At 56.0% G+C, this 57,671-nt stretch carries 48 protein-coding genes, 2 tRNA genes and 4 pseudogenes (1 of these 54 running past the window's edge); 34 read left to right on the top strand and 20 right to left on the bottom strand.

Translation table 11 applies throughout. The features are described 5' to 3' along the window. Positions 1–40: 40 nt before the first annotated feature. Positions 41–194 (top strand): annotated as a pseudogene (locus DHN12_RS04500) (IS6 family transposase); the annotation flags it as partial. A 50-nt stretch (positions 195–244) separates the two neighbouring features. Continuing rightward, a pseudogene (locus tag DHN12_RS04495) lies at positions 245–337 on the top strand (IS5/IS1182 family transposase); the annotation flags it as partial. An 82-nt stretch (positions 338–419) separates the two neighbouring features. Here the strand turns inward: DHN12_RS04495 and DHN12_RS04490 are convergent. From DHN12_RS04490 to DHN12_RS04450, 9 genes are all read right to left on the bottom strand, one after another. After that, positions 420–1,535, bottom strand: a complete 1,116-nt coding sequence (locus DHN12_RS04490; protein WP_108859036.1) for a Gfo/Idh/MocA family protein — start codon at positions 1,533–1,535, stop codon at positions 420–422. After that, the gene (locus DHN12_RS04485) at positions 1,532–2,608 is read right to left on the bottom strand and encodes a Gfo/Idh/MocA family protein (RefSeq protein ID WP_108859035.1); all 1,077 of its coding nucleotides are present in this window, start codon (positions 2,606–2,608) and stop codon (positions 1,532–1,534) included. Before DHN12_RS04485 ends, DHN12_RS04490 begins: the two co-directional genes overlap by 4 nt. 12 nt (positions 2,609–2,620) lie before the next feature. Continuing rightward, positions 2,621–3,628, bottom strand: a complete 1,008-nt coding sequence (locus DHN12_RS04480) for an ABC transporter permease (RefSeq protein ID WP_108859034.1) — start codon at positions 3,626–3,628, stop codon at positions 2,621–2,623. After that, a complete protein-coding gene (locus tag DHN12_RS04475) occupies positions 3,625–4,566 on the bottom strand; it encodes an ABC transporter permease (RefSeq protein WP_108859033.1) in 942 nt (313 codons plus the stop codon). Before DHN12_RS04475 ends, DHN12_RS04480 begins: the two co-directional genes overlap by 4 nt. Next, positions 4,563–6,047 (bottom strand): sugar ABC transporter ATP-binding protein, encoded by a 1,485-nt coding sequence (locus DHN12_RS04470; RefSeq protein ID WP_108859032.1) that lies wholly within the window; start codon positions 6,045–6,047, stop codon positions 4,563–4,565. Before DHN12_RS04470 ends, DHN12_RS04475 begins: the two co-directional genes overlap by 4 nt. A 73-nt stretch (positions 6,048–6,120) precedes the next feature. Then, positions 6,121–7,158, bottom strand: coding sequence for an ABC transporter substrate-binding protein (locus tag DHN12_RS04465; RefSeq protein ID WP_108859031.1), 1,038 nt, complete (start codon positions 7,156–7,158; stop codon positions 6,121–6,123). Between the two features lie 44 nt (positions 7,159–7,202). Further along, complete coding sequence (locus tag DHN12_RS04460; protein ID WP_108859030.1) at positions 7,203–8,117, bottom strand: sugar phosphate isomerase/epimerase; 915 nt, start codon at positions 8,115–8,117, stop codon at positions 7,203–7,205. Between the two features lie 10 nt (positions 8,118–8,127). Then, positions 8,128–9,282: a Gfo/Idh/MocA family protein gene (locus DHN12_RS04455; RefSeq protein WP_108859029.1), complete on the bottom strand. Its 1,155-nt coding sequence runs from the start codon at positions 9,280–9,282 to the stop codon at positions 8,128–8,130. A gap of 12 nt (positions 9,283–9,294) precedes the next feature. Then, positions 9,295–10,023 carry an SDR family NAD(P)-dependent oxidoreductase gene (locus DHN12_RS04450; protein ID WP_108859028.1) on the bottom strand — a complete coding sequence of 243 codons (729 nt, stop codon included), beginning with the start codon at positions 10,021–10,023 and terminating at the stop codon, positions 9,295–9,297. A 177-nt stretch (positions 10,024–10,200) separates the two neighbouring features. Here DHN12_RS04450 and DHN12_RS04445 point away from each other — a divergent pair, with 177 nt between their 5' ends. The 20 genes and pseudogenes from DHN12_RS04445 to DHN12_RS04350 all read left to right on the top strand — a co-directional run bounded on the left by DHN12_RS04445 (position 10,201) and on the right by DHN12_RS04350 (position 32,012). Continuing rightward, on the top strand, positions 10,201–11,229 hold the full coding sequence (locus DHN12_RS04445; RefSeq protein WP_108859027.1) for a LacI family DNA-binding transcriptional regulator: 1,029 nt from the start codon (positions 10,201–10,203) through the stop codon (positions 11,227–11,229). A 76-nt stretch (positions 11,230–11,305) separates the two neighbouring features. After that, the gene (locus tag DHN12_RS04440; protein ID WP_108859026.1) at positions 11,306–12,466 is read left to right on the top strand and encodes a fatty acid desaturase family protein; all 1,161 of its coding nucleotides are present in this window, start codon (positions 11,306–11,308) and stop codon (positions 12,464–12,466) included. Continuing rightward, on the top strand, positions 12,466–12,777 hold the full coding sequence (locus DHN12_RS04435; protein WP_108859025.1) for a MocE family 2Fe-2S type ferredoxin: 312 nt from the start codon (positions 12,466–12,468) through the stop codon (positions 12,775–12,777). Before DHN12_RS04440 ends, DHN12_RS04435 begins: the two co-directional genes overlap by 1 nt. A gap of 22 nt (positions 12,778–12,799) precedes the next feature. Further along, positions 12,800–13,849, top strand: coding sequence for a hypothetical protein (locus tag DHN12_RS04430; RefSeq protein ID WP_159089960.1), 1,050 nt, complete (start codon positions 12,800–12,802; stop codon positions 13,847–13,849). A 105-nt stretch (positions 13,850–13,954) separates the two neighbouring features. Then, a pseudogene (locus tag DHN12_RS04425) lies at positions 13,955–14,493 on the top strand (DDE-type integrase/transposase/recombinase). Between the two features lie 764 nt (positions 14,494–15,257). After that, the gene (locus DHN12_RS04420) at positions 15,258–16,604 is read left to right on the top strand and encodes a substrate-binding protein (RefSeq protein WP_108859119.1); all 1,347 of its coding nucleotides are present in this window, start codon (positions 15,258–15,260) and stop codon (positions 16,602–16,604) included. Positions 16,605–16,717: 113 nt separating this feature from the next. Continuing rightward, positions 16,718–17,749 carry a branched-chain amino acid ABC transporter permease gene (locus tag DHN12_RS04415; protein ID WP_108859023.1) on the top strand — a complete coding sequence of 344 codons (1,032 nt, stop codon included), beginning with the start codon at positions 16,718–16,720 and terminating at the stop codon, positions 17,747–17,749. A 3-nt stretch (positions 17,750–17,752) separates the two neighbouring features. Then, complete coding sequence (locus tag DHN12_RS04410) at positions 17,753–18,958, top strand: branched-chain amino acid ABC transporter permease (RefSeq protein ID WP_108859022.1); 1,206 nt, start codon at positions 17,753–17,755, stop codon at positions 18,956–18,958. Positions 18,959–18,968: 10 nt separating this feature from the next. Further along, positions 18,969–19,724, top strand: a complete 756-nt coding sequence (locus tag DHN12_RS04405; protein ID WP_108859021.1) for an ABC transporter ATP-binding protein — start codon at positions 18,969–18,971, stop codon at positions 19,722–19,724. A 9-nt stretch (positions 19,725–19,733) separates the two neighbouring features. Next, on the top strand, positions 19,734–20,489 hold the full coding sequence (locus DHN12_RS04400) for an ABC transporter ATP-binding protein (RefSeq protein WP_058274761.1): 756 nt from the start codon (positions 19,734–19,736) through the stop codon (positions 20,487–20,489). Between the two features lie 109 nt (positions 20,490–20,598). Continuing rightward, positions 20,599–20,907 (top strand): Dabb family protein, encoded by a 309-nt coding sequence (locus DHN12_RS04395; protein ID WP_108859020.1) that lies wholly within the window; start codon positions 20,599–20,601, stop codon positions 20,905–20,907. Positions 20,908–21,319: 412 nt separating this feature from the next. Beyond that, complete coding sequence (locus DHN12_RS04390; protein ID WP_108859019.1) at positions 21,320–23,329, top strand: hypothetical protein; 2,010 nt, start codon at positions 21,320–21,322, stop codon at positions 23,327–23,329. Positions 23,330–23,404: 75 nt separating this feature from the next. Next, positions 23,405–23,725, top strand: a complete 321-nt coding sequence (locus tag DHN12_RS04385) for a hypothetical protein (protein ID WP_108859018.1) — start codon at positions 23,405–23,407, stop codon at positions 23,723–23,725. 14 nt (positions 23,726–23,739) lie between these two features. Then, a complete protein-coding gene (locus tag DHN12_RS04380) occupies positions 23,740–24,813 on the top strand; it encodes a glycosyltransferase (protein WP_159089959.1) in 1,074 nt (357 codons plus the stop codon). Continuing rightward, positions 24,810–26,876, top strand: a complete 2,067-nt coding sequence (locus DHN12_RS04375) for a glycosyltransferase (RefSeq protein WP_108859016.1) — start codon at positions 24,810–24,812, stop codon at positions 26,874–26,876. The genes DHN12_RS04380 and DHN12_RS04375 overlap by 4 nt, the downstream gene beginning before the upstream one ends. Then, complete coding sequence (locus DHN12_RS04370) at positions 26,873–27,307, top strand: hypothetical protein (protein ID WP_108859015.1); 435 nt, start codon at positions 26,873–26,875, stop codon at positions 27,305–27,307. The genes DHN12_RS04375 and DHN12_RS04370 overlap by 4 nt, the downstream gene beginning before the upstream one ends. A 31-nt stretch (positions 27,308–27,338) precedes the next feature. Next, positions 27,339–27,809, top strand: a complete 471-nt coding sequence (locus DHN12_RS04365; protein WP_159089958.1) for a putative molybdenum carrier protein — start codon at positions 27,339–27,341, stop codon at positions 27,807–27,809. A gap of 96 nt (positions 27,810–27,905) precedes the next feature. Further along, entirely contained in the window at positions 27,906–28,583 is a 678-nt protein-coding gene (locus DHN12_RS04360) for a response regulator transcription factor (protein ID WP_108859013.1), read from the top strand. Between the two features lie 51 nt (positions 28,584–28,634). Further along, positions 28,635–29,804 carry an FIST N-terminal domain-containing protein gene (locus tag DHN12_RS04355; RefSeq protein ID WP_108859012.1) on the top strand — a complete coding sequence of 390 codons (1,170 nt, stop codon included), beginning with the start codon at positions 28,635–28,637 and terminating at the stop codon, positions 29,802–29,804. A 3-nt stretch (positions 29,805–29,807) separates the two neighbouring features. Beyond that, positions 29,808–32,012, top strand: coding sequence for a PAS-domain containing protein (locus DHN12_RS04350; protein ID WP_108859011.1), 2,205 nt, complete (start codon positions 29,808–29,810; stop codon positions 32,010–32,012). 4 nt (positions 32,013–32,016) lie between these two features. Here DHN12_RS04350 and DHN12_RS04345 read toward each other — a convergent pair whose 3' ends face one another. Genes DHN12_RS04345 through DHN12_RS04330 form a run of 4 tightly spaced genes read right to left on the bottom strand, consistent with a single transcriptional unit; the run spans position 32,017 to position 35,982 of the window. Then, the gene (locus tag DHN12_RS04345) at positions 32,017–32,796 is read right to left on the bottom strand and encodes an SDR family oxidoreductase (protein ID WP_108859010.1); all 780 of its coding nucleotides are present in this window, start codon (positions 32,794–32,796) and stop codon (positions 32,017–32,019) included. Continuing rightward, positions 32,793–33,731, bottom strand: a complete 939-nt coding sequence (locus DHN12_RS04340) for an SDR family oxidoreductase (protein ID WP_108859009.1) — start codon at positions 33,729–33,731, stop codon at positions 32,793–32,795. The genes DHN12_RS04345 and DHN12_RS04340 overlap by 4 nt, the downstream gene beginning before the upstream one ends. Then, positions 33,716–34,630, bottom strand: a complete 915-nt coding sequence (locus tag DHN12_RS04335) for a bile acid:sodium symporter family protein (protein ID WP_108859008.1) — start codon at positions 34,628–34,630, stop codon at positions 33,716–33,718. The genes DHN12_RS04340 and DHN12_RS04335 overlap by 16 nt, the downstream gene beginning before the upstream one ends. Beyond that, positions 34,627–35,982 (bottom strand): NAD(P)/FAD-dependent oxidoreductase, encoded by a 1,356-nt coding sequence (locus DHN12_RS04330; RefSeq protein WP_108859007.1) that lies wholly within the window; start codon positions 35,980–35,982, stop codon positions 34,627–34,629. The genes DHN12_RS04335 and DHN12_RS04330 overlap by 4 nt, the downstream gene beginning before the upstream one ends. Before the next feature lie 68 nt (positions 35,983–36,050). Between DHN12_RS04330 and DHN12_RS04325 the strand changes: the two genes are divergently transcribed. The 3 genes and pseudogenes from DHN12_RS04325 (at position 36,051) to DHN12_RS04315 (ending at position 38,896) form a co-directional block, all read left to right on the top strand. Next, positions 36,051–36,719, top strand: coding sequence for a TetR/AcrR family transcriptional regulator (locus DHN12_RS04325; protein ID WP_108859006.1), 669 nt, complete (start codon positions 36,051–36,053; stop codon positions 36,717–36,719). A gap of 129 nt (positions 36,720–36,848) precedes the next feature. Beyond that, a pseudogene (locus tag DHN12_RS04320) lies at positions 36,849–38,117 on the top strand (hypothetical protein). After that, positions 38,114–38,896: a hypothetical protein gene (locus DHN12_RS04315; protein WP_108859005.1), complete on the top strand. Its 783-nt coding sequence runs from the start codon at positions 38,114–38,116 to the stop codon at positions 38,894–38,896. The pseudogene DHN12_RS04320 and the gene DHN12_RS04315 overlap by 4 nt, the downstream one beginning before the upstream one ends. Positions 38,897–38,927: 31 nt before the next feature. On the opposite strand, the gene DHN12_RS04310 is transcribed toward DHN12_RS04315, so the two are convergent. Further along, positions 38,928–40,265, bottom strand: a complete 1,338-nt coding sequence (locus DHN12_RS04310) for a serine hydrolase (RefSeq protein ID WP_234416546.1) — start codon at positions 40,263–40,265, stop codon at positions 38,928–38,930. 292 nt (positions 40,266–40,557) lie between these two features. On the opposite strand from DHN12_RS04310, the gene DHN12_RS04305 reads away from it, so the two are divergent. Then, positions 40,558–43,665, top strand: coding sequence for an adenylate/guanylate cyclase domain-containing protein (locus DHN12_RS04305; RefSeq protein WP_108859004.1), 3,108 nt, complete (start codon positions 40,558–40,560; stop codon positions 43,663–43,665). Positions 43,666–43,678: 13 nt separating this feature from the next. On the opposite strand, the gene DHN12_RS04300 is transcribed toward DHN12_RS04305, so the two are convergent. From DHN12_RS04300 to DHN12_RS04290, 3 genes are all read right to left on the bottom strand, one after another. Then, the gene (locus DHN12_RS04300; RefSeq protein ID WP_108859003.1) at positions 43,679–44,680 is read right to left on the bottom strand and encodes a HupE/UreJ family protein; all 1,002 of its coding nucleotides are present in this window, start codon (positions 44,678–44,680) and stop codon (positions 43,679–43,681) included. Beyond that, positions 44,677–45,507, bottom strand: coding sequence for a peptidyl-prolyl cis-trans isomerase (locus tag DHN12_RS04295; protein ID WP_108859002.1), 831 nt, complete (start codon positions 45,505–45,507; stop codon positions 44,677–44,679). Before DHN12_RS04295 ends, DHN12_RS04300 begins: the two co-directional genes overlap by 4 nt. A gap of 76 nt (positions 45,508–45,583) precedes the next feature. Next, the gene (locus DHN12_RS04290) at positions 45,584–47,506 is read right to left on the bottom strand and encodes a DUF3604 domain-containing protein (RefSeq protein WP_108859001.1); all 1,923 of its coding nucleotides are present in this window, start codon (positions 47,504–47,506) and stop codon (positions 45,584–45,586) included. A gap of 548 nt (positions 47,507–48,054) precedes the next feature. On the opposite strand from DHN12_RS04290, the gene DHN12_RS04280 reads away from it, so the two are divergent. The 8 genes from DHN12_RS04280 to DHN12_RS04245 all read left to right on the top strand — a co-directional run bounded on the left by DHN12_RS04280 (position 48,055) and on the right by DHN12_RS04245 (position 57,038). Beyond that, positions 48,055–49,458 (top strand): MATE family efflux transporter, encoded by a 1,404-nt coding sequence (locus DHN12_RS04280; protein WP_234416545.1) that lies wholly within the window; start codon positions 48,055–48,057, stop codon positions 49,456–49,458. A gap of 193 nt (positions 49,459–49,651) precedes the next feature. Further along, complete coding sequence (locus DHN12_RS04275; protein ID WP_108858999.1) at positions 49,652–51,013, top strand: V-type ATP synthase subunit B; 1,362 nt, start codon at positions 49,652–49,654, stop codon at positions 51,011–51,013. Beyond that, complete coding sequence (locus DHN12_RS04270; RefSeq protein WP_108859116.1) at positions 50,991–51,596, top strand: V-type ATP synthase subunit D; 606 nt, start codon at positions 50,991–50,993, stop codon at positions 51,594–51,596. Before DHN12_RS04275 ends, DHN12_RS04270 begins: the two co-directional genes overlap by 23 nt. Next, positions 51,593–53,389 carry a V-type ATP synthase subunit I gene (locus DHN12_RS04265; RefSeq protein WP_108858998.1) on the top strand — a complete coding sequence of 599 codons (1,797 nt, stop codon included), beginning with the start codon at positions 51,593–51,595 and terminating at the stop codon, positions 53,387–53,389. Before DHN12_RS04270 ends, DHN12_RS04265 begins: the two co-directional genes overlap by 4 nt. Further along, complete coding sequence (locus DHN12_RS04260) at positions 53,386–53,829, top strand: ATP synthase subunit C (RefSeq protein ID WP_108858997.1); 444 nt, start codon at positions 53,386–53,388, stop codon at positions 53,827–53,829. Before DHN12_RS04265 ends, DHN12_RS04260 begins: the two co-directional genes overlap by 4 nt. Beyond that, complete coding sequence (locus DHN12_RS04255) at positions 53,829–54,506, top strand: hypothetical protein (protein ID WP_108858996.1); 678 nt, start codon at positions 53,829–53,831, stop codon at positions 54,504–54,506. The genes DHN12_RS04260 and DHN12_RS04255 overlap by 1 nt, the downstream gene beginning before the upstream one ends. Before the next feature lies 1 nt (position 54,507). Further along, positions 54,508–55,200: a hypothetical protein gene (locus DHN12_RS04250; protein ID WP_108858995.1), complete on the top strand. Its 693-nt coding sequence runs from the start codon at positions 54,508–54,510 to the stop codon at positions 55,198–55,200. Beyond that, positions 55,197–57,038: a V-type ATP synthase subunit A gene (locus tag DHN12_RS04245; RefSeq protein WP_108858994.1), complete on the top strand. Its 1,842-nt coding sequence runs from the start codon at positions 55,197–55,199 to the stop codon at positions 57,036–57,038. The genes DHN12_RS04250 and DHN12_RS04245 overlap by 4 nt, the downstream gene beginning before the upstream one ends. A gap of 10 nt (positions 57,039–57,048) precedes the next feature. Here DHN12_RS04245 and DHN12_RS04240 read toward each other — a convergent pair. The 3 genes from DHN12_RS04240 to recJ all read right to left on the bottom strand — a co-directional run. Next, positions 57,049–57,123 (bottom strand) — tRNA-Glu (locus DHN12_RS04240). A 24-nt stretch (positions 57,124–57,147) separates the two neighbouring features. Beyond that, positions 57,148–57,222 (bottom strand) — tRNA-Glu (locus DHN12_RS04235). A gap of 98 nt (positions 57,223–57,320) precedes the next feature. Beyond that, positions 57,321–57,671: the 3' end of a single-stranded-DNA-specific exonuclease RecJ gene (gene recJ, locus DHN12_RS04230; protein WP_108858993.1), read on the bottom strand. It continues 1,392 nt past the right edge of the window; 351 of the gene's 1,743 nt are visible here — the last part of the coding sequence; its start codon lies beyond the right edge, outside the window — the gene reads right to left on this strand; its stop codon occupies positions 57,321–57,323.

Genomic DNA, 57,671 nt, shown 5'->3' with positions numbered 1-57,671 from the left:
TTTGCTTGAGCGGGGCAGGGCGGTTTCGTAGCGTTTGGGAATGACCAAACCTACCTCCTTCTGGTACATCAAAACCAGTCCCGAGATCAGCCGTTTGGCTGTGGTGCTGCACGTTCGGTTCCCATTATCGGTTCGAAACGTGGAAGAACTGTTGCATGAGCGAGGCATCGAAATGGGTCATGAGACAGCCAGCTACTGGTGGAACCGTTTTTGGCTCGGTGTTTGCGTCCGAGATCGGGCGGAAAGCCGGCATCGGGTCGAGAACTTGTTTGCCCGGCTGAAGGACTTGTGTCGTATCGCAAACCACTATGACCGATGTGATAAACTTTTCCTGTAGGTAATCTGCATCGCCGCGACCGCCATCTTTTGGTTGGGAATCGTAACGCTAGACAGTATCGCCTTTGTTAATGCAGGCCGATTTAGATGGCGGCAGCCCTAATGCTTCCTATCTCGATCTCTCTTTTGCGTTTAGACGAAGCAACCGCGGCGAGAACTATGGCCACTGATTTTAGGTTGGTTCTTGCAGATGTTGAGGGCTCTCTGTCGTCTTCAATTGAACAAAGAAGCTCCCCCATGGCGCCACGAAACCCGTCGTTGAACCATTGTCCTTCGAGTGCAGGCCGCGCAATGCCATGCGCTGTCTCAAGTGTCACAGATTGCGTCGACAGATCCGACCCAACTGATGTCAGGCTACCGGTCGTACCTGCAACGTATGTTGTATCGCGAGGCCCATAGGGAACGCCCCCGTCAAAAACCAGGCTCGCTTGGCCTTGGTCCAAACGAACCAGCGCCTGCGACATCAGAGGCACTTTGTTGGCCTGGCTGCGTGCAGATGTAGCGGTTGCAAAAACGCTTTCCGCCCTATCTCCGACAAGAGATGAAAGAAAATCGAACCAATGCACGCCGAAATCGTAAAGTATCAGATGTTCGACCTCGTCAAACGGGGTACCTGCAGTCCAGCTGTGATCCCAGTGAATTGAGATATGGGCCGACAGAACATCACCGATCAATCCGGCTGAAACCGCCTCTCGCATCCAGGACAGGTGCGGGGCCCAACGACCGTTCTGGTTTACCGCTAGTTTAACGCCTTGATCATCTGCCAGCTTCACAAGGTCATTACCCAGATCGAGGTCGGTAACAAAAGGCTTCTGGCTGAGCACGTGTTTGCCCGCTTGCAAGGCAGCTTTGATGATTGGCACACGATGTTCGGGGTGCAGCGTGACATCGACAACGTCGATCTCGCTATCGGCAAGAAGCGCCTCCCAGTCATCTTCGATGCGGGCAGAAGGGCAGTATTCAGCAGCTTTCTCTTCAGCCTTTGCGCGCGTACGGTTCCAGATTGCGGCGACGTCCCAGCCTGCTGTTCGGTAGGCATCAAGATGGCTTGCAGAGATCCCACCCGTACCAATAACCCCGATCCGGGGTTTAAAGCGTCGAGGCATTGGTGGAAGATACTGCAGATACGGCGCATCGATTTCGTGCAGATGCGCAGATTTCAGTGCGTATTGGTCCGTATTGGCACTGTCTGCGGTCATGCGAGTAACCTAAGTGTTCGTTTTTCATATGCCGAGCGGAGCGCCGTATCGACGATCCGTTGCGCTGTCAGGCAAAGAGCTGGATCCAGTGGCCCTTTGACCGGGATTTCTCTGGATATGCAGTCAAGGACGTACTCAATCGCATTTCGTTCACCTAACGGTAGCGGAGTCACTGGTATCTCGTGCCGGTCAGGTCTTTTGCGGGTTTGAACCGTTATGTGATTGGCATAATCGGGCGATGAAATGGTGCCATCTGTGCCCACAAAGACGAATCCGCAAGTTGGTTGAGGCTGCGTTGTCCACGGGTCGGTGAAGGTGCCCCAACGCGTTTCCATTTTTGAGAGCCCGGTTTCATAACGGCAAACGGCAATGGCATGTTGGTCGACCTCGATCCCCGGTGTCTCATCGACTGTGCATGTCACCTCAATCGGCTCCTCGCCACCCATATACCAGGTTCCAAGCGTCGCGCCGTAGCCAAGGTAATCCAATAGTGACCCACCGCCCGATGCCCGCTTATACCACCATGAGTTCGGTTTCTGGCGCTCAACTTCGTTCGGGGTGACTTCTACCTTGTCGGCCAGATGGTACAGAGGTCCGCGATTCCCGTCATAGAAATGCACTTCGCGCAGGTCGCCGACCATCCCGTCATCAATCAACCGTTTGGCCGTCACATGGCTTTCGACCCATCGCAAAGGCCAGTTGATGATCAACTGCTTTTCGGTCCTATCCATTGCAGCCATCATGCGGCGCGCATCGTCTGAAGATGCGGCAAAGGGCTTTTCGACAAAAACATGTAGGTCGTAAGAGGCCAGACGTTTAGTATATTCCGCGTGCTGAGCCGTTGCCACGCAAAGAAGTGCCATGTCGTAGGGGCCCGCAGCCATGCACGCGTCGAAATCGGTAAAAATCCGATCTTCGGGAATGCTGAATGTCGTTGCAGCAGCTTGCATCCTGTCCCGATCCGGATCGAATATCCCAGCGATTTCGGCGTCGGGATAATCGTGAACCATCCGAAGCAAATCACCCATATGCATGTGATCGAAACTAATGCCGACGATCCGGAATTTTGCCATTGGAAACTCCCTTTAGCGCGTGCCGGTAATCCTGACGTAGAGCGCGGTAACTGCGAGGATGATCAGCCCAAACAGGGCCGTACGTGCACCTTCCGGCATCTGCATCAAGGTTAGCATAGTATCTAACACACGCAGAATAAGCGCGCCCACAATCGCACCTGCGAAACTGCCACGACCTCCGAAGATTGATGTGCCGCCAATCACCGCTGCGGCCACTGAGGGTAACAATAATGGGTTAGCAAGGCTCAGCGAGGTTTGGCGGATCATGCCGAGATAGAGCAAGCCGGCTAGCGCGGCGATCAAACTGGAAAGCACGTAGAGCCCCAGATAGACCTGCCATGCTCGGACCCCGGACAGCTTAGCGGCCTGCTCATTGGAGCCTAGGGCGAACAGAAGCCGACCAAATCCTGTATAGCGCATGAGCCACAGGATAAAGAGAGCAAACGGGATGAATACAAAAAGGCCGTTCGGCATTCCAGCAGTGCGGCCGGTTCCGAGCCAGGCAAGTAAGGCGGGAATTTCGGTGCCAGCATTGATGACGAGGCGTTGATAGACCTGCAGGCATCCGGTGGCGATTAACCCTGTTCCTAGGGTCATGATCAATGGATGGACCCGGACCAATCCCACGCCGATGCCATTTACAACGCCCACAACTAGGCCAGCTGACAGCGCGATCAATACTGCAGGTGTCACGCCCCAAATCGCACTAAGTGTTGCGCAAACGAAGGCTGACACGGTGGCAACTACCCCGACCGAGAGATCTATTCCTGCGGTTAGCATTGTTAGCACCTGACAAGCCGCAAGCATCGCCAACGGAATTGCAAACTTGATCAGGTTGCCAACCCAAAAAGTAGAGATTAGCCCATCCCGACCTGCACGGAAAGGGGTGACGATACCCGGCCGCAATACTTCGAGCACAGCGATCATCAGGATAAGGAAGACCAATAGCGGGATGATCGGGTTGTCTCGCAGATAACGGCCAAAGCGGACCATCGTCGGATCTGTAGTGTCCATGCTCATCGGCGGGCTCCCTTTAATGAAGCCGCCGTGCCCAGCATAACGACGAGAACCATAATTGTGCCTTCGATAATCGTGGTCACGTTTGGATCGACGGCAAGCAATGTCAGGATCGTTCGAATGATCCGCAAAATGAACACCGCGATGATCGGCCCAAGCAAGCCGCCTTTGCCACCGCCCAGCACGACACCGCCCAAAACCACGGCCGCAACCGAGGCCATAAGATATGGCCCCGGAACCGGCTCTCCAATCCCGGTTAGGGCAGCGAGGCTTAACCCGCCCATGGCACAAAACAGCCCGCATATTGCATAGGCCGCTATCTTTGTTCTTCCCACTGAAATGCCAGAGCGGAAGGCGGCAAGCTCGTCTGATCCGGTGGCGTAAATCGAGAGCCCGAGTTTGGAGCGCCGGATTGGCAACCAGACAACAGCGATGCCAAAGGCAATGACAAGCAGCGCCTTAGGCAGTCCGTTGAACAGAAAGTGACCGCGTATTGCCTGTTCCAGCCAATCTGCAGTCGCGCCGCCCGGAGTCTCGAGGATCAACAGCGCGACGCCTTCCCAGACAAACAACATGGCGAGTGTCACAACGATGTCGGGCACGCGCGTTACAACGATCAAAAGACCATTGATCAACCCCATCAAAAACCCGACCCCCAACACGATAAACAAGGCCGGTACACCGGCCATGCGCTCCATCAGAACGGCTGCAGTCACAGCACAGACCGCCATCATAGACGCAACAGACAGGTCGATACCGCCGACGATTACGACGACGGCCATACCGGCGGTTGCGAAAGCAAAGGGCAGGGCGGCGCGGGCAATACTCTCCAGTCCTGACGCACCGAAAGTTGGCTGTATCAATTTTGTGATGGTCAAAAGGACCATGAGAAGAACCGCTAACCCCATGACCCATGCGTGTTTTCGGATGGCCACGCTCACGCCGCGCCCTCCGTCTCGGTCAGGCCATAGGCCGCACGCATCAGTGTTTGTTCATCCGCGTCAGCGGCATCAATCACATCAACCACACGACCGTTGAAGATTACGACCGCGCGGTCACAGGCAAGTGGGATTTCTTCCAACTCGGACGTGTAGAACAGAACCGCCGCTCCCTGATCTGCCAACTCACGGACAAGCGGGTAAATCTGGCGTTTTGTGCGCACATCGATGCCACGGGTCGGATCGAATAGAAGCAGGGTTTCGACACCTGTCGCCAGCCAGCGACCAATGGTGACTTTCTGTTGGTTGCCACCTGAAAGCCTTTGCACCTCGCCCTGCGCGCGTGTGTCGATCTGCAGCTTCTCAACCGCGTAAGCGACCCGATCGCGCTCATGCCGCAATTTTATTGGCCCCCAGTTATTGAGCCGGGCTGAAAATGGCAAAGCGATGTTTTCTTTAACTGACCTTTGCGCCAGCAGAGCGTCTGAACGATCGCCCGGAACGAAGGTTATCCCGACTGCAATGGCGTCGGCGGGGTGGGCGAAGTTCACGGGCTTTCCATCAACTTCCATCGATCCTGAAGATGGGCGATCAAAGCCCGCCAGAACCTCAAACAGTTCATCTTGCCCCTGACCCTCAAGCGCGACCACGCCTAGGACCTCGCCGGGAAATAAGTCGAACGAAACATCCGAAAAACTGGGCTCAAAAGCCAGTGACTTAATGCTCAGGCGCGGTGTCTTAGCCCGTGGTTCATTTGCTTGAAGGATCTGACGTGTTCCAATGTCAATCTTCTGACCCAGCATCAATTCGACCACGCGTTCTTCTACGCCGGGTTCAATGTCGAGATCTCCGACAGACATGCCATCCCGCAACACAGTGGCCCGATCGCACAGTTCCGAAATCTCGGTGAAACGGTGAGAAACATAGATCACACCCATCCCGTCATTTGCTTTGCGCCTTACGGTCTTCAATACGCGTTCAACCAGATCCGTCGGCAGCGCTGCGGTCATTTCGTCCAGCAAGAGGACATCAGGTTCAACGGCCAAAGCGCGTGCCAGATCGAGGATGCGCAGCGTAGCAAGTGGCAGGTCGCCAATCATTGCCGATAGTTTCAGGCCTTCGATGCCAAGTTCTGTAACCCAGTTTTGAAACTGATCGACAGGTGTGTCTGTCAGCCGAAGATTGTCGGATACGTCGAGATCAGGAATGAGTGAGGGTTCTTGATAAACCGGCACCAATCCGGAACGGCGCGCCTCGGCGGGGCTTCCGACAAACGCTTGTTTGCCTCTGATCAATACCTGTCCAGCGTCGGGTTTAAGGGCACCGGTAATGATCTTGACGAAAGTGGACTTGCCAGCACCATTTGCGCCCATCAAGGCGACGATCTCGCCTTCGGCAACCGTGAGGTGCGCATTGGTCAACGCCCGTACGGCGCCAAAACTTTTGGCCACGTCAGACGCGTCGAGAAGTGGTGTGCTGCTCATGGAAGTCCTTGAATGCCGAGTGGGTTGGATTTGCCTTCCGCCCAGCTAAAGGCGGAAGGCCAGTCAATTCGGATCAACCCTCGCCGGGTCCCTTACAGTCGATGATTTGTTCCATCGTGTAGTCGGTCCAGCCGGGAACGGTCACTGATACGGGCCACTCTGGGTCAAGGTTAGGATTCTGAGCCGCTGTGATCGTTTCACGGCCTGCGTCCGTCGAGTTCTCCCAAAGCACAGGATCTACAAGAACGGTTTTGTTCTCAGGTGCCTTGCCGTTCAGAATGTCGACAGCCAAAGCAATGCCTGCGCCGCCGACTGAGCCAGGATTTGTTACCGCTGCGCCATTCAATCCCTCAACCTCGGTCAAGTATTGAACAAATCCTGCGTTGTCTGCGCCAACGATCGGAACCAGGGGAGCGCCGGATTCAGTGAACGCGTCGACGATTACATTGTCGATACCGCTGGTCCAGACACCGTCGAACGGAATTCCGGTGGCCAGGTAATCGAAGATCTGTTGCTTGCCCTGGTCTTGCTGCCAGCCGGTGAAAACTTCATGCACCACATTGATATCGGGGTGTTCTGCCAACGCGCGTTTAAAGCCGTTGTCTCGATCTGTATCGGCTGAGACGCCAGCAATGCCACGCATGTAGACAACGTCACCTTTGCCTCCGAGTTGTTCAAACAACCATTTGGCACCGAGGTAGGCGTATTCTTCCTGATTGTTCGAAAGAATGTAGGCACCTTCAGCCGAAACGCCGGCATCCACGGCAACAACGACGATATCTTGCGCCATTGCTTTTTCCAGTGCTGAATTCAAAGCATCCGGGTTGGAGGGGTTCAGGACAATTGCGTCAACGCCTGCTTCGATGAGGTTGTTGATGTCTTCCAGTTGCCCGGCTGAATCGGTGTTGCGATGCGCGACGATCAGGTTTGTCACATCGGCTTCGACCAGAGCTTGGGCACGCATGGCGCAAATCATCTGTTCGCGCCAGCCATTGCCTTGAACGGTATTGGACACTCCGATTGTGTATTGCTTGTGCCCGTCAGCCATCGCCACAGTTGAAAGAGACGCTGAAACTGCAAGAGCAGCAACACCATAAAGTAGGTTCTTCATTTTTTTTCCTCCCAGATTTAGTCATTTCAAATTTGATAATTTCTTCACTTGATGAATGGTGACAGGACATCCCGGGCCAGCAGAAAACCCCGCTTGACCTTTTCGTCAGTCCCTTCAAACAATCTGTCTTCATGTTCGATAATGATCGGACCGTCGTAACCGGCGCGGTACAGGCCGGAAAAGAAACCGGACCAATCCACATCGCCCAGCCCGCAAAGTCGCGGGATTTGCCATCCCATACCGGTTGACATCACCCCGTTCTCATAAAGCCCGTCCTGGTCAACCATCACGTCCTTGGCATGGACATGGGCCATGTATGGGCCAAATTCTTTGATGAACCGTTTTTGATCGATGAACTGCCAGATCAGATGTGAAGGATCGAAGTTCATGCCAACCGCATCGCCCCATTCCTCGAATATCCGCCGCCAGATTCTTGGCGAGTAAGCAATGTTGTGACCCCCGGGCCATTCGTCATAGCTGAAGATCATCGGGCAGTTCTCAAAGCACAGACGTACTCCGGAGTTTTGAGCGTGCTTCACGATCGGGTCGAAAATTTCGGTGGCACGCTCCCAGTTCGCGTCGAGATGCAGAGTGCGATCTCCGCCGACGAATGTGTTGACAACTTTGATGCCCATTACGCCAGCGGCTGTGACTACCTTGTTAAGATGCCCAATGACTTCAGCCCGGTGCTCTGCATCGGCGTGGAGCGGGTTGGGATAGTACCCCAGACCCGAAATCTCGATACCCTGATCGCCGAGCTTCCCAACAATTTCAGTGCCCTGACCCGCAGAAAGGCCATCTACGTTGATGTGGCTGGTTCCCGCATAGCGCCGTTGTTCGCCACCTGACGATGGCCAGCAGGCGACCTCCATCGCCGAAAACCCATTGGAACCGGCCCAGGCCGCCACCTCAGTCAATTGAGAGTTTTCGAATGGTGCAGTCAGTAAGCCCAGTTTCATGTCATCGCCCTCAAATCTCGCTCAAATCGACCCAGCGGCTCTCACTCGCCGATTTCACGACGGCATCGCAGAACTGCATCTCGTAATGGCCGTCCTCAAATGTGGCCCATGTGCTGCCTTGTTGCCGCCCGCCTGAGATGACGTCGGCATAGACCGCCCGGAAAAAGTTGAAGAATGAATCTGCGAACCCTTCGACATGCCCGGGCGGCAATGTGGCGGCTGCGATCCCCGAAGCGTTCATCAAGGTGAAGTCACGCATCAGGGTCTGGTTGGGCGCGTCACGATGCCCAATGAACAGATGATCAGGAGTTTCACTGTCCCAAGCCGCACTGGCATTTGCTCCGGCGATGTCCCATTGCAACGAGTTCTTTCGACCCATGTTCACCTGAGATGTGCTCATCACGGCCCGCGCTCCGTTTTCATATCGGATGAGGATCATGGCAGCATCGTCGGTATCGATGTGCACAGTCTTAGTTTCGCCGGTTCCGCTGGTAAATGTCTCAACCGGACCAAGAGGTTTCTGGCGTTTCGGAAGGAAGGTTGTCAGCTCTGCAAAGACAGAGGTCGCCTTCAACCCGGTGACGAAGCTGGTCAGGTCAACCCAGTGCGTTCCGATGTCACCAACCGATCGCAGCGCGCCGCCCATTTCGCTTTCTAGCCGCCAGTTCCAGTCGCTAGGTTTGGCAAGCCAGTCCTGATGGTAGTGCCCGGTAACAAAACGGATGTCACCCAGATCCCCGGCCATGACCATGCCATGGGCTTGTTGGTTCAGCGGATAAAAGCGAATGTTGTAACAAACCGCTGCAACCTTGCCAGAAGCCTTGGCAAGGTCGACCATTTCGGCGCTTTCAGCGGATGTCATGGCAAGGGGTTTCTCGCAGATGACGTGTTTGCCCGCAGCCAGGATCGATTTCACCTGCGGATAATGTGCGTGATTAGGGGTCGTTACATGTACGACATCGACACTTTTATCCGCCAATAGGTCGTCCAGCGTGTCAAAGGCGCGTGGAACGCTCATTTCGCGCGCCCGTTCCCGGCCACGCTCTGGCGATGATCCAAGAAGACCTCTTACATCTACACCCAGACGCCGAAGGGCCTGAACATGCACTGTTCCTATGAATCCGGTCCCGATCACCGCAGCGCGGATTTTTGCGATGTCACTCACTGTGCGCTCCTGTCAAACAACCGAATACCCTCCGTCCACGATCACGCAGGCACCTGTCACAAACGCTGCCGCATCGGATGCGAGAAACAAGGCTGTTCCAGCGATGTCTTCGGGATGACCCCAACGTGCCAATGGAGTGCGGTCTTCGATAGCAGTTGTGAAAATAGAATCTTCTCGAGCCCGGGCAGATTGCTCTGTCACGACAAACCCAGGCGCGATTGCATTCACCCGAATACCATCCTTGGCCCACGCAATCGCCAATGATTTCGTCAGTTGTTCTACACCGGCCTTTGACGCGCCATAGGCTGGGTTTCGTGGCGAACCAAAGCGCGCATACATTGAGGCCACATTGATGACGCGGCCTTTTGCGCCCGAAAGGGCAGGGTGCAGCGCTTCGGCGCAGCGAAAAGACCCTGTTAGATTTACGTCCAACACGTGGGAGAAGAATTCGGGCGCCATTTCCTTGCCACGCTGTGTGACCGCAGCGCAATTGACTAAAACGTCAATATGGTCGCGTGTGCTTGCGAAATTGTAGACTTCGTCGTTGTCGGTCACATCCAGTTGAATGTAGTCAAACCGGGCGGCGTCCTCTTCGACGCATTGCGGTTCCACACCGGTAATCTCCACTGTGGCACCCGAGTCCTGGAATTCTCTTGCAATAGCGGCACCAATGCCGGCTCGGCTGGCACCGATCACCAGGACCGTTGCCCCGGCAAAGTCGAATGTGACCTTCGAAACCATCAAAGAACCCGGCTTTTGTTGCGTTTGAATTCGGATGCCATCAGTTTCCCTCGTTTAGCGAAATCGTTACTGCAATCGATTACATTTTGAGAAAAACCCACTTTCCAAATAGTGTAATCGATTACATAATCGGCACCACATGAGATTCGAGTCAAGCTAGAAATCGACTGCCAAGCAATGAGCAAGATACCCAAACCCGCCACAATACAGGACGTCGCACGTGTTTCGCAGGTGTCGACAGCCACTGTAAGTCGTGTTCTGTCCAATCCCGATCTGGTGTCAAAATCAACACGTGGTGCTGTTTTGGATGCTATTCGCGAGACGGGATATCGTGTTAATCAAGCTGCCCGAAACCTGCGGATGAAAAGGGCGGGGGCGGTACTGATCCTGGTTCCCAACCTCGGCAAACCTTTCTATTCGGGCATACTTGCCGGTATCAGCGAAGGGTTTGCGGGCTCGGACTATGCAGTTCTGATCGCCGATACCGAAAGTAATCCGCTGCAGGAAGAAACTCTTGCTGGGTACTTTCGAGACGGCCGGATAGATGGCGCAATCTCTTTGGATGGTGGCATTCCTTCGACCGCACTTCAGCAATGCGTCACATACGGCGCGGGCGACCGCATAGTATTTTTATGTGAGTGGGTGGAAGGCGAGGCCTTTCCGGTGATTTCCAGCGACAACGCTGAAGGTGCGCGATTGGCGATCAGGCACTTACATGATTTGGGCCACAAGAAAATCGCGCATGTTACCGGTCCTGACGGGAATGTTCTGACGGCCGCCCGGCGTGAGGGTGTGGTCGAAGAACGGACACGCTTGGGGCTCCCAGCGCGGTCCGAGTGGATCATCAGGGGCGACTTCTCGCTGGAATCCGGACATGAGGCCGCCAGACGAATACTTGCGATGGATGAGCGCCCAACGGCGGTGTTCTGCGCCGCGGATATGGTTGCTTTTGGATTGATTTCCGGGCTGGTCGCGGGTGGGTTGAAGATTCCCGGTGATATTTCGGTTGTTGGTTTCGACGACATCGAAATGTCTGGGTCTTACGTTCCCGCGCTGACAACAATCCGACAGGACCGGCACCAACTGGGGCGCCGTGCGGCGGAGGTTTTGCTGGGCCAGTTGGCGAACACTGGCAAAGCGCTCCCAATGAAATCAGCGCTTCCCGTAGAGCTTGTAACACGGGCGAGCTCTGCGCCGCCCAATTAGCGCAGTCAAAATCTAGGCGCCTTTGCTATAGTCTAGCCAGAAGCGGGACGCGCTGTGAGCGATGGAGACAGGGGAAATGAGTAAGTCGACCACACCCATTGGCTCTGAACTCACTGTTCGAGATTATTCCCTGACTGGTGCGAATACGCGTCAAGCGATAGAAAACGGCCTGTCTGCCGCAGAGTGGTACCACAGCGATGTTCCTCGTAAGAATCTGAAATCGCTTATGAAGCGCAGGGATGCGCCGGCCATTCGAGACACAGTGATCTGGATCGCTCTGCACTTTGTTTTTGCGGCTGGTGGTCTGTACTTCTGGGGCCGCTGGCTTTGCGTGCCTTTCTGGTTTGCATACGGCGTCGTGTATGGTTCTGCCTGCGACAGCCGTTGGCACGAATGCGGACACGGAACAGCCTTTCGAACCCGCTGGATGAACGACGTCGTGTACCACATCGCGTCCTTCCAGATCATGCGAAACCCGGTCAATTGGCGCTGGAGCCACGCGCGGCATCACACCGATACACTCATTGTTGGCCGCGATCCGGAAATAGCGTGGATGCACCCGATCAGCCTGATCCTGAAAGCGCTTGCGTTTGTGGGGATTGTTGAAACGTGGACTTCCCTCAAAGTTCTGACGCGAAATGCGATGGGAAACTTGTCGCAAGAAGAGCGGGATTACATTCCGGAAAGCCAATGGCCCAAGGCGATCTTTTGGGCGCGGGTTCACATTGCAATCTACGCCGCTGTTTTGGTGGTTTCATTTGTTTTGCTTGTCTCCGGGGCCGCATGGAAATCCCTGATCCCCATACTCTTGATCGGAGGTCCTCGGGTCTATGGGTGTTGGCATTTCGTAATGACGGGGCTGCTTCAGCATGGAGGGCTTGCGGAGAATGTTCTTGATCACCGTTTGAATTCCCGAACGCTCTATATGAACCCGATCAGCCGATGGGTATACTGGAACATGAATTACCACATCGAACACCATATGTTCCCGATGGTTCCATACTATTCTCTTCCAGCGCTTCATGAACTGATCAAGGATGACCTGCCGCCGCCGAACACTTCGATTTGGGACGGCTACAGGGAAATGATGGGCTCCGTCATGAGGCAGCGAGTAGATCCGAACCATGCCATTCGAAAGTCGCTCCCGCCGACGGCCCGCCCATATCGGGAACATTTGCACTTGGCAGTTCCGGAGAGAAACACCGGGTTAGAAATCGGTGATCAAGGAGGAACGTAATGCCTTGGGTTGACGCATGCGCCGTAGACGATGTTGAGGAAGAAGATCTCATTCGTTGGGACCACGACGGTAGAACCTACGTGATTGTTCGTAGTTTGGACAATGAGTTCTATTGCACCGATGGTCTCTGTACACACGAACAAGTGCACTTGTCGGACGGGCTGGTGATGGACAACGAGATAGAGTGCCCCAAGCATAATGGGCTATTCGACTATCGCACGGGCAAAGCTTTGAGGGCGCCCGTATGTGAAGATCTCCGCACCTACGCAACCAGAGTAGGAAATGGTCGCATCATGGTATTGGTAGGATGATTTATTGGGTTGGGAGTGGTTTGTGATCGAACTGTCCGCAAGGGGCATCCGGCTTTCATTCGATTTGCAGTTGGGGTTGATTGAGAGTTTCAGTGTGTACGACGGTTACGCAGAGATTTCACCACTGCATCGCGCCCCTTGGGTCGGCACAGACGAAGTTATGCCCGAAGGTATAGCACCTCATTTGGAAAAACTCGGCGGTGATTTCTTCTGCGCCCCATTCGGGTCAACTGAGGGGACATCGCCGTTGCATGGGTGGCCAGCTAACTCTCGTTGGAGACTAGAAGAAAAGACCGACAGCTATTTGCGCGCTGAGCTCGACAGAACGGTCTATGGAGCTAGGCTGCAAAAAGAGATTACACTGCATCCTGAGCATCCATTCGTCTACCAGCGTCACACTTTCATTGGTGGCGACGGCATGGTGCCAGTTGCAAATCACGCAAATGTATCCTTGCCCAATGGCGGGATCATTCAAACCTCTCGAAAGCAGTGTTGGAGAACGCCGAAGGTCTCGCAGGAAGTTGATCCGGCATTGGGCTATTCAACGCTTAGATATCCGGCTGAAAGCCAAACGTTGGCCTCTTTTCCCGGGAAAGACGACGAAGTGAATCTGTCAAACTACCCTTGGTCTCCACAGAGTGAAGACTTTGTTGTTGGATTGGATTCGCCTGAAGAGAAATTGGGTTGGACCGCGGTAACTCGCCCCGTGGAGGGCGACATGTTCCTATCGCTTAAATCGGCTCAGGCTTTGCCGATGACGATGCTGTGGCATTCGAACGGTGGTCGATATTATGCTCCTTGGTCGAGCCGCCACTTCGCCTGCCTTGGGGTTGAGGAAGGGGCCGCGTCGCCCATCCTGGGAAATGTCGAAAACAGTTTCCCGAACGATCACGGCGTCATTCATCTAAACCCCGATCGCCAAGTTGAGGTTACACATGTAATCGGGGCGCTTCGTTGGCGTAGTGGAGCCAGGGTGATTGCAGTTGAGACTCTGGGAAACCAACTCTTGATCCGAGGTACAGAAAATCAGGAGATTCTTGTGCCATTCGATCCGCAAGCCCTGAACATTTGAACGGGTGGTGCAGGGGAAATTGGCTTGAGACAGGCAGGGCAGTTTCGTAGCTTCGCTTGATGACAAAAACGCTCACTTTTTCGCTGCTTCAAAACCACCCCTGAGATCATTCGCCTAGCAGTGATGGTGCACGTTCGATTCTGGTTGAATAGGTTTGGCCCTATCTGTGCCGCAGAAACTAGCCGAAAACACATAGATCGGATGCGATGTTCTGCGAACTGGTAGCGGCATCTAAATTAGGTTATTATTGAAGATCACCGGCAAGCAATATTACCTGTGACGGGCAGCCGACCATGAAGGCGAGGTGCTGGAAAGCTATGACACGAAGCGCCGGGATCGTGTTGCGGCCCTCGAAGAAAGCGATGAAACGATTCGGCCAGCCAGGTTTCGTCGTCACTGACAAATTGCACTCTTACGACGCGGCGATGAAAGTCATAGGGAATGCGTTAGGACAAGAAACTGGCCGTTGGAAGAACAATCTTGCTGAGAATTCACATCTTCCGTTTCGAAAAAAAGAACGTGCGATGCTCTGCTTCCGGCAAATGTGATGTTTGCAATAGTTTACCGCAGACCACTCACCCGTCCATAGTCACTTCAATCATGAATGGCAGCTTTACTCACGCGACAAGTGCAAACTCAACTGAACCGCCGCTCTTCCCGCGTGAAGCCAGATTCTTCCGCCTAAATTCCGGCTTTCTGAGTTAGGCTGAGACCGGTTCGAATTTGTCTGATAGCACTGCCACTCATGCCCGTCCCATTTGATTTCCCGTTTCAGAATTGTGTAGTAGTCCCAGCGATTTGAAGCGCTGTTTACTTTCAGCTTCACGTAATACCGCTCTGACTGAAACTCGAGATCAAGTATTGGGTCCGTATTTTGGCGGGGTTGCTATGGGCGTCATTCACTGGATTTACGGCGATTTGCAGGGAGTCGTGAAAGACAGGCCGAGAAGGCGATTTCGTGGGCAAGTGTTAATAGCTTTTCAATTGTTTGACCGGGTTTGCCTTAGCTAATGAGCGAATTAAGCTGTCTCAGTATGAGATGTGTCGATTGTCGGAACGTTGATAGCCCAAGTGGCTGTCCTGCTTTAATCAGTCGAAAGAATGCGTAAAGCGGCAGTCTGGACTTTCCGCCCGTTGTTGGCTCATGGGGCCTGTCGGGCTGAGGCGCAGGAATGCTCCTGTGGCGGTTCACATCTAAGCGTATGAAAGCATTCATGGTACATGGCAATTTGCCAATTTATTTACAAATACCCCAGTTATTCGTGAACAAATTTACAAAATTTTGTTTCAATACTAGTAATTTATTGAGAAATTTTCTGTCTGATTTCCATTATTGGAATGCACAAAAGTGCGCTTTCGTCTGCTGGAAGAGGAGCCAAAGGACGAAAAATGGAAATGGGAGGAATACATGACTAAGAATAATGTCACGCGCCGCGGCGTGCTAAAGTCCGGTGCCGTTGCAGGTACCGGTCTGGCCCTGCCTACGATCTTTACGGCTTCGTCGGCCGCTGCCTTTACCAATGAGCCGACAGGGGCGTCTGTCACTCTGGGCTTCAATGTTCCGCAAACCGGACCTTATGCCGACGAAGGCAATGACGAATTGCTGGCGCAGCAGCTGGCGGTCGAACATCTGAACGGCGAGGGCGACGGTGGTTGCTTGAACACATTCTCGTCGAAGGCGCTGCAGGGGAACGGTATCCTGGGCAAGAAGGTCGGGTTCGTCACCGGCGACACCCAAACCAAATCGGATGCAGCCCGCGCATCGGCCAAGTCGATGATCGAAAAAGACGGCGCAATCATGATCAACGGTGGTTCGTCCTCGGGCGTGGCTGTTGCGGTTCAGGGCCTGTGCCAAGAGGCGGGCGTCATCTTCATGGCCGGCCTGACCCACGCAAACGACACCACCGGCAAGGACAAGAAGGCCAACGGTTTCCGCCACTTCTTCAATGCCTACATGTCGGGTGCCGCTCTGGCGCCGGTGCTGGCGGCTGAGATGGGCAAAGAACGTCGCGCCTATCACCTGACGGCTGACTACAACTGGGGCTGGACCCAGGAAGAGTCGATCGTTGCCTCGACCGAAGCCCTGGGCTGGGAGACGGTCAACACGGTCAAAACACCGCTGGCGTCTACGGACTTCTCGTCCTACATCGCACCGGTTCTGAACTCTGGCGCGGACGTGCTGGTTCTAAACCACTATGGCGGCAACATGGTGAACTCGCTGACCAACGCGATCCAGTTCGGTCTGCTCGACAAGGTTGCAAACGGCAAGGACTTCAAGATCGTCGTGCCACTGTATTCCGAGCTGATGGCCGCTGGTGCGGGCGAGAACATCAAGGGTGTTCTGGGCTCGATGAACTGGAACTGGCAGTTGCAGGATGAGGGCACAAAGGCCTTCGTGAAGTCCTTTGGTGAGAAATACGGCAAGCCGCCGTCCAACTCTGCTCAGACCTGTTATGCACAAGTGCTGCTTTATGCGGATGCATGTGAGCGTGCGGGCACCTTCAACCCCTGTGGTGTTGCAGAAGCTCTGGAAGACTTTGAGTTCGACGGGCTGGGCAATGGTCCCACTTGGTATCGCGGGGCTGATCACCAGTGCTTTAAGGATGTGCTGGTTGTGCGTGGCAACGAGAACCCGACCAACGCGTATGACACGCTTGAAATCGTCGAGATCACGCCGCGTGCGCAGGTCGAGTACGATCCCGAGCACCCGATGTTCGCCGGTGGCGAACTGGGCAAGTGCAATCCGGGCGCGTAAGCCTTTTGGCGAATGTCTGACCGTCGTTCTCGGCGGTCAGACGACTTACGGCCAGGCCTGTGGGCCTGGTCCCAACCACTCAATCCACACTGACCAACCCTGAGGTGGGCCCAATGGACGCCATCCTACTGCAAATACTCAACGGTCTGGACAAGGGCTCGGCTTATGCGCTGATCGCGCTGGGTCTGACTCTGATCTTCGGGACGCTCGGCGTCGTGAACTTTGCCCACGGGGCTTTGTTCATGATTGGCGCGTTCTGCGCCGTTACTTTGCAAAAGCTGCTGAACCTGAGTTTCGTGACCCTGGATGAAACCCAAAAAGACTTTCTGGGTAATCCGCTGAAGGTCGAAACCCCTTTTATCGAGGCCTGGTTCGGCCCCGAAGTCGGCGCAACGATTATTGACTGGTCCGTCCCGCTATCCATCCTGTTCGCGATTCCGGTGATGTTGCTGGTTGGCTATGTGATGGAACGCGGGCTGATCAAACACTTCTATAAGCGCCCGCATGCAGACCAGATCCTTGTGACCTTTGGCCTTGCGATCGTTCTGCAGGAAATCGTCAAGTATTTCTTCGGCGCCAACCCGATCCAGACCCCTCCGCCTGATGTGCTGAGCGGATCTGTCGATCTGGGCACCATGGTTGGTTTTGATCCCAATGCAATCATCTACCCGATCTGGCGATTGGTCTATTTTGGCTTTGCCGTGGGCATAATCGGGGCAGTGTTTTCGTTCCTGCAGTTCACCACCTTCGGGATGGTTGTCCGCGCCGGAATGGCTGATCGGGAAACAGTGGGCCTGCTAGGCATCAATATTGACCGCCGGTTTACCATTATGTTTGGCATTGCTGCCGGTGTCGCCGGCCTAGCCGGTGTGATGTACGGGCCGCTCAACCCGCCGAACTACCACATGGGAATGGACTTTCTGGTCCTTAGCTTCGTCGTGGTTGTTGTCGGCGGAATGGGGTCATTGCCAGGCGCTGTTCTGGCGGGCTTTTTGCTGGGCATTCTGGAAAGCTTTGCCTCGACCACCTGGGCCACCACAACGATCCCGGGCATCAATCAGATCATCATCTACCTTGTCGCCATCATCGTGCTGCTGACGCGTCCGCGCGGGCTGATGGGGCGCAAGGGCGTGATGGAGGAATAATCAATGTTGGGACTGAATAAAAAAGACACCAGCCTGCTGATCGTCGTCGCACTCCTGACCTTGCTGGCGCCTTTCATCCTGAACCCGTTTCCAGAGGGCAGCGCCATGGCGCAGTTCAACGCGGGTTACCCGGATTTGATGCAGAGGTTCGTGATTTTCGGGATCTTCGCCATCGGGTTCAACATTCTGTTTGGCCTGACCGGGTACTTGTCTTTCGGTCACGCGGCCTTTCTGGGCGTAGGATCATACTCGGCAGTTTGGATGTTCAAACTGCTCAGCTACAACGTCATTCCAGCCATCGCGCTGAGTGTCGTCGTCGCGGGCCTGTTCTCACTACTTATCGGGTTCATCAGCCTGCGGCGGTCGGGGATCTATTTCTCGATCCTGACGCTGGCCTTCGCACAAATGAGCTTTGCGCTGGCCTACTCGGTTCTGTCAAACCCCAAGTTTAACCTGACAAACGGGGAAACCGGCCTGCAGGTTTATGCAGATGATCCGCAGATTCTGCAGGGTGCCAACGCGCCCGACTTACCGCATCTGTTTGGATTGCCTATGCGCGCGACGTACACGATGGACGTCGGCGCGTGGAGCTTTGACTTCAACGCGGGTTACTACTTGTGTGCCGTGATCATGATGGCCGTGTTCTACCTGTCTATCCGTATCTTCCGGTCGCCCTTTGGCATGATGCTGCGGGCGGTAAAATCGAACCAGCAGCGGATGAACTATACGGGCCTGAACTCCAAGCCATATACGCTCGCGGCCTTTGTGATCTCGGGCATGTACGCCGGTCTGGCCGGTGGTCTGATGGCCGCCATGGACCCGCTGGCAGGCGCCGAGCGGATGCAATGGACGGCCTCGGGTGAGGTGGTTCTGATGACGATCCTCGGTGGTACGGGTACGTTGATCGGGCCGGTTCTGGGCGCAGGTTTCATCAAGTATTTCGAGAACATCTTCTCGAAGATCAACGACAACGTCCTGCATAGCTGGTTCGCATTCCTGCCTGACGGACTGGAGGACGCCGTGGTGTTCGTGATCCATCCGTTCATCGGCAAAGGCTGGCACCTGACGCTGGGCATCCTATTCATGCTGGTTGTCATCTATCTGCCGGGAGGTCTTGTCGAAGGTGGGCAACGTTTGCTCAAGCGCTTCAAGCGCAAGAAAAAAGACACCGACGATGCGCCGTCGGGCAAAACAGAACCGGCGGAATAAGGGGCGAGAAATGGCAATTCTAAGAGTCAAAGACGTCAGCAAACGCTTCGGTGGCCTTAAGGCGCTGACAGATGTGAACCTCAATATCGAAGAGAACTCGGTTCACGCGATCATCGGCCCCAATGGCGCGGGAAAATCGACGCTGCTGAACTGTCTGGTGGGCAAGCTGATGCCGGACACCGGATCGGTGTTGTTCAACAACAACTCGGTTCTGGGACTCGAGCCGTTCCAGATCAACCAGATGGGCATCAGCCGCGTGTTCCAAACGCCTGAGATCTTTGGCGAGCTGACCGTGATGGAGAACATGCTGATCCCGATCTTCGCGATGCGGGATGGGGCATTCCGGATGCATGCCTATGAGACCATCGCTAACGAACGTGAGGTCGTCGAACAAGCCGAAGTCATGCTGGAAGAAATGAACATGGCCGACAAACGCGAAATGCACGCGGCGTCGCTGTCACGCGGCGACAAGCGGCGCCTTGAGATTGGCATGTGCCTCAGTCAAAATCCGCGGCTGTTGTTGCTGGACGAACCTACGGCGGGCATGGCGCGGGCGGACACCAACAACACCATCGATTTGCTAAAACAGATCAAGGATGAGCGCGACATAACCATCGCCATTATCGAGCATGACATGCATGTGGTCTTCAGCCTTGCGGAACGCATCACAGTTCTGGCGCAAGGGACGCCGCTGGTCGAAGATACTCCAGAAAAAATCCGTGGACATCCCAAGGTTCGTGAAGCCTATCTGGGCGAGGCGGCGTAAGGAAAAGCTATGAATGAGAAACCCGACTTTTCGAAAAACGCCAATAGGGCAAGCACCGCGCCTGCGTTCCTGTCTGTATGGGACATGCATTCGTACTACGGAGAAAGCTATATTGTGCAGGGCGTCAGCTTTAATGTGCACGAAGGCGAGATTCTGGCCCTGCTTGGACGGAACGGCGCTGGCAAAACCTCGACACTCCGGTCGATTGCGCGGGTAGGCGATCCCGAAGTAAGGCACGGTGAAATCTGGCTGGATCACCAGCCGCTACACAATATGACAAGCTACGAAGCGGCGTCTGTTGGCCTTGGCCTTGTACCGGAAGACAGACGAATTATCCCAGGACTGACCGTTGAGGAAAACCTGCAGCTTGCCCAGATTGCGCCGCCAGTCGGATGGTCCTTGGAGCGGTTGTATGAATTGTTCCCGCGTTTGGGCGAACGCAGGAAACAAGAGGGGATTACGTTGTCGGGTGGCGAACAACAAATGCTGTCAATCGCCAGAGCCCTTGCCCGGGATATCAAGGTCCTGCTTCTGGATGAGCCTTACGAAGGTCTGGCCCCGGTCATTGTCGACGAGATTGAAAAAACACTGGCCCACGTCAAGCAACAGGGCATGACCACGATCATCGTCGAACAGAACGCAGTCCGAGCATTGGAGTTAGCCGATCGCGCGATCATTCTGGACACGGGCACCATCGTATTTGATGGGACGGCGAATGAGGTGCTTCAAGACACCGGCCTTCGCGAGGAGTATTTGGCGATCTAGGGCAGGCTCGGAGTTTTAGGTACATTCTGGTTGCAAACGCCTTAGTTATGGAGACGCTCGAATTCTTCGGACGCTTGCGCTCCTACACTCATGATCAAGGCAACTAACTATGATCCGCCATATAGTCCTGACAAAATTCCGGCCCGACGTGACCGAAGAAACCATCGGGAAGATTTACAGGGGCCTGTCGGACCTGACCGACGCCCTTCCGGGTGCAGGTGGGTTCACTGGTGGCCGCAGCGAAAGCCCTGAACAGATCGAACGCGGTTACAAGCATGGGTTTGTGATTGATTTCGGTGATTGGGCCGCATTGGCCAGGTACCAAAGCAACGAGAGGCACAAAGCGCTGGGCGCGCAGTTGGTCGAAAACACCGTGGGCGGTATCGACGGAATTCTGGTCCTGGATTTAGAGGTCTGAGACATTGAAGCTGGTTTAGCCAAATTCTGAAGGGCGGACTGAAACTGTGTGCTGACCGGCGCAGCGTGGTGCCGCGCGACTGTGTCGCTGTAACCGTTTGGTGGCAAGTTTATGATCAGCGGAAACGGCCCCGATCAGCTTGATCACCAATGATTGATGAACCCCATTTTACTGAATTCGCGGCGCCGACGCAGATAGCGCCAGGGCGCAGAAGGGGTGAAAGACGGCGCATTTTACCCTTGCGAAAGCGGCAATATTTGCACGACGAACACCGGATTACTTGTCTTCCAGCGGTCAATTTTTTATACTGCTTCCTACATTTTTTTGAATTTTTTGATGTTCACGAGTGTATTTGGTTTGGCCGAGTTGCGACAGCGAAGAGCGTGTTCCGGCGGCCAGTTCGGGGGTGTTGATGACAAAGGCCAGCGATCAAAAAGCTCGCCCTGAAGTTGCCAAAAAAGACGCTAACAAAGTGTCGGATATTTATGATTTTGTGCAATCTCCTGACTGGCAGGAGATGCTTGAAAACGCTCGTAAACAGCGAGAAATTAATATCGCCGCCCGCAAGGCAAAAGCCGCAGCTTTACAGTCATCTGATCCAGGCCAAAACAAAGCCACGAACTCAACCGATGGTGCGCAGCCAGCAAACGCGCTAAACGCAGCGGCGGGGCAGTCTGGAGCCTTTGGTAAGCCTGCCCAAGCTACCAGTTCTCACCAATCTGGTGAGTCGGTTCAAAAAGCGACTGCAGGGCGATTTGACAGTCAAACCGCCAATGATGACAGTCGCGCGACTGAAAACGTAGCACGCGATGCTCGAGGGGAAGCAAGCACTGTGCCGCCCGATGGCGGGCTCGCGCTGGGCATCCATCCCGACAATAGACCAGAGGATCTAGTCGACCCGAAATTAGGCCAAGAGCTACCCGGGGAAGGGTTTTCCGATCGTTTGCGCAGAACCCTTAAGGAAAGGACAGACGATCAGAATCGTAAGCGCCTAAAGATGCGGTTGGGACTGGTCGCGGCAGGATGCGGCATCGGTGTTGTTGCGTCGTCTTCGGTTTTTTTGATTTTGTCTGGGTTGAACGCCCCCGGTCCAACCGAAAATGCAGGTTTGGTGAGCCAAGAGACCCCGGCAACAGGCGCGATCATGCAACAAGACGCGGAACTCGCCGAGCACTCGGTGCCGCCGTCCGACGTTACAAGTGGTGCGGCGGACTTGGCTGTAACGTCTGCAACCGTGTTCGATACATCATCTGAATCAAATTTGCCTGACGGTGACACAGCCGCGTCACAGGATTTGGCGTCGTTGTCGCTACTCTTATCAGTTTCGTCCGAGCAATCGGGCGGTATCAAACCAGAATTGTCGCGCTTGGCACCTAGTGTTCGGTCTTTCGTACCGACTCTTGTCCAGCCACCACTGCCGATAACTCTGCTAAGCTATCGACCTCGGCAAGAGTTGAATCTTGGTTTTGTCCGGCTTCAATCCACGCCTGAAATTTTCAGCACTTCTGTCGCTGTGCTTGAAACAACTGTGACAGTGGCAAGACCCGAAGAGTTTTTGAAAGGCGTAAACGTAGCTGCAACCCCAACAACAATGCGGCCGCCTGTAGTTCCGATCCAGCCCGGTGTACTGGACTATACCGAAACGCAAGTATCTTTGGATGTCCTCTTAACCGAGCCCGAGAGTGGTTATCAGCCGGAACAGGGCCTCCAGACAAGCGAATCAACTGGTTCGGACATTGCTGTGCGGCCAGAGGGCACAAGCCTTGCTGTCGAGATTGCGCAACCGTTGCCATACGAACCCCAGCCCGAGCCTGTCGAATTGGCGGCACTGCCAACCGCGCCAAAGCCAATCGACGCGCCGGCCCCATTGATGACACCGGCCGCTTACGAGACATCATTAGCTTTACGGGCACCAGTCCTTTCGGCGATACCAAGCCCGTTGGAATCACCGGTCTTGCCTCTGACACCGCCTCTGCTGAATGATGCAATCACGCCTCTGGAACCAGAGCCCGCCCCGGCAAATGTGTCCGTGGCCTACCGGATTTATGCGCCGACCAACGTTCCGCAGAGCGTTGTGGATTCTGTTGTGACTAACCTGACTTCGACCGGACATAAGCTTAACGGGCAAGCGCGCGTGGGGTTTAAGATCACCCAGTCAAACGTTCGCTTTTATCACAAGCAGGACGAAGAAAGAGCAGCCGCCCTTGCCAGAGACTCCGGTGCATTGCTGCGGGATTTCACAGGGTCCAACGTCAAAACTCCTAGTGGAATCGTAGAGTTATGGTTGGCAGGAAAAGGCTCTGACGTCACCAGGGTCAAGCAAACCAACACACTCAGCACGGCCAGAACCCAGGCCCCTAACCGCGTCAATCAACTGAAAAGTCAGGTCCTGAGCAAACTTAAGAAAGCGACGACCCAATGACTGTATTTTTAAGCTATACTGAAAAGGCTGATTCAAGATTTTGTACTGTTAATTGTTTCCGACGAGGTATCCAAAATGACGGATAGACGACTTATCGGCATCGTAACTGCTCTGCTATTTTTATCGACGACCCAAAACGCGCGTGCCGAAATTACGCTTGAGCATCTGCTGGCCATCGACCAAATGCTGTCCACCAATGACATTCAGGCTCTGTATTCCTACCTCGACAAAAACCCTGAGCTATTGACCGGCGAAGATGAACTGTCGCTGGAGCTGCGGAGTTTTCACGAGGTCGCATCTGTTGGCAATCTGGATTTCAGCTATGCCACCAGTGCACCGGCCGGCAGCGAGAACCGTGCGGCTAACGAGGCATTCGATGCCTCGCGGCAACACTGATTCGGATGTCAGAAATGCTTGCCTTCGGGCGATCAAACACACCAACGATCGCCTATGTCATCGAGCCGCGGTTTTCTGGCGGGACTTCTGCGGCTGTGGCGGCCGAATTGCCGGTGGCCGCCGAATGCGGGCAGGTGGTCGTGCACGCGATCACGTCCAGGACGTTTGGCACCAACCAACACGTTTCACCGGTTTTGCGGCAGGTACTGGACGATTTGAACATTCCGATTATTTGGGATGCACCCCGGATCAGCGCGGACTTCGTATTTTTACACAACCCGTCTTTTTTGAAATTTCAGGACACGCTTGGCACAAGGATCATTGCGCGCGAGCTGTACGTGATCACGCATGAGAATTTTCTGCGTCCGGGCGGGGCAGAGGGATTTGATGTTTCAAGCTGTTTAAGCCAGATCGAAGCCTCGACAATTTCGCTCAGGAAAACACTCGCGCCGATATCACCGTTTAATCGAAGCGGCGTAGTCGACTGGTTGGCAACCTCTCGCGTGGCGCGGCAGTGGGACGTCTTGGGCTCTGACTGGTTCAACATTTGCGAGACCGAGGTGAGCGCCCCGTGTGAAACACCTCAGGACCGCCGTGGGCGACATTCACGACCCGGGTTCGAGAAGTTCCCCGTTATTGCTGATTTGGACAGCTGTTTTCCAAGCCATTCGCAGTGCAATGTAATTCTTGGGGCGGATGCTTTGTTGAATGCCCGTGTTCTGCGCGCGCATTGGACCTTGCTTCCCTTTAATGCCATAACTGTGCAAGAGTTCTTTGGAATGATTGACTTTTTTGTATATTTCACCGCGCCGACCTGGCAGGAAAGTTTTGGTCGCGTTGTGGCCGAGGCGGTTGCCGCAGGTAAGGTTGTTCTAACCAACCCTGATACTGGTGCCACGTTCGGAAATGCCGTCTTGACTTGCCAGCCATCTCAGGTGGACACAATCATTGCCGACCTGATCGCTCAACCGCAGAAATATCATGATCAGGTGGCCAGATCGCAATCAGCGCTGCAGAACTACTCTGCAGGGAAATTCAAGGCGATGCTGTCGGGGGTTTTATCCGCCGACAGCGGGGTGAACAAATGATCTATGTCGAAGTGGGCACACGCTCATTGCGGTCGTTTGACACGCAGTTAATCTTTGCCGAGCAGCTTGCCGCACGTGGCTTCAATGTGTGCATTGATGCCGATTATCTGCCCGAGGACGCAGGGCGTGGCAGGATTTACGAGGCAGCCAAGTTCCTTGTCGACCCGGGCGAGAACAAGGCGCAGACCGTATTCGTACTGGGTGCCGAAGAGATCGACGATTTTCTTCTTGCGTCGTTGCGTAACAAACAGCTCGCCCCGAGTGTCCCGGTTGTTGCGACGGGTCGCTTTATGACCCAGCAAAGCTATATCGCGGCCAAGGCCCGGTTGGCCTATGCGCTTGGGCGCGAAGCCCAGGTGATCGACCTGACAGATTTTCAACCGCGCCCGGTGTTGCCATCGACCTCAAGTCCTTTGGTGGCGGATGTTCGGCCCGTATTGCGGCGGTCCAAACGGGTGGTGCCGAACGTGACTCTTGTGTTGGGTTCGATGGAGCTGGACAACCCCGAGACGCTGTCTTGTTTTTCCCGGATGAGCAGCCAGAGTGGCTATAACCTGAAACTCATTGTCAGCGGCGCACAGAATGAAGCGATCAAGGCGTCGCCGTTTCACGATTTGCCAACCTACCTGTATACCGGACTGTCGCCGCTGACTTTGGCGATTTCAACGGATATTCTGGCGATGTTCGGCAATGGAATTGCCGGAGTTCGCATGGCCGCTTTTGCGGTTGAGCTGATTGCAACTGGCGGCGTTGCCATTGACTGTACCGATGATGAGGTTCTGATGTCCTCGGGCGCACCTGCATTGCTGGGGCCTAAGACTCCTTTCGCATTGGATGGGTATCTGATCGGCAATGTGATCGGGAACGTGCCGCAAATTGTCGAACAGGCCTCGAAATCCCAGTGGTTGCATACAGTTGACATTTCGCGCCTGGAAACGGCTGCAGGTCTGACGGCGAAACAGCGTCAGTCAGAACAGGACAAGCGCAAAACCCTGTTTTTCCCGACGAACGGCGTGGGGCTGGGCCACGCGCAGCGGTGCAGCATCATTGCCCGTGAAATGCCGGACACCATGACAAAAATGTTCGCGGCCTTTCCCAGCTGCGTCCCGCTTGTTCGCCGTGAGGGTATCGACTGTATCCCTCTGGTTCAGCGCGCCGATACAAAGACCAATTCAGATGGCAATGACGTGCTGACGTATAGGCGTCTTGGTGCGGTGCTTCAGGAAAACGACACGCTGGTTTTTGACGGCGGCTACGTGTTTGACTCCGTCTACCGGGTGATCCGTGAACGTAAGTTGTCGGCGGCTTGGATCCGGCGCGGGTTGTGGCCTGAAGGCCGGTCAAGGCAGACTATGCTGCGCCGCGAAAGCGTATTTGACCGGGTCATCGTGCCCTCCGAGGCATTTGACGAGTTGAACGACGCCTACAGCTATGGTGATCATGTTCATTATGTCGGGCCAATCGTGCGTCAGGTGGAACAGTCCGCCGCGGAAAAAGAACAGCTCAGGGCCCGGCTGGCGGAACGTTTCGGGCGCGACTTTAAGCAGCTGGTTGTCAGCATGCTGGGGGGCGGCGTTGCCTCGGACAGGTCTGCGCAATTGCAGGCGATCTCGGGCATGCTTGAGGCGCGCGATGATTGCCTGCACCTTGTTGTAACATGGCCCGGAAGCACGGTTCAGCCTGCCACATTCGGTTGGAAAAACACCCGCGTGGTTCAGACACTGGAGGCGACCAAGCTTAGCCTTGCCGCGGACGTGGTCATATCTGCGGCCGGATACAACTCGGTCCTTGAGATGCTGTACCATCGCATCCCGGCGATATTTATTCCGCAGTCAGCCCCCTATCTGGACGATCAGGAACGGCGCGCCGCAGCTATGGCCGACCGAGACTTGTGCGCCGCCATCACCGAACGCGAATTCATGACGCTCGAGCGCACAGTGGCAGATTGGCTGGATCACGACGGAGCCGAATTTTACCGATCTGCATTGAATGGTTTTGAGCTGCCCAAAACGGGGGCAGTCAAGGCCGCCGAATTGCTAACCGAATTGGGGGCGCGGATATGACCAGTGATCTATGGTTCGAAATCCTCAGCAGAGCGTCGCCAAATCGACCCGAGCCGCTGGACGATCTGATCAATGAGGATCGTGCCGCCAAGCCGCTTGGCAAGGTTATCTTTCCGAATATGCGGCTGGCCCCCTCGCTCATGCTGTGGGACCGGGAGCCCGGCGGCCCGGTGCATATCGGCGTGCGGGTGCATGAACCGCCAGAAACGCCATATCTTATCGCAAGGCTATTGGCCGCCGCCGCGATGGAGCGAGAGGTTTTTCCTGTCATTCTCAGCCGCGTGGACTATTGCGGGCTTGAACGGTTCGGGTTTCGGGTCGAACGCGTTCCCGAAGAGGCCGCTGCAGCCCAGGCCGCCGAGGAAGAAATCAGAAAATACTGGGATCTGGCGATTATCATTGACGGGCATGAAATCGGTCTGTTGGGCTAGCAAGGCGCTGATTTAGAGTAGGGAGCGTCTTGTGAAAATCATAACCGGCGGACAAACAGGCGTTGATATGGCGGCTTTCCAGTTCGCTTTGGAAAACGACATTCCCTATGGCGGCTGGGTTCCGAAAGGCCGCTTGAATGAGGCGGGCCGCATTCCGGATCGCTTCTCTGGTTTGAATGAAACACAGTCCACGGATGTCGCCGAACGCACAAAGCTGAACGTTTTGGCCTGTGACGCTTTGCTGGTGTTTGTGGATGGATCGACCAGTCCGGGAACGCAGTTGACCATCGATTTTGCGCAAGAGATCGGAAAACCTTACCAGATTGTTGATCTAGGGCGGGGGCTTGAAGCGTGCGAGCGCCAAGTAAAGCAATGGGTCATGGCGAGACCTAATACGATATTGAACATCGCTGGCCCAAGAGAAAGTGAAGCCCCCCAGATCGGGGCCAAAGTGACAGCGATCTTACGTCAATCGATTTTTCCCCAAAGCCCCGAGGCATAGCCAAACTTTGGTTCCGGTTATACGACGTTTCGCCAGTAGGCGCGGCACCCGACGGTTGCTAGGGTTGGGACAACCAGATTACGAAGGCCAAGTTTTATGTTTGCAAAAAAAGCCGGACAAATTGATTTTGACAAGGTCCTGATCGTCGATGACCATCCATTGTTTTGTGATGCTTTGTCGATGACGCTGCAAAGTGTCACTCGTATCGGTGAAATCCACACCGCAGATCGATTGGAAAACGCGATTGCTCTGATTGCCGGTGGGTTGCGACCAGATGCGGTCATACTGGACCTCAACCTGCCGGATGTGGACGGGCTTGAAGGTTTGGTGCGCGTCAAAGCGGCCACCGATGCACCGGTCATCGTAGTTTCGTCGATTTCAGAGAACCGCGTGATCAGTCAGGTGATCCGTGCGGGTGCCTCAGGCTATGTCCCCAAGCACAGCCAGCGAGACGTATTTCGTACAGCTTTCGAGACAGTTCATTCCGGGGACGTCTTCGTGCCAGACGGTTTTGCACTGATTGACGACGATGCGGATACCGAACACAGCGACGCCGCCAATCGGCTTGCCACTTTGACCAATCAGCAATCGCGCATTCTGCAGCTTATCTGTGAAGGCAAATTGAACAAGCAGATTGCGTTTGATCTGTCCATTGCCGAGACCACAGTCAAGGCGCATGTAACTGCAATCATGCGTAAACTCGGCGTGCAAAGTCGTACGCAGGCCGTGCTGCTTGCCAAGAAGGCTTCTCTTGCCAGCGTCTTGCAAGAATAAGCCCTCGCGCCATATCATATGAAAACGTTGCGCTTCAGGGAGGAGGGCAGGATGAACCAAGCAGTCGGGTGGGCGACAGCTGCTGCCCGTGCGCCAGGTATCGTCAAAACGGGCTTTGTACATCGCGACACGGATCAGGCGATTGAAAAACTCGCCGGATCGTTAGGCGATGATCTTTTGTCCTTGGTTATTCTGTTCGTGAGCTCCGGCGCGGATGCGGCGGCGGTTATTTCCGAGGCAGTCGATGCCTTTGCGCCAACGCCTGTAATCGGATGCACCACAGCGGGCGAGCTTGCAGATTGCGGCTATGGCGAAGATCAGATTGTTGCCATCGGATTACCGTCTTCGCATTTCGAGGTGCGCACTCTGCTGGTGCCCGACCTTGGGAATTTCTCGGCGCAGGACATCATCGACCAGATGATCCGCAACCGTAACGAAATGGCGGCGTCCGCACCGGATTGGAAACACGAGTTTTCCTTTTTGATGATCGACGGGTTGTCGACGAAAGAGGATGCGCTGACGTCGGAACTCGCCGTTGGACTGGGGCCGGTGCCCTTGTTCGGCGGGTCCGCAGGGGACGGAACCCGTTTCGGCGCGACCTATGTGTTGATGGACGGTCAGGCCATGCAGAACGCGGCTATCCTGACGCAGGTTCGCACGCGCTGCCCGATCAAAGTGTTCAAGACGGATCACCTGTTGCCAACGGCGCGGCGTATGGTCGTCACCAAGGCCGATCCGGCAAACCGCATCGTGCAGGAAATCAACGCCGAGCCAGCCGCGCGCGAATATGCCCGTCTACTTGGAAAAGACCCTGAACAGCTGACGACCTTTACCTTCGCGGCCCACCCGCTGGTTGTGCAGATCGGCGGCCAGCATCATGTGCGGGCCATTCAGCGCGTCGCGGGCAATGGTGACCTTGTGTTCTTTTCCGCGATTGATGAGGGGCTGGTGCTGACGCTGGCTGAACCTCGGGACATGGTTTCGCATCTCGAGGAAGAAATCGCTGCGCTGACACAGACTACCCGTCCGGACACGATCCTGGGCTGTGATTGCATCCTGCGCCGGCTGGAAGCGCAGGAAAAGCAAAAGACGGGCGAGATTTCGCGATTGCTTGCGGAGAACCATGTCGTCGGGTTTTCGACCTATGGCGAGCAATTCAATTCGATCCATGTGAACCAGACGCTGACCGGCGTCGCGATTTACCCTCCGGAAGACGGGTAGGCGATGATTGAATCTCTGACCGACCCCAATGATCCGCTTGATCGGCAGAATGAAAAACTGCTGATAATCGTCGCGGCCCTGATGCGGCGGGTCGAGGAATCCACTGACGCCTCGGGCGCGGCTTACGCTCAGTTTCAACGGGCTGCCATGCTTGAACAAGAAGTGCGGGCGCGTACGGATGACCTTGAACGGGCGTTGGACTTGCTCAACGACTCGAACGCGCGCCTGGCGCAGGCCAATCAGGAAACCGAAGCCGCCCGCGCAAACCTCGCCAATGCGATCGAGGCGGTGCAGGAAGGGTTTGCGCTGTTCAACCGGGATGAAGAAATGGTCCTGTGCAATAGCCGCTTTGGCCTGCATATGCCTGACATCCAAACCAAGCTGACACCGGGGCTGCGGTTCACCGATTATGTCGGGTTGGTCAGCCAGTCCAGGTTCCTGTCCCTACCTGGAGTAGTTTCCCCAAAAGACTGGGTGCAACGGCGCATGGCGCGCCATGCTGAAGATCACGTTGTCTTTAACATCCGCCTTAGCGGCAACCGCTGGATGCAGGTGTCGGAACATCGGACACCGGATGGCGGCACCGTCATCTTACAAACGGATGTGACAGACATTATGCGGGTCGAGCGGCAGGAAAGGGACCGTATCCTAGATGACCAGGCCCGGCTGATCCGCGCGACACTGGAACATATCGATCAGGGGGTTTGTATCTTTGACAGCAAGCTGCGTCTGGTCGGGTGGAACAACCGCGCCAGCGAACTTCTGGCCATTCCCAACGCGCAATTTCAGATGGGAGCACCGTTCCAGACGTTGTTTCACCGGTTGAGCGCGACCATCAGTTTTGAGGGCGGCGTGAGCGACGCTGACCTGCTGGCCTGGGTCAATCGCTCGACCGAGCGCCCGCCGTTGCAATTCCAGATGCACAGCGGTCGTGCCAAGATATTGTCAGTCTTCGCGCAGGAAATGCCGGATCGGGGTTTCGTGATTTCCTTCACCGATGTGACGGCTGAAAGAAAATCCGCACAAGCCCTGGTCGAGGCCAAGGAACTGTTGGAACAGCGCGTTGCATCGCGAACAATGGAGCTTGCTGACGCGCTGAACGAAGCAGAGCGTGCGAACGCATCAAAATCGCGCTTTGTCGCGGCGGCCAGCCATGATCTGCTGCAACCTCTGTCGGCTGCAAAACTCTACGTCTCGACATTGGGCAGTGGATTGGACAAGGCCGATGCGCGCGCAGTCGCGGTGAAAGCAGAGAGCGCCCTAAACAGTGTCGAACACATTCTTGAGGCGCTGCTGGATATTTCGAAACTGGATTCCGGGCGGGCATCGGTTCACTTATCCTCAGTGCCGGTCGGTGAGCTTTTTTCCCAGATGGAGGACGCCTTTAGGCCTATGGCGCAAGCCAAGGGGCTTGGGTTGCGATTTGTCGGCACTGATACAGTTATCAGAAGTGATGCCAGTTACATGCGGCGCATTCTGCAAAACCTGCTGTCAAATGCGATCCGTTACACGGAAATGGGCAGGGTTCTGGTCGGTGTAAGGCGACTGGGGAAGACCGTTTCGATCCAGGTTTGGGATACAGGGATTGGGATCGCGCCAGACCAGAGAGACGTTGTTTTTCAAGAGTTTAAACGTATTCATTCAGACGCCAGTGCGGCCGAAGGGATGGGTTTGGGCCTTGCCATTGTGGAGCGCGCCTGTGGTTTGCTGAAACACCCGATACATTTGCAGTCCGAACTGGGGCGCGGAACCGTTTTTTCAATCACGGTTCCATCAGCAGGCCAGGCACGCGATGCGCTGAATAGTGGTGAGCCGTCGATACAGTCGCGCTCGGACGTGCTGCACAGGACGGTTGCCTTGCTGATTGAAAACGATGACAACCTGCGCGGGGCGCTGTGCATGACGATGGAAAACTGGGGCGTTCAGGTATTGGAAGCGGCCAGCAAAGATGAGGCGGCAAACCTGCTGCACGAGATCGGGATTTTACCGGATGTCATTGTCGCCGATTTTCAACTGGACGGCGGAAAGACCGGTACCGAAACCATTGCCGAATTGACACGCGAATTCGGGCAACTGCCCGGTTGCATTATTTCCGCTGATCGTTCGACCGAATTGGCAGCCTCTTGCAAGACGGCAGGCTACCTTTTGCTGCACAAGCCGATTGATGCACAAAAGCTAAAATCCGTGTTAGAGGCTTCGGTCAGTTGACAGGTCAGGGCGTTCGTCGCTTACCTACCGTCCGCATCATCTGACGGAAATAGAGCTTTGGTGCCAGACGGTTTAGCAGATTGGCGATCTGTGCGATCCGCCCGACTGGGATGTAGTCTTTACGTCGCCGGTAACCTTGCAAGATTACTTGCGCCGCCGCTTCCGGCTCCATGTAGTCGATACCATCCGAGGCTGAGCCGGGACGAACGAACCCAGCGTCTGCGGCCTCCGGTCGCCCGATATTGGTCGCCACAAAGGATGGCGCGGCGATGGAAACGCGAACCCCGTGGGCGGATTCCTCGGCGCGAAGGGACTTAAAGAACCCCTCCATCGCGTGTTTGCTGGCTGCATAGGCGGTTCGATGAATGAGGGGTGCAAAACCTGCAACGGAAGAGATCGCAAGGTGTGTACCCTTGGCTTTCCTGACCGAGTCCAGAAAATCCTGAGCGCAACAAACTGCAGCGAAATAGTTGATTTCGAACAAGTTTCGGTGCGAGCGCATATCGCTGTCCGAAAACGCGGAAATCTGCGAGACGCCCGCATTGTAGATCACCAGATCTATGGAGTCTCTTGCCGCAATGATCCGGGTGCAGGTGTCTTTGCATTGATCAGCGTCGGTCAGATCACAGGCATAGGTGCTGACGTCATCTTGATTGGCCAGCGCGTCAAGTTCTTGCCCCGGTAAATCAATTAATGCAGTATGCCAACCGTCGGCCCTTAGCACGGCGGACAATGCACGGCCCAGCCCTCCGGCTCCTCCTGTAATGACAGCGGTTGGTTTCATTGGGTAGCCTCCCACCAGCGATCGAACGCCTCGGCACTCGTGAATTTGGGGTGATAGCCGAATTCGCCTTTCAGCGCGGCATTGTTCAATACAGGGCGATACAGAAGAAAACGCACTTGCTCTGGGCCATAACGCGACAGACGCAGCGGGCGGGCAATGGTCAGAGCGGCCCTGACCACCGCCGGAGATAGCCGACGCAACGGTTTGCTCATCTGTGATGCGATCTGAGAGATGGTCAGCGCGCCGTCGCCGGCAACGTTGAAAACACCGGCAGGCCCGTCAGTCGCCGCACGAACCAGGATATCGGCCAGATCTTCATCCCAGATGAACACAAACGGGCTGTCTGATCCTTTCAGCCCCAGCAGACGGGGTTTGTGAAACAGGGCCGTTATCTGATTTTCAACCTTTGGCCCCAGCACAGTGCCCACGCGCAGAACAACCTGTTCGAGGTCGGGCTCGACCTGTCTGGCATCGGCCAGCATTTCTTCGACCAGCCGCTTGTGCCACGAATAGGCGAATTCCTGATTGCCTCGTATCGAATCCGTTTCACAAAGAGGAACCGGGTTATCGGCATGATATCCGTAGGCTGCACCTGATGAAGTAACGACCAGACGCTTGACCCCTGCGGCGATCGCGGCATTCAGGACATTACGGGTTCCTTCGACATCGACCTGATATTCATGCTCTCTGGTCGATGATGGGCCGGGGGTCACGATGGAAGCCAGATGCACGATGGTGTCCGGTTCTTCAGCCAGAATGACGTTGAGAGGCGCGTTGCCCGTGACGTCCATCGTGACGAACCTTGCATTTTTCGGCAGGTCGGCGGGTTCTTGAATATCTGTTGCAGTGATTGTGACGTCGTCGCGGTTGCCCAGTCGTTGCAGCAGGGCAGTGCCCACCGCGCCCGCAGCTCCGGTGATCAGGATGTGGCGCATTCGGGCACCTCTCGTCTTGCGAAAAAGGTGGCCAACGCCAGTCCCGAGATCGCGTGCCAGATGCCCCAAAGCGCCGCGGCAACCGCCATTCCGCCAAGCCCGCCAAAAAAGGCGAATATCAGGATGAGGCCAAGGCCCGAGTTTTGAATTCCCGTTTCGATTGTGACAGATCTACGGTCGCGCTCCGACAGGTTGGCGGCCGTCGCGGTCAGATACCCGCCCATAAAAGCCAGCGCGTTATGCAGGATGACGATTCCGATGATCGCGGTCGCAAAATGTTGGAAAATTCCCCAGTTCGCGGCGAGCGCCACCAGGATGAAAGTGATGAAGATCGCCATCGAGAGCCACTGCATCGGGCGGCGGATTTTATCGGCGACGGCTGTGAAACGCGCATTGACCAGCATGCCAAGGATAAGGGGCAGGATCAGCATGAAGCCGACTGTAATGGCCACTGCGACCGGGTCGATTTCTGTCCTTTGCAGGATTTCTCGTGTTGGGGCGTAAAGATTCCCCCACAACGCAACATTAGCGGGCGTGATGATGATCGCGCCGACGGTTGCGAAAGCTGTCATCGACACCGAAAGCGCCACGTTTCCGCCAGCACGGTGCGTCATGAAATTCGAGATGTTCCCTCCCGGGCAGGCCGCTACAAGGATCAGCCCCATCGCGACCGACGGTAGTGGATTGACCACCAGCAGCATCAGAAAGGTGAGTGCGGGTAGAACCAAAAACTGGGATGCCAGCCCAACAAGCAACGGTTTCGGTCCGCGCAGGATCCGGCGAAAGTCATCCATCCTAAGATCCAGCGCGATTGAAAACATCACGACGGCAAGGATGACGTTCAGCAGCTTTAGGTTGCCTGCATCGAAGTTCAGCGCGACATCGTCGATCCCGTTCATGACTGGGCCGCTTTCAACGCCGCGATCTGTCGGGTCACTTCACCGCGGTAGGTCGCTTTGTCGACATAATAGGCCATCCGGGGCAGGTCGATATAGTTCATGCCGCCGGTCGCACGTTCGAACTTTTGGGATTTGGCCGCGTGAATGGCCTTTGCGGCAGAGTTCCCGGATCTTAGTCCCGCGATATAGCGCGCCACCATCTCGGCCTGTTCGTGCCGTCCTTGCCACCCAAGGCCCGACGCCTCGATCATACCCAGGACGAACAGGTCATCGCGGGTCGGGTGCATGCAGTTCAGGTACAAGTGCGGGGCGTCGCCCTGCCAGTTCAAGTGTGACTTATCGATGAACGGGTAGTACAGTTTATATCCGGTCGCGGCCAGAACCATGTCGTATTCAGCACTGGTGCCATCACGGAAATGGACGGTCTTGCCGTCGAAACGCTCAATGTCAGGGCGCACCTTCAAATCGCCATGCCCGGCGTGGAACAGGATTAGCGAATTGACGACGGGATGGGACTCGTACAGGGCATAATCCGGTTTGGGAAAGCCATACTTCTGCGGATCACCCACGAACCATTTCAGAATTGCCCCGTCTACTTTACGTTTCAGCCACATGGGCAGTTTGATCTTCCCGCCCATTGTGTCGGCCGGAACACCGAAGACGTATTTAGGCACAAAGTAATACCCCCGGCGCATCGAGATATCGCTGGACTGCCCGTGGTGAATGGCGTCAACCGCGATATCGCAGCCCGAGTTTCCGGCCCCGATGACCAGAACCCGCTTGCCTGTGAATTGCGTAGGATAACGGTAGTCCGAAGCGTGGATCAGCTCGCCTGAAAACTCTCCCTCAAACTTGGGTAGGTTGGGTTCGGACAATGTGCCGTTGGCGATCAGGATACCCGCAAAGATCTGGCAGTGCTCAGTGCCTGCCTTGTCACGCCATTTCACCTCCCATCCGCCTGCGTCCAGCGGTGTGGTACTCAGGACCTCGGCACCAAAGTGATAGTGCTGGTAAAGGTCAAATGCGTTTGCGAAGTCGTGGAAATACGTCTTGAGCTCGCGATGTGATGGATACTCCGCCGTTTCTTCCTGCATAGGGAAGTCGGTGAATTCGGTCATCTTCTTTGACGATATGAGGTGGGCGGTCTCGTACATCGTAGACCGAGGGGCATCGATGTTCCACAGACCACCCACATCATCAGCCAGTTCATATCCCTGAAATGGCACTCCCTGCTCGACAAGTGTCTTGGCCATTGCCAGACCCATGGGCCCAGCTCCGATCAGAGCAAAACACTCTTCCGGGCGGGCCTTCACCGTGACCGGCTGGCCCGCTCCGACTTGCACCTGTTCCATTCGTTTCTCCTCCTGCGACACTATTTATCTTGAACGATCGTTCGAAATAAGGCAAATTGGTTTTTGAAATGGCACAACACGCTGTAAAAGAAAGAAAAAGAGCGCCTTCGCAGCGATCCATTGCGGCACGGGAGCGTATTCTTGACGCTGCGGAACTGGTCTTTGCCGAGCAGGGATTCGACGGTGCCTCGATTCGCGACATCGCCGAGCGGGCGCAGGTTCAGAAGGCCAACGTGAACTTTCACGGCGGTCCAAAGGATGAGCTTTTTGAACGCATCGTTGCGCGTCGCGCCAGTGAACTATCGCAAGAGCGCCGTGAAACCATCAGCCGATTGGAGGAGTGCGGCGATTGGGACGCCGCGGACCTGATGTCAGCCTTCATGAGGCCGTTGCTGACCCGCGCATTCAGTAATGATCCCCAATGGCTGGCCTATGCGCGCATTGTGGCGATAGTTTCCGCTGATGCGCGTTGGCATACGCTGGCGAAAACCCATTTTGATCCCGTCGCCTCGCTGGTCGTTCAAAAGCTGTGCACAAAATACCCCGAGGCCGACCCGGCGAACGTTGCCGGGGCGCTGGTTTTTTCGGTGTCGTCCATGCTGGCGTTGTGCACGTCGGAATGGCGGATCAGGGCACTTTCCGGCCCTGACCAAAAACGCGACGCCGAGGGTGCAATCCGGAACCTGTTGCAGTTCTGTCATGCTGGACTCGCCGGTGTTTTGAACCCGTCCGTGTAATCCTGGAGCGATCAAACAACTTCGCCCCAACCCGCTCAACTTGAAGTTACGCATAGGACCATATCAAATGGTCCCGTGCGTTATTATCTAGTGATTAAAAAAGATTAACGATTTGGAGCGTGGGGTGACATGACAGAGAAAAGGGACCGCCTGACCGCAGAGGAGGCGAGGGGTCTGCGGACGGCCAAAGAGCTTGAGGCGCATCTAGCGTGGTTGGACACGTTCACGCCCGCCGCTTTGGGTGTTTTGGCCATAGCCTCAGGTATTTACACTTACCTTGGCGTTTCATCATTGCTGGAAGACAATGGCGCGGTGACCTTCTTCGCAGCGGTCGCCTATTCGATCGCAGTGTCCGTCGGCATCTTTGTGTTCTGGAGCTGTATGCTGCGCTTACTGCCGTCGATGCGCACGGCCAGCGGTTTCATAGGCCTGACGATCTCGACGATCGTTGGATCGGTTGCAATCATCGCCATGTCCAGCTGGCTTAACGCTGCTGCCCTGGCCGGCGCGGCTGCGGTCGAACAGCATTTGGAAAACACGGTGCGTGACTACCAGGCTGCGCTTGAACAGGCGCATGATATTGCACTCAGCGGTCAGGCACTGGGGCGCGAGGTCGAACGCGCGCGCCAAAGCTTCGAAGAACTGGCCGAGCTGGAGCAATCCGGTGATCTTTCGGGCACGGCGGGCCGTGGGGCAGTGTTTCGCGTGCTGACCCAAAAGGTCGAAGAGCTGCGCAATCTGGAAGAACAGATCGCAAACCAGCAGCCGCTGATCGAAAATGCGTTCCAGCAGGGCAACGAAATCCTTGCTCGAATGCGAGAGCTCACCGTTGCCCCGGGGCCGGTTGATCGCCGGTCGGTGCAGTTTTCCGAAGAAAGCGTCAAGCTGGCTGGGGTGATTTCGCGTCTGAACCAATACAACGTGGCGCCGCTTGTTGCGCGCGCTGCCGGGGATTTGCCGTCGTCGGTCGTGCTGCCCGAACTTGATGGGCGCAGTTCCGAGGTGCGCGACGCCCAATCATCGACCATCAACTCGGTCCTGAACGCGCTGGATCAGCGCGGCAAGACCCTTCGGACTGCGGCTGAAGAGGTTCTGGAGATCGAGCCGCCAATTGAGACGGCCTATAATCCCATTTCCAGATCAAGTATGCGCACAACTTTGTGCCGTCCTGGGCCGGAGCCATCGCAATCGACCTGCTGCCCGCCGTTCTTGTGTTCGTGCTGGCGATCACCCAAGCCGCCATCCGAAGCGGGAAGGACGGTATGAGCATTTGAGGATACGCTAACGCTGTCTGACCTGCGCGCGGCCATGAATGCGATGAAAGACGTCAAGGCGACGATGGGCGTCGCAGATGCCGCAATTCTTGATCGCGCCACACCGAAAAAAGACGAAACATGATGGGCTTCCTGTCCCGAATTGATGTGCGCAGGGGGCTGCGATACGTGCTGGTGTTCCAGCTGGTGATCGCAGGTATTCTGATCCTGTCGGATGTGGCCGACGTTGTCTCCAACCCGTTCACGCCAAGGGTTGAACTGCCGACCGGCCCCATCTCACCTGGGGATCAGCGGCGCGAGTACCGCACCGACCGCACCGATCCGTCGCTGTTGCCGCAGGACCAACCGCTGGATGTGCTGGTACCTCAGAGCTTTCCCACGCGGTTGGAATTTACTGAAAAACAAGCCGGTGATCTGGGGCGGATCCTTCTGGTGAGCGGTCAGATCGAAACAGGTGATGCTGATCGGTTCGATACCTATTTGTCCGAGATGCAAGAACAACTCGACCTGATCGCGCTGCACAGCCCGGGCGGCCAAGTGTCCGAAGCTTTGTTGATCGGCGCGCAGATACGCGAGGCCGGGTTGTCATCGGCTGTACTGCCCGGCGCGGTCTGCATGTCCGCCTGTCCGTATATACTGGCCGGTGGGGTCGCGCGTATCGTGTCACTGCAAGGCATTGTCGGACTTCATCAGCATTACTATGACCAACCGCGCCTGATCCCCGTGGTCTTTGCCGTTGAAAGCATCCAAAAGGGGCAGGGCGAGACGATGCAGCATCTGATCGACATGGGTGTCGATCCTGCATTGATGTTGTATTCTCTGAACACGCCGCCGGATCAGATCTATGCCTTGGTAGAGGATGAGCTGACAAACACCGGTATTGCAACGCAAATTCTGGAATAGCGAAAAGGACTCGACCAGCGGGCCGTTCTTATCAATCCTGCAAGGCAGAGATGAGCGCCTCGGCCAGCGGCAACGAGGAATATCCGTGCCGGGAGGGTGTCAGACCCAGCCGCACAACGACCATGTCCTGCGATGGGAATACACCGATAAACTGCCCGTCATGCCCCTGAAGCCAGACGGCATCTGCATAGGGTGGTAACCCACCCGGAGAATCCAGCCACAGATGACCTTTGGCGTACATTCCGTCAGATGCGGCAACCGGCTCAAACATCCAGTCCGTAAAACCCTCGGGCAGGATTTGTTGGTCGTTCCATTCGCCTTTCTGCAATAGCAGTTGCCCAAAACGCGCCCAGTCGCGCGCAGTGGCATACATATAGCTGGACCCGACAAATGTGTCCGCCGCATCGGTCTCGAGCACGACGGATGCCATGCCCAATGGTTCGAACAGCGCCTCTTGTGGATAGGTCAGACTGCCATCCGGCAGCTTGTCCTGCCAGACGCGCGACAGGGCTGTGGTTGTCCCCGAAGAGTAGTTGAAATCCGCCCCAATCTCACTTTCCGCCGGACGGCCCGAGACAAAACCTGCCATGTCATCATTAAGATACAGCATCTTGGTCACGTCCGAGACGTCCCCATATTCCTCATTCCATTGCAGGCCACTGGACATGGCCAGCATGTCCTTTAGGGTGATGTTTTTGCGTCCGTCCTGTGCCCAGTCCGGATAGCTGTCGGTCAGCGTATCCTCCAGCGACATCTGGCCGGATTTGATCAGGGTACCGATCAAGCCCGCAGTAACTGTCTTGGTCATCGACCACCCAAGCAAAGGCGTGTTTTCGTCAAACCCCTCCGCATAGGTTTCGCCAACGATACGCCCACCCCGCACGACAACCACGGCGCGGTATCCTTCGCCCAGAAGGGTGCTATCCGCCAGGACACGCGCAACTTCAGGATCTTGTGACAGTTGAACTTCGTTACCGACGGGCCAGATTCCAGTGGGCAAGGGTTCAATCGCGGTCAGGGTCGCGTCGCTGAGCGTCGCGTCATGGACATTGGTGCAGCCAAGCCCCTCGCGATATTGCGAGGTCGCGGGGGCAAAGAACCGGAAAATCCGTGCCGTGACGGTTTGGGCTTCAGCGTCCACGTCGATCGAGATCTGCTTGAGCAACGGATGCCCGGGAGCCTGCACATCGACGGTCAGAACCTCTTCCGGGTCGCGCCCGGCAATGAAGACATTGGAACAGACGATCTTTGCTGAATAGTTCGTCCCAACCTTCAAGAGGTCAGGCGGGGCGATCAGCAGATAGCCCACAATTGCGACGACACCCAGAATAAGCATGCCTGTGACGACTTTCAGCGCTTTGATGATCAATCGATTTTCGAACCGGTCGTACCGGCCCCCTCCCGTTTGTCTCCGGATTTCGTCCGAGTTAAGAGCGTATCGTCTTTGGTTGCCACCATTCCGTCGCGTTCGTTCTGCCCAATTTCAACTGTGGACCCGCCTTTTTCGTTTCACTTGACCAAACCCTTGGGGTCGTCCTTGATGGTGACAAGCCTTGTCGGTCACGCCGATAACTGAACTGGCAATTCCGATTTTCTGGGCGCGATCAGGGAAGGTTCGCTTGAATGAGCCCTGTTTGGATTGACGCAAATGAAACGATTGCATGTCTGAAATCGAGATCTGGCTGGATAAAAACGGCCTGTCAAAATACGCTGAGGCCTTCGCCCGTCATGAAATAGTGGTGGGTGATCTGCCTGAGCTGACAGAAGACGATCTTGTCGCAATTGGACTGCCGCTTGGGCCACGGCGACGGTTTGCAAAAGCCTTGCGCGAACAATCCGGGGCTGGCGTTCCATCACTACATTCGACCCTCAGCCCGACAATTGTTGCCGAACGGCGGCAATTGACTGTCATGTTCATCGACCTCGTCGGATCCACCGAGATCGCGCAGCGCTTGGACCCTGAGGATCTGGCCGAGGTTCTGCGCCTGTTCAAGGAAACCTGCGCGGCGGCTGTGGCTGCGTACGACGGCCATATCGCAAGTTATTATGGCGATGGCATTATGGTCTTTTTTGGCTTTCCGCATGCGCATGAGGATGACCCCGAACGCGCGATACGTGCGGGGCTGAGGATCATTCAGGAAATGCCGGAAGTTCGGACCCACGCAAAGCTCGAAGTGCGGACAGGGATCGCGACGGGTTTGGTCGTTGTCGGTGACCTGCGCGGTGAAAACATGTTTGAGGACGGGACCGCCATGGGCGAAACGCCAAACCTGGCAGCGCGCCTTCAGGCTATGGCCGATCCCGGCACCCTGATTGTCGCTCCGACCACGCACCAACTGGCAGGCGACGCGTTCGAGTATGTTTTGCGTGGAGCGTTCAAGCTCAAAGGCTTCGCGAAAGAGGTTGAGGCCTGGCAGGTCACCGGAACACGAGAGACGATCAGCCGGTTCATGACGACTGACAGTACCGCGTTGAGCCCGTTGATTGGTCGCGACCCGGAGTTTGACATTCTGCGCAGCAAATTGGCGCTGGCCCGGGCAGGCCAGGGGCAGGTCGCATTGGTGTCCGGCGAAGCAGGTATCGGTAAATCCCGCTTGATCGAAGAGCTGCGGTTGGGTGTTGCCAAGGCAGAAGCGTTGCAAGTGCGGTTTCAGTGTTCACCGTATCATGAGACAAGTGCGCTCTACCCTGTAATCCGTCAGATTGAAAACGCTGCGGACCTGCGTGCTGATGATACAGGAAGTGTCCGACTCAGGAAAATTGCCAAACATCTGGAAGATCCGCCTGACCACAGTGTGAAGCTGGCAGCGGCGCTTTTGTCTGTTCCATTCGAAGACCAGCTTGGTTCGCTTGATCTGACGCCACAGCAAGTCATGGATCAGACCTTGGACATGTTAGCCGGTCAGCTTATTGCACGGGCCGCGCGAAAGCCCATCCTATGCCTCATCGAAGATGCGCATTGGATTGATCCGACGACGAAAACCTTGCTTGACCGGATCGTGGACAGAATTCAGGAAGTACCGGTTCTGATCGTCATGACGTACCGGACGGCTTTTGATCCTAATTGGACCGCCAAGCCCAACGTCACTCATGTCCCTCTCCGGCAGTTGGATTTCGCGCAGGTCCGCGAGATTGTTCTTCAGGTGGCTGGGGGTAAGCCGATCTCGCCCGAAATGTTCGGCGTGATCGCGGGGCGGACGAACGGTAATCCCCTCTATGTTGAAGAGGTGACAAAGGATTTGCTGGAATCCGGTCAATTGACCGATGGGGCAGATGCACTTGGGTTGGATGGCGCGCCCGGTCCCGCGCCTTTAGTCCCCACTACGTTACAGGATGCGTTGATGGCGCGATTGGACCGTTTGAGTTCGGCGAAGGAAGTCGCACAAATCGGTTCCGTTATCGGTCCGCATTTCACCTATCAATTGATCTCCGGCGTGTCCGGGTTTGGGGATAAGGCGTTGCGCGCGGGTCTGGATCTGCTGGTCGACGCGGGCATTGTCACCGTGACGCAGAAAAAGGCAGAAGAGACATTTGCCTACCGTCACGCTCTTATTCGTGACACGGCCTATAACAGCCTCCTGAAAAGCGAACGCCGCGGGTTGCATGCGCGCGTAGCAGGGGCCTTGCATCACGGAACGCATAGTCACGCAGATGCGGCCCCCGAAGTTCTGGCGCACCACTACACCATGGCTAAAATGCCCCGCGAGGCCATCGGACAGTGGCACCTTGCAGGCCAACGCGCAGCCGAGCGCTCTGCGAATGTTGAAGCGGTGACCCAGCTGGGACATGCGATACAGCAGTTGCACGAATTGGAAAGCACCGTTGAACGCGACCGCAAAGAGGTCGAGATACAAGTGCTTCGCGCGGGTGTGACCCGTTCGACGGCTGGCATTGCCGCTGACGAAACGGGCGCTGTCTATGCCCGAATTCGGAAACTGTGTAATCGCTTGGACGAGACCGAGAACCTGTTTCCTGTTCTCAATGGCCTTTATTCGTTCCATTTGGTGCGGGCCGAATATGATTTGGCGAAGGACGCGGCGCGGCAAATCCTCGATCTGGCAAGTCAGTCTGACGAGGCACATCATTTTATGATTGCCCGTCGCGCGATGGGGGCGGTCTTGCTGCATATCGGTGATCTGGAGGCGGCGCATGAACATCTACAGTTGGCGCTGGACCTTTATCAACCCGATCTGCATGGACGGCTTGCTTATGTCTACGGATCCGACCACGCAGCGATAACGTCGTGTTTTTTAAGCATGGCGCTGTGGTTGAAAGGCGATCCTGACCGAGCCGTTGATATCCAGCGAAGGGCCGTCGATGCCGCCAAGGACCTAAAGCATGCCCACAGTATCGCCCAGGCGCTGACCTATCTTTGCATGTTGCATACTTTGCGTCGTGAACCGGATCATGTTTTGAAAGCCGCTCAACAGCTTGAAGAGGTGTCCGAGAGGCACTCGTTTACCTTCATGACTGTTACTGCCAATCTGTGGCGCAGTTGGGCGACTGCTTATGATGTGCCGACCTTTAACAACATCAGCGCGGTACGTCAGGCGGCCGAGGCCTGGTGGGACAGCGGTGCGGGGAATTACAAACCGTTCCTTTTGACTTTAATCGCCGAGCTGATTTTGAAAGCCGGTGATCCCGAGTGTGCCCAGCAGGTATTGTTCGAGGCACGCAAGCACCAGAAACTAACCAACGAAGGCTGGGCTCAGGTGGAAACGGACCGGGTTCAGGCGCGTTTACTGCAGCAGCAAGAGGCCGCGAAGTAGCGGTCGCTCCAATCTAAAACCCGCTGACGCGTTCAACCAACCAGTACATCGACACGCAGCCGATGGCATATCCTGTGACGGGTACGGCGACTACGCCTGCCCTTTGGGAAATTGTGGGCAGCGTAAGGCGCCACACCAAGATCAGGGCCGACAGTCCGGCAATAAACAAAAGTTGCCCGGCCTCGACCCCGATGTTGAAGGCCAGCAGTGCGGCGAAGATATCCTCAGTTGGAACTCCAATATCGGCCAGCGCGCCGGCAAATCCCAGCCCGTGCAACAGCCCGAAGCAAAAGCAGACGATCCAGGGATATTGTTCGGACAGGCGCAGCTCACCATCTTTTCGGTTGAGGATTTCCAGAGCGAGGAACACGATTGACAAGGCGATCACGGCTTCGACCGGAGGGCCGGGCACGTTCAGCACGCCCAGAGTGGCAAGCGCCAGCGTAATGGAATGCGCGACGGTAAAGGCGGTCACTGCCCCGACCAACCGCCATGGATCGCGCACCAGGACAAACAAGGCGAATACAAACAGAAGATGATCCCAACCTTCCAGAATATGTTCGAACCCAAGACGGAAGTAACTGCTCAGAACCGACCAGGTCGTTGGCTGTTCTGGAATGATCAATGCAGGTGTCTCGGGTGTGAACCGCAATGTGGATGGTTCTGACGAGATGGGTTGGATGCGCAGCAGAACGTCGTTTCGTTGTTGCTCCAGCCCTTCAATGGTGATGGTGTGACCGGCGATATCGTCCTCGCATTCAAGAACCCAGGTCGCGATCCAAGCTGTTCCGTCGGACCGCGGCTCGGGTCCTCGGTTTTGGGCACAGTGAGCGGGTAATATGGCATCGATGCCCATGGGGCGGCCATTCACATCAGGCTTGCGCCATAGCACTTGCCAAGTGTTGCTCGCCAATTGCCGCAGGTCCAAATAACCGGGGTCAAGTGCATGTGCATGTCCCGCTTGTGCGGCGAACATCAGCCAGCCCGAGAATAACAGGCAAAAGAGCCGCTTCATTCGACCGCCTTGTCCATGTCGGGTGTTTCGACCTGGTAATTCGACGCCAGGCTTTCATATTGCGCCTGCGCCAGGTCCGACCCGGCTTCGCGGCGCCATTCCAGTAAAACGGTATCGCGGATATCTTCCAGCTTTGGCAATATGGGGTCTTGTTTGTCTATAACGCGAACGACGTGGATGCCATATGCGGATCGGACCGGGCCGGACCAGTTGCCTGGCTCCAACGAATTCAGAGCCGCCGAAAAGCCAGTGCCAAAGTTTGCGTCCACCACGCGCACTACCGTCAGAGGCATCGACTTTGGAAGCAAAGTTGTCGATCCGATGCTGCTCCAGTCCTGCTGAGTGTTTGCAGCCTCGATCGCGCTTTCGATGGCATCCAGATCAGCGTTCTCGTTCAGGTAGATCTGATCAAAAGCAATCTGTGCCGGTTTGGTAAACCGTTCCGGATATTCGTTCAGAAAGGTCTGCAACACTTCGGGCTCGGGTTCGATCGAAGCTGCGATTGCGTCAGTCAGAAAATCCATCTTCTGCGCCAGGCGTGCACGGATGACCTGATCACCTTGATCCAGACCCAGCTTGCGTGCTTCGCGCACAAGAACTTCTTCGCGGATCGCCCCGTCAATCAGGGCCTGTAACTCGTCTTCCGTCGGTGGGCGGTTCCAGCTGTTTTGGAAACGTGTTTTCAGAAGGGCGACATCGTTACCGTCGACTGTGATCGTGTCGGTTTCTTCAACGACGTCCTGTTGCGGGGAAACCCATGCAAACCAAGCGAAAATGGCAACCCCGATCAAAATGAAGTGGAATAATGGCTGTTTAAAAATTTGCATTCGGGTTCTCAATGTCGTGTCGCAATATTGCCGGGCGGGGTTAACCGCCCGGCAATGTCATTAGTGTATTATTCGGTTACTCGCTAGGTGTGTACCAGATTGGCGACGAATACGCGCGCTCTTGATGGATCAGCTGCGCCTCTTCCGGCAGGTCAATACCGAACCGGACCTTGTCGTACAAGACCCAACGGGGTGTGGGAATTTCAAGCGCCCGGACATAGTAGAAGGCCCGCGCATTTGGATCAAAGTCTGGATCGGCCCAAACCGACACAAGCTCGGCGGTGCCAATCGTGTTACTCCAGCTGGCGGTTTCGATATCGACGGTGTTGCCGACAGCCGGGACTTTGCCGTTTTCATCAGCAGCCCGGTCATCCGACCATGCAACGTCGTAGACTTTCTCGTGCAACTCTCCTTCGCCATCGAGCCACCCTTTTACGACCTGTACCCGGTCCAGATTGGCCCCAACCGGATCCCGTAGTGCTGCAATCAGGAATGAAGGCGCTCCATCACCTTCGTTAGGGCGTAAGTCCGAGCCCATCGGAACGCCTTTGGTGTAGCCAACGTCCGCAAGGAACCGGGTCTCAAGATCTGCTTCGTCAAATTCCCATCCACCAAAGAACCGCAGACCGATCCGAGGACCAGTCGTGGCATAGGTTTCACGCCGTTTGAAAGCATCAAAGATCGCGGAACGCGTGTTCTCGGTGGCCCAGACGGCAGTGTAACCAGATGCGACAAGAAGGTCGCCGGGGATTTCGCCAAGATCATTGGCGATGAAGGGGTGCTGGATTCTTGTGGCCGACGGTTCAACGCTGACGGATTTTCCGAAAAAGTTGTCCTCTTCAGCTGTTGCCAGCGATGTGTGGCTGTCTGTTGCCCCACCCATTCCGAACTTATAAGGGTTCACCCCGAATTTTTCTTCCAGCATCAGGCCACGTTTCAAGGCTTCTCTGGCATATTCACCGGCCAGCATGTCCTCTGTTTTCAGCTCGGTAATGTCGAGGTTGCCGACGTCCCAGTTTTCATAGTCCGCAAATTCGTCTTCCGGGCTTAGGAAGGGGTGTGCTTCTCCGTCGCCTTTGATTTGGGTGACCTCATAATGCGGCTCCCACTTGGCGCGGTTCTGCACGTATTCTTCGTCTACCTTGCCGCCGTGATAAGTATCCTCAGTGGGGAACATCCAGCCATTTGACAGGTTGCCGTTATGTGCAAAAGCAACCGCGCGACCGCCAGTTTTACCCTGATATTCTTCAAGCCACGCATAAAGCGCCTTGGGGTCGGTGTCGCCGTAAGGAGGCTGAGTCACGGGTGGCACCATTTGCAGTGCTCGAATTGGTCCGTCACGTAGCATGACATTGCGGTGCAGGTTGAACCCCTTGGGAACGGACGTCCATTCAAACCCAATAAAGGCGGTGAAATTGCCGGGGTCGTTATGCCGTTCCGCTGCCATAACGATGTTTTCCCATGTAAATGCGAATGCGTCCGCGCCTGGGCTGTATGACTCAAGTAGGATTTCCGGCAGGGTCATTTGAGAGAAATTTGTAATAATGTCGAAGGCCGCTTTCCCGGCTTCTTCACCGCCTGCTTTGTATCCCTCGTACCACTCCAAGCCTTTTGGGTCACCAATAACGCCAGGTTTACCGGCCTGCAGGTCCGGGGCGAAACCCATCAAATCAGTATGATCCGTCAGCACCATCCAATCCAGGGGCCGCGCCAGCCTGACGGCCTGACCGGTTGACGAAATAACTTGTTCCCCCTTTGCGAACCGCCATGCCTCATCAGGAAGCAAGGTGTTTCCGAATGCGCCTGCATCCAGCGACAAACCGGTGTGCAGGTGTGTATCACCCCAAAGCGGCCGTTCGGGGAACGATCGGTTGGCGTAGGGCGAATATGGGCGGTCGGCAAAGGTGCCCTCAGCAGCCTCTTTGCTGGGGACCGCGTCTGCCCAAACAAGCGCTGGTAGTGTCAGCAAAGAGATCAAACAGGTTGTAAGTCGAAGCATTGAATCCTCCCCAGGTCTTCGCGCTAATCGAATATCGTAAATTTAGTATATTCATTTCTTATAATGTATTGAGCGGGTATTGGTACTGATTTTTCTACCTTGGGACCTGCGTCCAGTGCAGGCTGGTGCCCCGCGTGGCGGTACTCGCGCTCTGAGTACCTCACCACCATCGACCGTTTCGCACGGCCGCCACTTGGGTGCCCGCCCTCGACATACACTGCGCGAACTTCGGTGTCGAAAATGCCGTACACGCCGGGATGGGTGAGTTTGCCCAGTTCGTTGAGAACGGTGACCTTCGCGTCGATCAGTCAATTCCGGCAAAATCCGTTGACTTAGAATGTCGGCTGCGAGCCGCCAGTGGACGCAGCGCTGGAAGCCGATATCCAAAGCGGCAAGGATTTTCGTACTGCAACATCATCGCAGCGGTGCAAAATGCGGAATGCCAAAAAAGGTAGGACTGTATTCGTCGCGCACGGCACCAGTTTGAGGTTGCTGACTGGCGCCCATCAGGGGCAGATTAATTTCCAGAACAAAGGGACGGACCGCCAATGACACAACAACCCAAGGGCATGGCTGTCTTTTTGACCGGCAGTCTGATGCGGCATGTGACCCGAATGTCGCTGACCACCAGCATTGGCCTTATGGCGGTCTTTGCCGTGGATTTCGTGGACATGGTGTTCATCTCTATGCTGGGCAATGACGCCTTGGCCGCAGCGGTCGGCTATGCGGGCACGCTTTTGTTTTTCACCAACTCAATCAATGTGGGACTGTCGATTGCCGCCGGCGCCCTTGTCGCCCGCGAGCTGGGGGCGGGGCGGCCCGAAAAAGCCCGCCAATTCGGAACCAGCGTTGCCCTTCTTGGTATTCTGATGGGATTGATTGTGTCTGCCATAGTCATGATTAACATCAAGTTTCTGCTGTCTTTGCTGGGCGCACAGGGTGAGGTTCTGCAACTGGCCGCACGGTATGTCAGCATCATTCTGCCGACCATGTGGGTGATGGCTGCGGCAATGACGGGTATGGCTGTGTTGCGCGCGCATGGTGATGCGCGCCGGTCTATGCAGGCTACGATTTACGGTGGGCTGGCCAACGCGATATTGGATCCGATTCTGATCTTTGCCGTTGGTCTTGGCCTGGACGGGGCGGCGATTGCCTCGGTGATTGCGCGTATCTGTATGCTGATAGCAGCGGTCCGGCCCGCCGTGCGCGTGCACCGTGGATTTGCGCGACCGTCGCTGAAGCAAGTGGTGGAAGACCTCCAACCGGTGCGGGCGATTGCAATACCGGCGGTTCTGACCAATGTCGCCACGCCTGTCGGCAACGCCATCGTGATCCGTGAGGTAGCGCAGTTTGGCACAGATGCCGTGGCAGGCATGGCAGTAATAGGGCGGCTGATGCCTGTCGCCTTTTCTGTCGTGTTTGCACTGTCCGGGGCCATAGGCCCGATCGTGGGGCAGAACTTTGGGGCAGGGCAGTATGACAGGGTGAAGGGCGCATTCCTGGCAGGCGTAAAATTCACCGCCGTCTATGTGGTTCTGATGGCGGCGGTGCTGTTCGTGCTGCGTGCCCCCATCGCCGATTTGTTTCAGGCCCAAGGCGAGACGCGGGCGCTGATTTACCTGTTCTGCGGGCCGCTGGCCTTGGCGTCTTTCTTCAACGGGGTGATCTTTGTTGCGAATGCAAGCTTCAACAACCTTGGCTATCCCATTTATTCCACGTGGATTAACTGGGGGCGTCATACGCTGGGCACATGGCCCTTTGCGGTCGCCGGGGCCTATTTGGCTGGCGCTCCGGGGGTGTTGTTGGGGCAGGCGCTGGGCGGTGTGATATTTGCTGCAATCTGCTGGGTAATGGTGCGCCGCGTTGTCTCGGGCCTGACTGCGCCAACAGAGGTCGATCCATTTGCCGGGCAAAGCCGGCTGCAATCCCTGTTTGGGCGCAGGGGGTGGTGAATCGTCCCTGGGCGCTAAAATGCCATCGGTTTTTGGTCACCAGAAGCGACATTTGTCTCCTTTGCCGCAACTAAGACATCCTCATTTGCCAATTCATGAATTCGTTGTAAGCTGAGCTTAAGATTGCAAAAAAAACGCCAAGTTATTTCGGGGCGTTGATTTCAAAAACACCTTTAACGACCGAGGATGAGCAATGTCCGGAAGTCTTTTGAAGTACACGCGTGTTCTTGAGATCGTCGGAGACACAATAAAGGTCAGAGTGCCTCTGGACGGATCGACCGACGCGGCCGTGCGTTTCAACGATCTGGCCGTGATTGAAACCGTGGACGGCCACAAGACGCTGGCTCAGGCGATCTTTATCGACCGGGACGTTGTCACCTTGCAGGTGTTTTCCGGCACCAAGGGGATTTCGACTGAGGCCACGGCGACGTTTCTGGGCCACCCGATGCAGACGCCGTACTCACAGAACATTCTGGGCCGCGTTTTTGATGGCGCGGGCGTGTCAATCGACGGTGGACCCGGCCTGTCGTCTGAGCCGCGCGTGGCTATTGGCGGGCCAACCGTGAACCCGGCAGAACGCGCCGTGCCTAACAAGATGATCCGAACAGACGTGCCGATGATCGACGTGTTCAACACGCTGGTCGAAAGCCAGAAAGTCCCGATCTTTTCGGTTTCAGGTGAGCCGTTCAACGCGTTCCTCAGTCGTATCGGCATTCAGGCGGACGCGGATATCGTGGTGTTTGGCGGGCTGGGTCTGATCTTTGACGACTACTTTACCTTCAGGACGTCCTTCGAGGATGCGGGCGTGTTTTCCCGAACGGTGATGTTCGTCAACCAGGCGATGGATCCGCTGGTCGAACGGCTGCTGGTACCTGATATGGCGCTGGCCGTGGCCGAGAAATTCGCGGTGGAAGAGGGCAAACGCGTGCTGGTTCTACTGACTGATATGACCGCTTATGCCGACGCGATGAAGGAAGTTGGTATCAGCCAAGAGCGCGTACCGTCGCAGCGTGGCTATATGGGCGACCTCTATTCCCAGTTGGCCCGCCGATACGAAAAAGCCTGCGACTATGCCAAGGGCGGATCGGTCACTGTGCTGACCGTGACGACGATGCCCGGCAATGACGTGACCCATCCTGTGCCGGATAACACGGGCTATATCACCGAGGGGCAGATCTATCTGCATTCGGGTGTGATTGACCCGTTCGGCAGCCTCTCGCGCCTCAAGCAGAACGTGATCGGCAAGACGACGCGCGAGGATCACGGGCAGATCATGAACACGATGATCCGATTCTATTCCGAAAGCCGCGACGCCGCGCAGAAACAGGCAATGGCGTTCGACCTTTCGGATTACGACCATCAGTTGTTGAAGTTTGGTGACCTGTTCAAAACCCGGTTCATGGACATCAATGTTTCAATCTCGCTGGAAGATGCGCTGGATTTGGGGTGGAAAACTCTGGCCGAGTGTTTCGCACCTGAGCAGCTACTGATGAAGCAGGCCCTGATCGACAAGTATTTCCCAAAGGATGCCGATGGCGCGGTTGCAGCTGAATAAATCGTCGCTCGCACGCGAGCAGACGCAGCTGAAAAGCTATGAACGGTTCTTGCCGTCGCTGGACCTGAAACGCCAGCAATTGATGGCGGAACGTGCCAAGGCGCGCGGGGAAGTGCTGCGCTTGCAGGATGAGGTCCAGGAGCTGGCGCAAAAGGTTGGGGAAAAGTTACCGATGCTGGCGCAGCAAGGCGTTGATCTGGACGGGTTGGTCGAGCTGAAAGACTACAAAGTCGAAGAGGTCAACGTCGTGGGTGTAAAGATGCCTGCGCTAGACCGGATTGAGGTCGCGGTGCGCCCGTACTCCTATTTGGCCAAACCCCACTGGGTCGATGCGGCGGCCCGGTTGCTACACGATATGATCGAGGCGCGTCTACGGGTCAAAGTGGCCGAAGAGCGAGTGAAGATATTCGATAAGGCTGTGGCCACCATCACCCAGCGCGTCAACTTGTTTGAAAAGGTCCTGATCCCGCGCGCCAGTGCCAACATCAAGAAAATCCGCATCTATCTGAGCGATGAGCAGATGCAGGCCGTCGTGCGCTCGAAAATCTCGAAACGCAAACATGCGCAGGAGGCTGTAGCATGAGTGTTGCGAGGCTCAAGAAACTGTCACTGGTCGGGCGAGCAGGCCAGAAGGCTGCGACCCTTGAGGCGCTGCAGAATCTGGGCTGTATGCACGTCCTACCGCTGGCCCCGCCACCCTCTGAGCCGGAAAAGATCAGTGAGCGGGGCGCGCGCAATGCCTATAAGGCGCTACGGTTCCTGAATGACGTGTCCGAACCGCGCCGACAGATCCAGCGCGACCCCGGTTTTGAAATGGAGCAGTTCGTCAAGGATGTGCTGGACCTGATGCAACGGACCCGTGACATGACGGACCAAAGGGATTTTCTGGCCAACCGGATCGCGCAGGTTCGCCCTTGGGGCGATCTGGATTTTCCACCAGACGATGTTTTGGCGGGGAACCGGTTGTGGTTTTATCAACTGCCACTGAAGTATCGCGATGCGTTGGAGGCCCTGGATATGCCCTGGGCCATACTCGAGCAGGACCATAGGTTCATCTATGCCGTACTGATCGACCCGGATGAGCCGGATGACGATATCCTGCCAGTTCCGCGCACGCACACAGGATCGCTGCCCATTCACGAGCTTGAGGCGCAACTGGAAGAGGCTGAGATCGCCATCGAAGCGCTTGAGGCTGAACGCGTTGCGCAAACCCGATACCTAGCACTGATGCGCCGGAACCTTTCGGTTGCCGAAAGCGCGGCCGAGCTGGCCCATGCCACGCAAAAGGTTCGCGACGAAGAGGCGATGTTTGCCCTTCAGGGCTGGGTGCCCGAGGATCGTATAGATGCGGTTCTGGACATGGCAATCGCCAAGGACGCTGCCGTACTGATCGAAGAACCCAGCCCCTATGACAGCCCGCCAACCTTGTTGGAACAACCGGAAAAGCGCAGTGCTGCCGTGGACTTGGCGCTATTTTATCAAGTGCCGGGTTACAAGGACTGGGACCCCAGTGTCATCGTCGCCGTTTCATTTGCGGTCTTCTTCGCAATGATCGTAGCCGACGCGGGATACGGCGCGATCATCCTGTTGGGCCTTTTACTATTCTGGAAACGGCTTGATGCAACACCGGGTGAACGATCCTGGCGACGCTTTGGGGTGATCATTTCCAGCGCAACAATCCTGTATGGCGTCCTCGTCGGCAGTTATTTCGGCGTGTCGCCAGCCGAGGGGTCGTTCTGGTCCAAGTTCAAATTGCTCGACCTGAACAATTTCGGTGCGATGATGATGGTCTCGATTGTCGTTGGCGTTTTGCATTTGGTACTGGCCAATGCGCTTGCCGCACGGGCGGCATGGGGGCACCGGAAGGCCATCGCCAATCTGGGCTGGATCGCTGCGCTGATTGGCGGGTTCGTTCTATGGCTCAGCTACATGAAGGGTAATTCTCCGGTGCCGGGTGCGGACTTGATGGGGATCGGGGTTCTGGCCATTGTCTGGTTCTCAAGCGAGCGGGTCATCAAGAAACCAACCGATTGGGTTTGGCGTCTGATCGATGGGCTGCAAAGCCTGGCCGGGGCCATGGGCGCATTTGGAGACGTGCTAAGTTACATGCGCCTGTTTGCGTTGGGTCTGGCCTCGGCCTCACTGGCGATCACGTTCAACGATCTGGCGGTTTCAGTCATGCATTCGCTCAAGGGGTTGGGCGTTCTTTTCGCCCTGCTGATCCTGATCATCGGCCACATTCTCAACTTCGCTCTCGCCATGATGAGCGGCGTCGTCCACGGATTGCGTCTCAATTACATCGAATTCTTTAAATGGGGTCTGCCGGATGAAGGCATCGTCTTTCGTCCGTTCGCCCGCAAGGAGGTTCAGGAATGAATGAGCTTGTTTTGACATTGGGTTGGCTTGGCATCTACGCGCCCATGGCGCTGGGCGCAGCCGCCAGCGCCGTCGGATGCTCGATCGCGGGCATGGCCAGTATTGGCGCCATGACGGAAACCGACGGCGGATATGGCCGCTTTGTCGGCGTTTCGGCCTTTCCTTCGACGATGGTGATTTACGGCATCGTCATCATGTTTACCCTGAACCGCGAGGTGACACCCGAAAACGCGGGCGGCTTGTTCGGGATTGGTATCCTGTCGGGCATCGCATTGATGTATTGCGGGATCTGGCAGGGCCGGGCCTGTGCTGCGGCGATCAATGCCACCAAGGAAAAGCCGGAGATCTTTGGCCTGGCGCTTGCCCCAGCAGCGATCATCGAAGGGTTTGGCGTGTTCGCCTTTGTCTTTGCCCTTGTCATCAGTGCGGGGATCAGTTGATGGCACAGGATGGCATGATTTCTCATGGCGTGGATGCCTTGATCGATAAGCTGCGCAATGATGGCGTGGCTGCTGGTCAGGCCGACGCCGAAAAACTGCGCACTGACGCCAAGGCCGAAGCCGCCAAAATTCTGGCGGATGCCAAACGCGAGGCGGACGACTATCAAAAAAAGGCACGCACCGATTCCGACAAATATCGCGCTGCTGGGGAAGAGGCGCTCAACACCGCCATGCGTGATGCGGTTTTGACCATGAAGGGTGGATTGACCGACCGCTTTCGCGAAGATGTCGAACGTCTGGTGACCAAGGAAATGGCTGAGCCGGGCCTGCTGAAACAGATGATTTTGGAGGTCGTCGGCCGCGAATCCGAAGGCGTCAATCTGGATAGCAAGGTGCAGGTCATTCTGCCCGCCAAAGTCGCAACGCAAGAAGACATCAAGCAGAACGCCGATGACATTCAATCCGGTAAGCTGACCAAATACGTCCTCGGCCTGACAGCCGACATGTTGCGTGAACAGGTAGAGCTGCATGCATCGGATGACGCGCAGGGCGGTATCCGCGTGCGGGCCGAAGATCAGGGCGTTGTACTTGATCTAACAGACAAGGCGGTCGCCTCGTTGCTGTTGGAGCATCTTCAGCCCCGGTTTCGCGCCGTGCTGGAAGGTGTGATCCGCTGAGATGTCTGACCAAGACGCCTATATCGCCCTGATCAGCAGCCTGCCAGGCTCTGAGCGGTTGTTCGTGGCCAAACAACCTCCGCTGTCGCGGCTGCGGCTGGATCGTCGCCTTAAGGCGCTGACGCCCGAGGACGCTAAGGTTCTGAAGGTTATGGAACATGCTCTGAATTGGAGCGCATATGACATGGATGTCACTGACGCGCAGGCTGTATTGAGGTGCAAACAAGCGTTGGCCGAAATCCCGCAACCATCCTTGCGCCGCCTGTTCCTTGAACGGATGGACCTGCGTACTGTTGTTGCAGCACTGCGCCTGCGCGGGCAGGGTGGCAATCCGCTGTCCGGTGCGTATGGGTTTGGACGTTGGAGCCGTCACATCCCTGCCAATTGGGGTGACCCGGATTTCCGTCTGTCCACGGCGATGCCGTGGATCAAGGAAGCACGCCAGTTGCTTGAGGCCGAGGACCCCTTGGGTCTGGAACGACTGCTGCTGTCAGTCAGCCATAAGCAACTGAAACGACACGCCGCCCGTCACCTGTTCGATTTTGAGGCCGTGGCGATCTATGTCTTGATCTGGAACATTTTCGATCGCTGGTCGCAAAGCAACGCGCAGAATGCGGCCGCAAGATTTGAGAAGCTTGCCCAGCAAGCCATGAGCAATGTCGCAGATTTCGATTTTGAGAGAGTAAGCGCATGAGTGCCCAAACACCTTCGGTTCAAACCGCAACCGCCCGCGTCGTCTCTGTCCAGGAAGGGCTTGTGAAAATTCAGGCCAACCAAGATGCCGCTGGTGTTCCGGGACAACTGGTCAAGAACGAGGTCGTGTTCATCCTTCCGACTCGTCCCGCCCCGGGTGGGCGTCAGGAACGCCTGAAGGCTGAGGTGCTGCGCGTGCGCGGCGATACAGCCGACGTTCAGGTCTATGAAAGCACGGACGGCGTCGCGGTTGGTGATCCGGTTGAACAATCGGGACAACTACTTTCGGTCGAACTTGGGCCGGGTCTTTTGGGGCAGGTCTTTGACGGCCTGCAATCGCCTTTGACCAAGGTTGCGGCCGAATTCGGGACTTTCCTGCCGCGCGGGGCGGATGTGGCGCCGCTGGATGATCAGGCAAAATGGTCTTTCACTCCCACAGTCAAAGTTGGCGACACGGTCAAGGCCGGCGACAGCATTGGCACTGTTCCCGAAGGCCGGTTTACCCACAAAATCATGCTGCCTTTCAACTGGGTTGGCGATTACAATGTTGTCTGGGTTCAGAAAGGTGCAGCATCGATCCACGAGATCGTCGCGCGTCTTGAAGACGAGCAGGGTGGGGAGCACACGCTGACCCTGTGCCAAAAGTGGCCGGTACGACGACCGTTGCCCGAAACCATCCTGAAACGCGCCTCGTCCGAGCGCCTGTACCCGACTGAACCGGTGCTGACCTCGCAACGCCTGATCGACACGTTCTTCCCCATTGCGCGCGGTGGCACGGCCTGTATTCCCGGCCCGTTCGGTGCGGGCAAAACCGTGCTGCAAAACCTGATCGCTCGGAACTCCAAAGTGGATATCGTGATCGTGGTGGCCTGCGGTGAGCGTGCGGGCGAGGTGGTGGAAACGATCCACGAATTCCCCAAGATGACCGACCCGATGTCGGGCGGCAGTCTGATGGATCGGACGATCATCATCTGTAACACCTCTTCCATGCCTGTAGCGGCCCGCGAGGCGTCGATTTTCACCGGCATCACCCTGGGCGAGTATTACCGCCAGATGGGCTATGACGTGCTGTTGATTGCTGACAGCACCAGCCGCTGGGCGCAAGCCATGCGCGAGACTTCCGGCAAGCTGGAGGAAATCCCCAGTGAAGAAGGCTTCCCTGCCTATCTGGAAAGCTCGATCAAGGGCCTGTACGAGCGCGCAGGAGCGATGGAGACCAATGATGGCGATCTGGGTAGTCTGACGCTGATCGGTACGGTTTCACCGGCGGGTGGCAATTTTGACGAGCCTGTGACGCAGTCCACGCTGTCTACCGTGAAGTGCTTTTTGGGGCTGTCCTCGGAACGGGCTTACAAACGGTTCTATCCTGCGGTCGACCCAATGCTTAGCTGGTCGCGATACACTGATCAGCTCTCGGATTGGTATGACAAAAACGCCGAGCCCGGTTGGACAGGCAAGGTGCGCGATCTGCTGGCCCTGATTGAAAAAGGTGAACAGGTCGACCAGATGATGCAGGTGACCGGCGAAGAAGGCGTCACCATCGAGGATTTCGTCACACAGCAAAAAGCGTTGTTTGTAGATATGGTGTACCTACAGCAGGATGCCTTTGACAAAGTCGACGCAACCGTCCCGCTAGAGCGCCAGAAGATGACATTCAAGCTGGTCTATGATGTTACGCAATCAACTGCTGAATTCGCGGATAAGGGTGAAGTGCGTCAGGTGTTCACCCAGCTCACTGGTCTTATGAAGAACTTCCACTATGCCGCGGAAAACACGCCGGAATTCAAGTCGCTGTGGGGGCAGATACAGGACCTGAGTCGCGAGAAATTTGGAGTGTAGGTCAGGGAAATGGTAGCCCGTAGGGGAATCGAACCCCTCTTTCCAGGTTGAAAACCTGGCGTCCTAACCGATAGACGAACGGGCCATCTGGTAGTGGCATTAGCACAAGTGGTAGCCCGTAGGGGAATCGAACCCCTCTTTCCAGGTTGAAAACCTGGCGTCCTAACCGATAGACGAACGGGCCACGCTTGCTTGTGGAGGGCCTTTTACGGTTTACCTCTGACCCCCGCAAGCCGAAAAATGCAGGGATGCGAAACTTTTTTGGCAGGGCCGGAAATGGGCTCAGTTTGCCTCTGCCGCGTCCTCCAGTCTCAGCTGAACGCTTTGCCGTCCACCCCATGTGTTCACCTCAAGCCGCCCGGCGAAATGAAAGCGCGCCCCGCCATGGTTGGACAGCTTTTCCCCCATCGGCCCGTCAAAGGCGCCAAAGGCAATGGCATCAAGGCCACCACCAACCCCGTCGGTCAGCGACAGTTTCAGATGCGATTCCCCCACGCGCTTGGCAAAGCGCACCTGCAGGTCCGGCAACGCATAGCGTGGGGCAGGGGCGCTGGCCCCGAAAGGACCGGCTTTTTCTATCTGTTCGATCAGATCGACCGAAGCTGCGCCCGGCATAAGCGCTCCGTCTAGCTT

It is taken from the genome of Ruegeria sp. Alg231-54 (assembly GCF_900143525.1).
GTDB lineage: Bacteria > Pseudomonadota > Alphaproteobacteria > Rhodobacterales > Rhodobacteraceae > Ruegeria.
The sequence above is the reverse complement of the archived record's forward strand: the minus strand, read 5'-3'. Positions and strand labels throughout refer to the sequence as shown.

Bases quoted from the DNA above. Each gene is read 5' to 3' on its own strand.
- DHN12_RS04490 (WP_108859036.1), bottom strand. From the start codon at position 1,535: ATGACCGCAGACAGTGCCAATACGGACCAATACGCACTGAAATCTGCG.
- DHN12_RS04485 (WP_108859035.1), bottom strand. From the start codon at position 2,608: ATGGCAAAATTCCGGATCGTCGGCATTAGTTTCGATCACATGCATATG.
- DHN12_RS04480 (WP_108859034.1), bottom strand. From the start codon at position 3,628: ATGAGCATGGACACTACAGATCCGACGATGGTCCGCTTTGGCCGTTAT.
- DHN12_RS04470 (WP_108859032.1), bottom strand. From the start codon at position 6,047: ATGAGCAGCACACCACTTCTCGACGCGTCTGACGTGGCCAAAAGTTTT.
- DHN12_RS04465 (WP_108859031.1), bottom strand. From the start codon at position 7,158: ATGAAGAACCTACTTTATGGTGTTGCTGCTCTTGCAGTTTCAGCGTCT.
- DHN12_RS04460 (WP_108859030.1), bottom strand. From the start codon at position 8,117: ATGAAACTGGGCTTACTGACTGCACCATTCGAAAACTCTCAATTGACT.
- DHN12_RS04450 (WP_108859028.1), bottom strand. From the start codon at position 10,023: ATGGTTTCGAAGGTCACATTCGACTTTGCCGGGGCAACGGTCCTGGTG.
- DHN12_RS04445 (WP_108859027.1), top strand. From the start codon at position 10,201: ATGAGCAAGATACCCAAACCCGCCACAATACAGGACGTCGCACGTGTT.
- DHN12_RS04440 (WP_108859026.1), top strand. From the start codon at position 11,306: ATGAGTAAGTCGACCACACCCATTGGCTCTGAACTCACTGTTCGAGAT.
- DHN12_RS04435 (WP_108859025.1), top strand. From the start codon at position 12,466: ATGCCTTGGGTTGACGCATGCGCCGTAGACGATGTTGAGGAAGAAGAT.
- DHN12_RS04420 (WP_108859119.1), top strand. From the start codon at position 15,258: ATGACTAAGAATAATGTCACGCGCCGCGGCGTGCTAAAGTCCGGTGCC.
- DHN12_RS04415 (WP_108859023.1), top strand. From the start codon at position 16,718: ATGGACGCCATCCTACTGCAAATACTCAACGGTCTGGACAAGGGCTCG.
- DHN12_RS04410 (WP_108859022.1), top strand. From the start codon at position 17,753: ATGTTGGGACTGAATAAAAAAGACACCAGCCTGCTGATCGTCGTCGCA.
- DHN12_RS04405 (WP_108859021.1), top strand. From the start codon at position 18,969: ATGGCAATTCTAAGAGTCAAAGACGTCAGCAAACGCTTCGGTGGCCTT.
- DHN12_RS04400 (WP_058274761.1), top strand. From the start codon at position 19,734: ATGAATGAGAAACCCGACTTTTCGAAAAACGCCAATAGGGCAAGCACC.
- DHN12_RS04395 (WP_108859020.1), top strand. From the start codon at position 20,599: ATGATCCGCCATATAGTCCTGACAAAATTCCGGCCCGACGTGACCGAA.
- DHN12_RS04390 (WP_108859019.1), top strand. From the start codon at position 21,320: ATGACAAAGGCCAGCGATCAAAAAGCTCGCCCTGAAGTTGCCAAAAAA.
- DHN12_RS04385 (WP_108859018.1), top strand. From the start codon at position 23,405: ATGACGGATAGACGACTTATCGGCATCGTAACTGCTCTGCTATTTTTA.
- DHN12_RS04380 (WP_159089959.1), top strand. From the start codon at position 23,740: ATGCTTGCCTTCGGGCGATCAAACACACCAACGATCGCCTATGTCATC.
- DHN12_RS04375 (WP_108859016.1), top strand. From the start codon at position 24,810: ATGATCTATGTCGAAGTGGGCACACGCTCATTGCGGTCGTTTGACACG.
- DHN12_RS04370 (WP_108859015.1), top strand. From the start codon at position 26,873: ATGACCAGTGATCTATGGTTCGAAATCCTCAGCAGAGCGTCGCCAAAT.
- DHN12_RS04360 (WP_108859013.1), top strand. From the start codon at position 27,906: ATGTTTGCAAAAAAAGCCGGACAAATTGATTTTGACAAGGTCCTGATC.
- DHN12_RS04355 (WP_108859012.1), top strand. From the start codon at position 28,635: ATGAACCAAGCAGTCGGGTGGGCGACAGCTGCTGCCCGTGCGCCAGGT.
- DHN12_RS04350 (WP_108859011.1), top strand. From the start codon at position 29,808: ATGATTGAATCTCTGACCGACCCCAATGATCCGCTTGATCGGCAGAAT.
- DHN12_RS04345 (WP_108859010.1), bottom strand. From the start codon at position 32,796: ATGAAACCAACCGCTGTCATTACAGGAGGAGCCGGAGGGCTGGGCCGT.
- DHN12_RS04340 (WP_108859009.1), bottom strand. From the start codon at position 33,731: ATGCGCCACATCCTGATCACCGGAGCTGCGGGCGCGGTGGGCACTGCC.
- DHN12_RS04335 (WP_108859008.1), bottom strand. From the start codon at position 34,630: ATGAACGGGATCGACGATGTCGCGCTGAACTTCGATGCAGGCAACCTA.
- DHN12_RS04330 (WP_108859007.1), bottom strand. From the start codon at position 35,982: ATGGAACAGGTGCAAGTCGGAGCGGGCCAGCCGGTCACGGTGAAGGCC.
- DHN12_RS04325 (WP_108859006.1), top strand. From the start codon at position 36,051: ATGGCACAACACGCTGTAAAAGAAAGAAAAAGAGCGCCTTCGCAGCGA.
- DHN12_RS04315 (WP_108859005.1), top strand. From the start codon at position 38,114: ATGATGGGCTTCCTGTCCCGAATTGATGTGCGCAGGGGGCTGCGATAC.
- DHN12_RS04305 (WP_108859004.1), top strand. From the start codon at position 40,558: ATGTCTGAAATCGAGATCTGGCTGGATAAAAACGGCCTGTCAAAATAC.
- DHN12_RS04300 (WP_108859003.1), bottom strand. From the start codon at position 44,680: ATGAAGCGGCTCTTTTGCCTGTTATTCTCGGGCTGGCTGATGTTCGCC.
- DHN12_RS04295 (WP_108859002.1), bottom strand. From the start codon at position 45,507: ATGCAAATTTTTAAACAGCCATTATTCCACTTCATTTTGATCGGGGTT.
- DHN12_RS04290 (WP_108859001.1), bottom strand. From the start codon at position 47,506: ATGCTTCGACTTACAACCTGTTTGATCTCTTTGCTGACACTACCAGCG.
- DHN12_RS04280 (WP_234416545.1), top strand. From the start codon at position 48,055: ATGACACAACAACCCAAGGGCATGGCTGTCTTTTTGACCGGCAGTCTG.
- DHN12_RS04275 (WP_108858999.1), top strand. From the start codon at position 49,652: ATGTCCGGAAGTCTTTTGAAGTACACGCGTGTTCTTGAGATCGTCGGA.
- DHN12_RS04270 (WP_108859116.1), top strand. From the start codon at position 50,991: ATGGCGCGGTTGCAGCTGAATAAATCGTCGCTCGCACGCGAGCAGACG.
- DHN12_RS04265 (WP_108858998.1), top strand. From the start codon at position 51,593: ATGAGTGTTGCGAGGCTCAAGAAACTGTCACTGGTCGGGCGAGCAGGC.
- DHN12_RS04260 (WP_108858997.1), top strand. From the start codon at position 53,386: ATGAATGAGCTTGTTTTGACATTGGGTTGGCTTGGCATCTACGCGCCC.
- DHN12_RS04255 (WP_108858996.1), top strand. From the start codon at position 53,829: ATGGCACAGGATGGCATGATTTCTCATGGCGTGGATGCCTTGATCGAT.
- DHN12_RS04250 (WP_108858995.1), top strand. From the start codon at position 54,508: ATGTCTGACCAAGACGCCTATATCGCCCTGATCAGCAGCCTGCCAGGC.
- DHN12_RS04245 (WP_108858994.1), top strand. From the start codon at position 55,197: ATGAGTGCCCAAACACCTTCGGTTCAAACCGCAACCGCCCGCGTCGTC.